This window comes from Bacillus yapensis (genome assembly GCF_005280205.1).
Taxonomy (GTDB): Bacteria; Bacillota; Bacilli; order Bacillales; family Cytobacillaceae; genus Robertmurraya; species Robertmurraya yapensis.
Genome location: NZ_SUND01000025.1, coordinates 1 through 49810, shown reverse-complemented (window position 1 = coordinate 49810; position 49810 = coordinate 1). Strand labels below are relative to the sequence as shown.

The 49810-nt window shown below is 34.1% G+C and carries 39 protein-coding genes; 35 read left to right on the top strand and 4 right to left on the bottom strand.

The genetic code is table 11. From position 1 onward, the window contains the following. Nucleotides 1-782: 782 nt before the first annotated feature. The 5 genes from FAR12_RS21780 to FAR12_RS21760 all read left to right on the top strand — a co-directional run bounded on the left by FAR12_RS21780 (nucleotide 783) and on the right by FAR12_RS21760 (nucleotide 5864). Nucleotides 783-1580, top strand: a complete 798-nt coding sequence (locus tag FAR12_RS21780) for a hypothetical protein (RefSeq protein WP_185819435.1) — start codon at nucleotides 783-785, stop codon at nucleotides 1578-1580. A 506-nt stretch (nucleotides 1581-2086) separates the two neighbouring features. Beyond that, entirely contained in the window at nucleotides 2087-2935 is an 849-nt protein-coding gene (locus FAR12_RS21775) for a bacteriochlorophyll 4-vinyl reductase (protein ID WP_126410868.1), read from the top strand. A gap of 601 nt (nucleotides 2936-3536) precedes the next feature. Then, entirely contained in the window at nucleotides 3537-4931 is a 1395-nt protein-coding gene (locus tag FAR12_RS21770) for a PDDEXK family nuclease (protein ID WP_126410867.1), read from the top strand. A gap of 247 nt (nucleotides 4932-5178) precedes the next feature. After that, on the top strand, nucleotides 5179-5478 hold the full coding sequence (locus FAR12_RS21765) for a hypothetical protein (protein WP_126410866.1): 300 nt from the start codon (nucleotides 5179-5181) through the stop codon (nucleotides 5476-5478). 116 nt (nucleotides 5479-5594) lie between these two features. Beyond that, the gene (locus tag FAR12_RS21760; protein ID WP_126410865.1) at nucleotides 5595-5864 is read left to right on the top strand and encodes a DUF7662 domain-containing protein; all 270 of its coding nucleotides are present in this window, start codon (nucleotides 5595-5597) and stop codon (nucleotides 5862-5864) included. Nucleotides 5865-6253: 389 nt separating this feature from the next. Here FAR12_RS21760 and FAR12_RS21755 read toward each other — a convergent pair whose 3' ends face one another. Then, nucleotides 6254-6715 (bottom strand): helix-turn-helix domain-containing protein, encoded by a 462-nt coding sequence (locus FAR12_RS21755; RefSeq protein WP_126410864.1) that lies wholly within the window; start codon nucleotides 6713-6715, stop codon nucleotides 6254-6256. A 251-nt stretch (nucleotides 6716-6966) separates the two neighbouring features. Between FAR12_RS21755 and FAR12_RS21750 the strand changes: the two genes are divergently transcribed. Next, nucleotides 6967-7713: a DUF1385 domain-containing protein gene (locus FAR12_RS21750; RefSeq protein ID WP_126410863.1), complete on the top strand. Its 747-nt coding sequence runs from the start codon at nucleotides 6967-6969 to the stop codon at nucleotides 7711-7713. A gap of 1 nt (nucleotide 7714) precedes the next feature. Next, the gene (locus FAR12_RS21745) at nucleotides 7715-7981 is read left to right on the top strand and encodes a hypothetical protein (RefSeq protein ID WP_170972292.1); all 267 of its coding nucleotides are present in this window, start codon (nucleotides 7715-7717) and stop codon (nucleotides 7979-7981) included. An 81-nt stretch (nucleotides 7982-8062) separates the two neighbouring features. Here FAR12_RS21745 and FAR12_RS21740 read toward each other — a convergent pair whose 3' ends face one another. Continuing rightward, the gene (locus tag FAR12_RS21740) at nucleotides 8063-8587 is read right to left on the bottom strand and encodes a hypothetical protein (RefSeq protein WP_126410861.1); all 525 of its coding nucleotides are present in this window, start codon (nucleotides 8585-8587) and stop codon (nucleotides 8063-8065) included. Between the two features lie 185 nt (nucleotides 8588-8772). Between FAR12_RS21740 and FAR12_RS21735 the strand changes: the two genes are divergently transcribed. The 13 genes from FAR12_RS21735 (at nucleotide 8773) to FAR12_RS21675 (ending at nucleotide 29516) form a co-directional block, all read left to right on the top strand. Next, nucleotides 8773-9057: a response regulator gene (locus FAR12_RS21735; RefSeq protein ID WP_126410860.1), complete on the top strand. Its 285-nt coding sequence runs from the start codon at nucleotides 8773-8775 to the stop codon at nucleotides 9055-9057. Nucleotides 9058-9366: 309 nt separating this feature from the next. Continuing rightward, nucleotides 9367-9603 carry a TIGR04540 family protein gene (locus tag FAR12_RS21730; protein ID WP_246010473.1) on the top strand — a complete coding sequence of 79 codons (237 nt, stop codon included), beginning with the start codon at nucleotides 9367-9369 and terminating at the stop codon, nucleotides 9601-9603. 31 nt (nucleotides 9604-9634) lie between these two features. After that, complete coding sequence (locus FAR12_RS21725) at nucleotides 9635-10231, top strand: DUF1819 family protein (protein WP_126410858.1); 597 nt, start codon at nucleotides 9635-9637, stop codon at nucleotides 10229-10231. Nucleotides 10232-10242: 11 nt separating this feature from the next. Continuing rightward, complete coding sequence (locus tag FAR12_RS21720; RefSeq protein ID WP_126410857.1) at nucleotides 10243-10809, top strand: DUF1788 domain-containing protein; 567 nt, start codon at nucleotides 10243-10245, stop codon at nucleotides 10807-10809. Between the two features lie 20 nt (nucleotides 10810-10829). After that, nucleotides 10830-14414 carry a BREX system P-loop protein BrxC gene (gene brxC, locus FAR12_RS21715; RefSeq protein ID WP_126410856.1) on the top strand — a complete coding sequence of 1195 codons (3585 nt, stop codon included), beginning with the start codon at nucleotides 10830-10832 and terminating at the stop codon, nucleotides 14412-14414. 14 nt (nucleotides 14415-14428) lie between these two features. Beyond that, nucleotides 14429-17923, top strand: coding sequence for a BREX-1 system adenine-specific DNA-methyltransferase PglX (gene pglX / locus FAR12_RS21710; RefSeq protein WP_126410855.1), 3495 nt, complete (start codon nucleotides 14429-14431; stop codon nucleotides 17921-17923). A 78-nt stretch (nucleotides 17924-18001) separates the two neighbouring features. Next, nucleotides 18002-20560, top strand: a complete 2559-nt coding sequence (pglZ, locus tag FAR12_RS21705) for a BREX-1 system phosphatase PglZ type A (RefSeq protein ID WP_126410854.1) — start codon at nucleotides 18002-18004, stop codon at nucleotides 20558-20560. A gap of 18 nt (nucleotides 20561-20578) precedes the next feature. After that, entirely contained in the window at nucleotides 20579-22636 is a 2058-nt protein-coding gene (gene brxL, locus FAR12_RS21700) for a protease Lon-related BREX system protein BrxL (protein WP_126410853.1), read from the top strand. 1399 nt (nucleotides 22637-24035) lie between these two features. Continuing rightward, entirely contained in the window at nucleotides 24036-24782 is a 747-nt protein-coding gene (locus FAR12_RS21695; RefSeq protein WP_126410852.1) for a helix-turn-helix domain-containing protein, read from the top strand. A gap of 94 nt (nucleotides 24783-24876) precedes the next feature. Further along, nucleotides 24877-26730, top strand: coding sequence for a DNA primase family protein (locus FAR12_RS21690; RefSeq protein WP_126410851.1), 1854 nt, complete (start codon nucleotides 24877-24879; stop codon nucleotides 26728-26730). Between the two features lie 145 nt (nucleotides 26731-26875). Continuing rightward, complete coding sequence (locus FAR12_RS21685; RefSeq protein ID WP_126410850.1) at nucleotides 26876-27769, top strand: hypothetical protein; 894 nt, start codon at nucleotides 26876-26878, stop codon at nucleotides 27767-27769. A 107-nt stretch (nucleotides 27770-27876) separates the two neighbouring features. Continuing rightward, a complete protein-coding gene (locus FAR12_RS21680) occupies nucleotides 27877-28290 on the top strand; it encodes a hypothetical protein (protein ID WP_126410849.1) in 414 nt (137 codons plus the stop codon). Nucleotides 28291-28433: 143 nt separating this feature from the next. Continuing rightward, nucleotides 28434-29516: a four helix bundle protein gene (locus FAR12_RS21675; protein WP_126410848.1), complete on the top strand. Its 1083-nt coding sequence runs from the start codon at nucleotides 28434-28436 to the stop codon at nucleotides 29514-29516. Nucleotides 29517-29562: 46 nt separating this feature from the next. Here FAR12_RS21675 and FAR12_RS21670 read toward each other — a convergent pair whose 3' ends face one another. Continuing rightward, entirely contained in the window at nucleotides 29563-30237 is a 675-nt protein-coding gene (locus FAR12_RS21670; RefSeq protein ID WP_126410847.1) for a hypothetical protein, read from the bottom strand. A gap of 296 nt (nucleotides 30238-30533) precedes the next feature. Between FAR12_RS21670 and FAR12_RS21665 the strand changes: the two genes are divergently transcribed. The 6 genes from FAR12_RS21665 to FAR12_RS21640 all read left to right on the top strand — a co-directional run bounded on the left by FAR12_RS21665 (nucleotide 30534) and on the right by FAR12_RS21640 (nucleotide 37956). Beyond that, nucleotides 30534-31103, top strand: a complete 570-nt coding sequence (locus FAR12_RS21665) for a tyrosine-type recombinase/integrase (RefSeq protein WP_126410846.1) — start codon at nucleotides 30534-30536, stop codon at nucleotides 31101-31103. 122 nt (nucleotides 31104-31225) lie between these two features. Beyond that, the gene (locus tag FAR12_RS21660) at nucleotides 31226-31579 is read left to right on the top strand and encodes an AraC family transcriptional regulator (protein ID WP_126410845.1); all 354 of its coding nucleotides are present in this window, start codon (nucleotides 31226-31228) and stop codon (nucleotides 31577-31579) included. Continuing rightward, nucleotides 31572-32417 carry a TnsA endonuclease C-terminal domain-containing protein gene (locus FAR12_RS21655; protein WP_126410844.1) on the top strand — a complete coding sequence of 282 codons (846 nt, stop codon included), beginning with the start codon at nucleotides 31572-31574 and terminating at the stop codon, nucleotides 32415-32417. The genes FAR12_RS21660 and FAR12_RS21655 overlap by 8 nt, the downstream gene beginning before the upstream one ends. After that, nucleotides 32401-34527 (top strand): Mu transposase C-terminal domain-containing protein, encoded by a 2127-nt coding sequence (locus FAR12_RS21650; protein WP_126410843.1) that lies wholly within the window; start codon nucleotides 32401-32403, stop codon nucleotides 34525-34527. Before FAR12_RS21655 ends, FAR12_RS21650 begins: the two co-directional genes overlap by 17 nt. Continuing rightward, nucleotides 34514-36124, top strand: coding sequence for an AAA family ATPase (locus tag FAR12_RS21645; protein ID WP_126410842.1), 1611 nt, complete (start codon nucleotides 34514-34516; stop codon nucleotides 36122-36124). Before FAR12_RS21650 ends, FAR12_RS21645 begins: the two co-directional genes overlap by 14 nt. After that, on the top strand, nucleotides 36121-37956 hold the full coding sequence (locus tag FAR12_RS21640) for a TnsD family Tn7-like transposition protein (RefSeq protein WP_126410841.1): 1836 nt from the start codon (nucleotides 36121-36123) through the stop codon (nucleotides 37954-37956). The genes FAR12_RS21645 and FAR12_RS21640 overlap by 4 nt, the downstream gene beginning before the upstream one ends. Nucleotides 37957-38087: 131 nt before the next feature. On the opposite strand, the gene FAR12_RS21635 is transcribed toward FAR12_RS21640, so the two are convergent. Next, on the bottom strand, nucleotides 38088-38600 hold the full coding sequence (locus FAR12_RS21635; protein ID WP_126410840.1) for a GIY-YIG nuclease family protein: 513 nt from the start codon (nucleotides 38598-38600) through the stop codon (nucleotides 38088-38090). A gap of 171 nt (nucleotides 38601-38771) precedes the next feature. On the opposite strand from FAR12_RS21635, the gene FAR12_RS21630 reads away from it, so the two are divergent. The 9 genes from FAR12_RS21630 to FAR12_RS21590 all read left to right on the top strand — a co-directional run bounded on the left by FAR12_RS21630 (nucleotide 38772) and on the right by FAR12_RS21590 (nucleotide 49615). Next, nucleotides 38772-39962: a hypothetical protein gene (locus FAR12_RS21630; protein WP_126410839.1), complete on the top strand. Its 1191-nt coding sequence runs from the start codon at nucleotides 38772-38774 to the stop codon at nucleotides 39960-39962. A gap of 55 nt (nucleotides 39963-40017) precedes the next feature. After that, nucleotides 40018-42180 carry a KAP family P-loop NTPase fold protein gene (locus tag FAR12_RS21625; RefSeq protein ID WP_126410838.1) on the top strand — a complete coding sequence of 721 codons (2163 nt, stop codon included), beginning with the start codon at nucleotides 40018-40020 and terminating at the stop codon, nucleotides 42178-42180. A 341-nt stretch (nucleotides 42181-42521) separates the two neighbouring features. Further along, nucleotides 42522-43100, top strand: coding sequence for a superinfection exclusion B family protein (locus FAR12_RS21620; protein ID WP_126410837.1), 579 nt, complete (start codon nucleotides 42522-42524; stop codon nucleotides 43098-43100). Nucleotides 43101-43126: 26 nt separating this feature from the next. Next, entirely contained in the window at nucleotides 43127-43993 is an 867-nt protein-coding gene (locus FAR12_RS21615) for a DUF5677 domain-containing protein (RefSeq protein ID WP_126410836.1), read from the top strand. Nucleotides 43994-44171: 178 nt separating this feature from the next. Then, complete coding sequence (locus tag FAR12_RS21610; RefSeq protein ID WP_126410835.1) at nucleotides 44172-46442, top strand: ATP-binding protein; 2271 nt, start codon at nucleotides 44172-44174, stop codon at nucleotides 46440-46442. Nucleotides 46443-46460: 18 nt separating this feature from the next. Continuing rightward, entirely contained in the window at nucleotides 46461-46916 is a 456-nt protein-coding gene (locus FAR12_RS21605; RefSeq protein ID WP_126410834.1) for a GIY-YIG nuclease family protein, read from the top strand. Nucleotides 46917-46947: 31 nt separating this feature from the next. Continuing rightward, on the top strand, nucleotides 46948-47577 hold the full coding sequence (locus FAR12_RS21600; protein ID WP_170972291.1) for a DUF1643 domain-containing protein: 630 nt from the start codon (nucleotides 46948-46950) through the stop codon (nucleotides 47575-47577). Nucleotides 47578-47641: 64 nt separating this feature from the next. Beyond that, nucleotides 47642-48370 (top strand): hypothetical protein, encoded by a 729-nt coding sequence (locus FAR12_RS21595; protein ID WP_126410832.1) that lies wholly within the window; start codon nucleotides 47642-47644, stop codon nucleotides 48368-48370. Nucleotides 48371-48640: 270 nt separating this feature from the next. Next, the gene (locus FAR12_RS21590) at nucleotides 48641-49615 is read left to right on the top strand and encodes a hypothetical protein (protein ID WP_126410831.1); all 975 of its coding nucleotides are present in this window, start codon (nucleotides 48641-48643) and stop codon (nucleotides 49613-49615) included. The last annotated feature ends 195 nt before the right edge of the window (nucleotides 49616-49810 follow it).

Sequence of the window (49810 nt, the reverse complement as noted above, 5' to 3'; positions counted from 1 at the left end):
CTATGTAACATAATGGAATGAAGAAAAAAGGCGAGATAAGAGGGTGGGGCTTAGAACCGCAAGGGTTTGAGGGGAGTGGGAGGGAGAGGGGTGGAAATACCAACATTTTAGCAGTTGAATATAGTAGAAGGAAGAAAAAGATGAGAAAAGGGAAAAGTCATTTTGCCAAATAGTTTTTCTAAATAGAGATGGTTAAGTTGCCCAATAATATATTTATTAATAAAGGGTGGTTTGATGTACTTACAAGAACTTATTGAAAAAGTTCACTTAAAGTAACGGGCAGTTTTGTTGAAGAAACATTCAGAAAATGGTAGAATAAGGTATTCATTCTTTTTAACAGGCTCCCCCGCTTGTTCAGACGGCACAGGTTCCGTGCTCAGTTGAGCAACTCTCAACAATAAAAGATAAAGGGGTGGTTATTATGAAAGAACTGTTTACAAGCCTTAAAGGGATACAAATCGTACTGCAAGCAATTACTTTATGTGTAAGTTTTCTAGTCTTTAGTAATGACGTCGTTGAGAGGTCTGTTAAAAAGAATGAATCATTTAAAAAAGGATCGTCTAAGACGGTCTTTTTTTGAAACGATTTATAATTTCTTTCTAAAAAACAATGGTTATTGTACCTATTTGAGAGGGTAATATCTTCATGTGGGACACTTTTTGACTATTTTTTGTTCTAGGATAAGAAGAAATGAGGAAGGTTTTATGGGTAAGTGTGCATTATGTCAGGAAGAAAGGGAACTAGAAAAAAGCCATATTATCCCAAAATTTGTTTTTAGGTCAATGAAGAGGAATTCGCCAACAGGGAATATGCGAATGGCATCGCAACCAAACAGGGTAATTCAGGACGGTGACAAACAGGCGATGCTATGTGGTGTCTGTGAAGATAGATTCAGTCCAAATGAAACAATCTTTGCTAATAAAGTTTATCATCCCTATCATTCGGACAATCTCCAAGTGGTGGAATATGAACAATGGCTCAATTACTTCATTACATCCGTCAGTTGGCGAAGCCTTTATCTTGATATCGTAGAATTTGTGCGTGACCAAAATATTGATATTATAGATTTAGATACTTTAATTGAAGCGGAAAAAATCATGCGTGAATTCCTTCTTGGAGAACGAAAAGACCTTGGTCACATTGAAAATCATATATTCTTTTTTGGCCCAATTAAGGAAGCGTCTGGGGATACCAGGGAGTTTGATTTACATACTGCCATCGGGGGAAGTGTTGTGGGCTATACTTATATTAGCCATGACCCCGACTCTTCATATGTATTTTTAAATCTTCAGGGAATATTAATTGTCACCATCTTAAAAAAGGCTGTTGAAGAGGTTTGGGAAAATACTTTAGTAGAGGAAAAAGGATTCTTTAATATGGGGGAGCCAAAACATGCTGTATCTTCACCAGTGTTTAATGAGCTTTTCGCTGTGGCTAAGGACCTTAGAGAATCGAGAGAGAAAATTTCAGAAAGCCAAAAAGAAAAAATTGTGGAAGCTATAAGGAAAAACCCGGAACGATTTTTAAAAAGTAAAGCATATCAGCGACTTAAAGACGATGAACGAATTAGAAAAAGGTAATTGCTAACTAAGGTCAAAGTTTTTAAAATTTAATATTGGTCATGTGGTAGTAGTGAGCTATGACTTATGCCCCTGTTACTTTCTACTTCCCCACGCTAAAAGGTTGTTCCCACTGTCACATAGTCGGTACCCAACCAGTAAGGAATCACGGAACAGCAGCACACAAATGAGCTATGTATGGAACCATTATTCAATCATTAATCAAACGTTTGTTTAAAACCAACATCAATAAAAATTCGGGCTGGATCTTGTAGTAGGTTCAGTCTTTTTTTTTGTTTCAAAAGACAAATAACGTTACTAAAAATAATGTTTCCAATCCGAAGGTTCTTTCCAGTTTTGTCTGGCTAGTCTTCGTGATAAAATTGCAGAGTATGAAAAATTGAGAGAAAAACTCCAGAACAAATGACTATAAGGTGCTGTCTAGTTTACAAGCACTAATCTTTAAATTACGAAAAGAATGTATCATAAATATTAAAACGTCGCTAATATGAAAGAGGGTTCATGGCATGACTAATAATGGAGATTCCACAAATGTTGAATTAATTATAGCAAACGCATTAAAGATGCCGGGTGTTAAAGTAAATAGAAAAGAATTTTTGGTAAAAACATTCGGTGATAAATTAAGCTCGGATAAAATCCCTATCTTGATTGATAAAGGACCACAAGAAGTAGGGATCGGTACTGACAAAATTAACAGAATGGCAAAATCCCTCGTAAATAAAAGAACGTTACAAAGTTCTGGTACATCGTTTGCGGCTGGTCTACCTGGTGGGTGGGCTATGGCTGCCACAATACCTGCCGACACTCTGCAATTTTTCGGAGTAGCTTTACGTTTATCACAAGAACTAGCTTATATGTTTGGATACAGGGACTTTTGGGATGATGATGAACTAGACTTGGAGCGAGTGAGAAGTGAATTAATTTTATTCCTTGGTGTTATGTTTGGTGTAGGTGGTGCTGCCTCGACCTTAAAAGTGGTTTCTTCCAAAATGGCACAACAGGCATTAAAAAAGCTACCTCAAAAAGCATTAACTAAAACCTTCTACTATCCTATTGTTAAGAAAATAGCAACTCTTATTGGGGTTAAGATGACAAAAGATACATTTGCAAAAGGGGTCTCTAAAGTAATTCCTGTTGTTGGAGGGGTAGTTTCTGGTGGTCTAACTTATACATCAATGACTAAAATGGGAAACCGTTTAAGAAATACAATGTATGATTCTTTAAACTACACAACACAAGAATTTCAAAAGGACATGGATGAAATCAAGAGAGAAATGCCAGACATCATTGACATAGAATTTGAAGAAATAGAAGATCAGTATAATAACGATCAAGATAAAGATAAAGATCAATAAGAGTAACACCAACTATCCAAAATTAACGATTCTTAAATAAAATTAAAGTTCCAAATCCGAAGGTTTCTCCGGTATTTTTTCCGGTTGGCCTTCGGATTTTTTTATGATAATTTCTGCAGGAATCCAATTGTGATCCACCCCCACATTACAATTAAAAATCAAAACAAGTCTAATAGGGTTTACCTTTACTCTGTGTTCTCCCAATCCTTGCCTTTGTATCAGTTCAGGCTGTCCCCTGTTCTTTTCCAGTTGTGTTTCTTACAGAATAGATAAGGCTACCTTCCAGCATTTTTTTAACTCTTTTAGGCTGAAAGACAATCCGAATTTTATTTAAGATTTACCAAAAAGAATCCTATTATTTGTCAAGATTAAAGCAAAAGTCGTTAATCTTATGTGTTGCTCTGAGAATTATCTCCCCCATGCTAATTTGGCGAATTACATGGTATAGTTCCTTGCATAGTCATTAGTCCTATATTGACAGGCAAAAAAATTTTACCATTGACTATAGTATATATCCTTGGAGTTTGGGGTAAAATGTATAATTTGTATTTAAAAGGAGATGCTTTTTCTATAGATAATTAGAAAAGGGAGTCATACAGGTATGAAAGTTCCAAAGGTAACTAAAGAGATTTTCATAGAGCGTCTTGCAGAAAAGACCAGAGATGATATTGAGTTGAAGGGGGATTTTCATGGCTATAATAAAGAAGTTACACTTTTTCATACTACCTGTAAAAGGGAGTTTTCTGTTACTGCAAGAGCCTTTTTACAATTACCAAACTGTCGATTATGTTCCAATGAAGCCTTTACAAAAGCTAGGCAGGAAAAGAATAAGCGTGAATTCTATCGGAAATTTTCAATGAAGCCATATAGTATGGAGTATACCTTTCTGTCAGATTACCAGAAAAGTAATAAGAAAATCAAAGTTCAACATAAAATTTGTGGAAAACCATTTTTTATGACACCGAATAAGCTAGTGAATGGGCAACAATGTTCTAACAAGGAGTGCGTAGGTAAAAGAATAAGAGAAGGTAAGATGAAGTCAATAGAACAATTTGATAAGGAATTAATTATAAAATGGAATGGAGAGTTCATCGCAGTCGGTGAATATCGTGGCAGTAAAGAAAAAGTTAATGTTTTTCATAAGAGGTGTGGAAAGATTATAGATGCCTATCCAAATAATTTGTTGAAGGGTCACGATTGCAAAGTTTGTACGAATAATTACAAGCGAAGTACGCTACAGTTTGAACGAGAATTACAGGAGGTACATGGTAGTGAGTATAGTGTGATGGGAACTTACAAAAGTAGGCATGATCCAATTCTTATAAAACATAATAAATGTAACACCGTTGACTTTGGAACACCTAATAGTTTGTTAAGAGGACATAGCTGTGCTTTTTGTTGGGGGAATAAAAAACTATCAACAACTCAATTCAGTGAAAGGTTAAAAGAGGCTGACCTAGATCAATATATTTTACTAACTCAATATCAAAACATGAAAACCCCGGTATTTGTATTTAACTCTAAATGCGGACATAAAAATTGGGCTTATCCAGAGGTACTGTTACGGGGAAGTGGATGCCCTTTTTGTAATATGAGCCATGGTGAAGAAAGGATTGCAAGTTTCCTTCAAAAAAATAATTTAGAGTACGAGTTTCAGTATACATTTGAAGACTGTAGGCATAAAAATTTGCTCAGGTTCGATTTCGCAGTTTTTGATAAATCGCAGGAAATTAGACTACTTATAGAGTTTGATGGAGAGTTTCATTATTTCCCCATTTTTGGAGTGGAGGGGCTTCAATATATAAAAAATAACGATACAATAAAGGATTTGTACTGTAAAGATAAGAAGATACCCCTTTTACGAATTGCATACTATGATATTAAAAACATAGAGGAGATATTAAGTGATGTATTATTTAAAGTGAATGGAAAAATGATTGATAAAGGAAAGGTAGGAACGTCTCTAAGCAATAAGGGTGGTGCAGAGGAACAATAGATAGACTTAATACCTTTATGTGGTTTTCCAATCATCAATCAATATAAATTTTGGCTGAATCTATTATGAGTTCAGGCCTTTTATTTGTTCATTATCCTCCTTACCTTGTTGCAACTGCGGTTTGATCTTGAGGAATCAAACATGGTGTTTAGCTATGAAATTGCTAAATCCGGCTGCAAAAAAATAGTATATACTTATTACAGATAACACAATAATCTAAAATCTAAATGGATAGGGAGAGGATTATATGAGAGAAAAAGAGTTTGAAAAATTCCTTGTTAATGACGGTAAGATTGAAAGCAAGGATAAAGCTGTTCGTTCCAGACTAAGCAAAGCAAGAAAAGTGGAAGATGAATTTCACGTAAATCTGGAAGAAATAGTAAGAGATGATGAGAAAATGTATAATACGTTGAAGCGAATTAAAAGCGAATTAATTGACTCAAATGGTTCTATTCAAAATGCTTTACGAAAGTATTATATCTTTGTTAATAAAAGGGGATTTTCAACGTTAAATCAATATGAAAAGAGGCATTCTATTTTCAAGTGATGTAAAATAATCATTTACCTCTGAACACAATAACTAACTCACAATTCTTTCATTACTTACGCATATTGGATTTTTGTGCTACCATACATTCAATAAACTTGAAAGAAGGGATTGCAATGAGTATATCCTCTGACTATTATCCTCTTAGTCAACACTTAAACATGCTGGTGGAAAAAGGGGTTACACAGACCACACTTACTTTTAAGGAGATTGAAGATGTATTAAAAAGGGATTTACCACCAACTGCTAGAAAGAATCCAACATGGTGGTCAAATTCACGAACGGAAAAATATAGACAGTGTGCTTCTTGGCTAGATTATGGTTGGGAGAAAAAGAAAGTGGATTTAAAAGGTGAAAAAATAGAGTTCCAATACATATCTAAATAAAAAATTCAGCTTATCGCATACAGAATTAACCAATTCTTCAATATTCCCCAACCCTTGTTTCAAGAGGATAGGAAAATTTAAAAGGTTCTATTCTAGTGAGGAAACAAACTAAATAGAGAAATGGCAATTCATATTTTTCTAAGTAAAATGTGTTAACACTCAACAATTATTTAAATGTAAGGTTGATTAGGCAATTTCAACATTTACTTTCTATGAACCTTTGTTATATCAATGTTTATTTTACGAAGTGTTAACACTTTTTAAACCTCTGAAAAGTGTTGAGTATACTGTAGCATCGCAAAGCCATTCAGTAGATTTAGCTCAGTGTGGCTTACTTAGTAATAATTGAAAATAGGATGAATTGAATTTCCCTTGGACTAACAATTTATTTAATCCTCAATTTCTACTTCCCAATCCTCAATATAGTCCGATCCAAGTAGTTTTTTGATTTCTTCTTCTGTTGAATCTTTATCTCTTTTAGATTTAAGGTAATCAAACTCTTCTTTTGGTACTAAGTATTCTCCTTCCATTTGCTTTCCAGAAAGGTACCCTTGTTTAATCCAACTTATCACTTTTTCTAATGTAACCTCATAAAAATCAGCTATTACTTTTGCAGGAATATGAGGTACATCAGATTCATCCCTGCCGCCACGATTTTTTCTTTCAATATGCTGCAAGATTTTCTCAGCTTTTTCGTCCTGTTTTCTTGTGGTAGTAAAAATAAACTCCGGAATCAGCCATTCACCATTTTCATTTTGATAAGCACCCTGGAACCTTCCTTTTTCACACATGTTTTGTACTGTTTGACGATCTAACCCTAGTTTCTTGCATACCTCAACAAGTGAATACATAACATCGCCCTCTTTCTAATTAGTAAAAGTTTATCCCAATACGTATCTTGATTATCGCACTTCCTAAAGTTATAATACAAATTAATAAAATTTAGAGCAGGGAAAATGATGATAAAAAAAATTATGATCAAAATAAAATTTAATATATTAAATAGCTCGTATTCCAGATAAGGGGGAATACGGGCTTTTTTATTTTCCTTTGACTTTAGTCATTAGTAAAAATCAAGTTTTAGCAAGAGGGGGGAGAAAGATTGAGTGGAAAAAGAAGAGTGAAAGTATTAGGAGGAAGGGCTGGATATAACTATGTTAGTTTTACCGGGGAAAAATATCAGGCTTTATCTCAACTCAAGAATGGGAAAATCACAACAGAAACGAAAGTGAATAGGGAAGATAAGAAAATAACAATTATTCTATCAAACATACCTTTTGTTCGTTCTTTTTCAATGGTATTTGAACTATTAATTGAACACTGGAGGAGGTTTATAGTAGCGGCAATTGTCTTGATTTTGATGGAGCTCTTATTCATTGGAAGATCCAATTCAATTTTTTTATATACAATACCCATTAACAACCTAGAGATGTTGTTGGGACTTTTAGTTATTGCAGGTCTAATCATAAAAATAAGTCCCATTGGAAAATATCATGGAGCTGAGCATATGACTGTCTCAACTTATGAGAGTGGCCTAAATTTAACTTTAGAAAACGTTAGAAGGCAACCGAGGGTCCATAAGGACTGCGGTACAAGTTTGGCTGTCAGTATCGTTCTATGTTTCTCCATCCTATCTCTAATACTTGATGATTCTGTTTATGTTTTTCTTTTAGCCTGGTCTATTGGATATGAGTTGTGGAGGGGGGAGCCAAAAGTAATTTGGAGTTTAATATTGGTAATTGGGAAGGTTACGCAATATCTTCTTTTTACATCAAAGCCTCAAAACAGGCATTTAATTGTAGCTATAGAGGCACTGAAAAGATTAGAAGAGAAAGAATTGGAAAATTAACGTGAGGAGAACAGAGGAGGTAATCGAAGAAATGAAAATCAAAAAAGACATAATTAAAAGAGAATCCCCGGATTTTTGGAAATGGGCTGGAACGAGTATTTCCTCCCTAATTTGTAGTGAAACGCTTATTGATGAATTTATAGAGAGTGAGAAACAAAAGATTGAAAAGGCCGAGAGAGAATTATTGGATATACATGTATTTAATTATGAGGATGGAGGTTATCCCATGGTAAATATAAGTTTCTTAACGAGGCCCAAACAAAGCTGAAAATGGTTGGGATAAATATAGACAGAGTGAAATAATTGATTTGTTACATGAGTGGTAAAAAGGTAATTGAAACCCCTGATACTAATTCTCAGGGGTCTTTTTAGGTTGATAGGCTTTGATAAAATCAAGAAGGCACTTACTGTAGATTTCTCTAAGGCGGATGTGTGAGAATCTACTAGAATACAAGTCATAGAAAGACTTGAAAATGTCCTCGTTTACCTGAATCGTTCTAGTGATACTTGTGCTGCTAGAGTCATATATTTCTGGCTCTAAAACCAATTGAGTTTCATTTGCATGCAAAAGCCCCTTTAACTCTTCGAGATGTTCAGCAACAAACTGCAATGTTTCCTCCATTTTGTTCTCGTCAGACCCTGATTGGAGATATTTCTTGTACTCCTCTATTGGCATAATTCGATCATATTGTTTGCTAGTTTTGTTGTACTGATAAGATGAGTTATCTCTCATGACTTTTGAGAAAGTAGATTCAGACAACCCTAATTTAGAAGCCGTATTTTTTAAATGGCAATCTTCCTCTTCTTTAAGCATTTTATTGACTAATTCCACTTTTTCTAGTGCGGATAAACTCATAAATTCTTGTGTATCCATAATGATTCCCCCTTTAATTTTTTCTTTTTATATAGTAGATAACTAATAAAGAAATATTCCAATATAGTAGGGAAACTTGGATTGAGATAGGAGTAATAAGAGAACCCCATACTGCTTAGTATATAAGGTCTTATGACAAATCAGGAACTGGTCAAGCATCAGTGAATTAATAGGAGGAAACTAAAATGGAACAACAAGGAAATCAGCATGTTCTTGATATGATTGAAAATCACTTCGGCGAATTAGTTGAGCAATTAAAGAATCAAAGAGGATATAGTTTGAAGGATATTTCTGATAGGACCAACCTCTCGCCAAGTTTCATTTTCAGGCTTATAAAAGGATACCGTGGCTGTGAGATGACAACCCGTCTAAATATCCTAATAAATGGATTTGGATTAGAGGAAGTAGCCGAGGAATACATGAAGCAGGTTTTAAAAGATAAAGAATCTCTAAAAAAGATTACAGGATGAGTAATTGAAAGTATTGCTACTGATTTTATTTTCAGTAGCTTTTTTTTGTGAGGGATTCCTGTTGTTAAATACAGAAATTAGAGGGAGACACTCATAGTTATCACATTGGAACCGTTTTGAGTACATAATACGGTACTTATATATTGAAGTTAGCTTTTAGAAACGTTTATAGACCGTATTTAGGCCTAGCTGAGCACAATATGGAGAATGAAACAAGAAAATGGGTAATAATCAATGGTTGGAATTGAGTTCCAATTGAAATAAGACTAAAATAATAAGTAAGTAAGAAAATTGCAAGAGGTGAATTCTGTGGAACTAAAAATGTTTTATCGTACACAGAGAGATTTGGCTGTTGATTTGAACAAGCTAGTGGATTCCTATTGGCAGGAAGAGATAAAAGAGAATGAGCTAATAGATGGAATTAAAAACTTATATGAACATAATCAAGAAAAACTAATAAAAGAGAATGAGTTCACAAAGGTCGTTCAGCAGCAATGCGGTAAAAGGCGTTTAGCTGTGGTAGGAAAGATATTGAAAATAAAGTAGGAAAATAGTCTTGTTTGAAAGGTTTGATTGCATGACAATGGAATTAGAATATTCTTCAAGTTTGAATGGGGCATCGTTTTTACTTTTTGAGTTAAAACAGGTTATAAAGTTGAAGCAACAAGGCTTAGCCAAAGATGAGATAAGAAAAAAAGTAAAGGAAGAAAATCTGTTTCAATTTAATAATCAAGGGAGAATCAATAGAGCACTACCTTCCATTATGAAAAGGGCGGAAGCTATTGATGATACTCTTGTTTCTTTAATGTTAGAAGGTTCCATTGAAGCGGGAAAAGCCCTTAACCTGTATGCCATTATGAAGACTGATTTGTTATTTTTTGAATTCATGGATGAGGTAATAGGGGAAAAGCTACATAATAATGACTATCTAATAGAAAAGAAGGACATCAATCTCTTCTTCACCTCTAAGGCGGAGCAAAGTGAAAAGGTAGCTAGTTGGAGCGACATTAATGTAGAGAAGTTAAAAAGAGCTTACATGCAAGTATTGTATGAAAGCGGAATGTTAAGAAACAGAAAAGGTAAAGAGTTAGACAGGCTAATTATTGATGAACAGATAAAAAATCATCTCACTCAAATTGGTGATGCTCGTTATATACGTGCAATGGGTGAGTAGGGGGTGAATATGTGGCAAATTTGAATGCAAAACTGGATCAGATTATACCGAAAATTAAAGAGGATAAGTTCATAGAGGGACGTGGCCTTGGCAATGAAATTAGCTTTTACGTATTTGACTATGAGCCACAAGATGAACTTGTGGTAAGGGATTATATTAAGCATATTAAGAAAGAATTTGGTTATGAAGGATCGAACCGGAGAATTATTGAGTTTGATTTATATAAGATGCTGCTAGAAATTACAAAAGATAAAAGGATCTTCGAACGAATTTTTGAAATGGAAGAACGTCAAGGAAAAGATCAATTGTTTAAAGCAATGACGACATTTGCAAAGCCAGAAGTGTTTCTAAGAAAAATTAAAGAACAAATGGATGATTATAATGTGGTGTTCCTCACTGGAATAGGTAAGGTTTATCCATTTGTTCGTTCCCACAACATTTTAAATAACTTACAAGAGGTGTTGGACAATGTTCCCGTTATCATGTTTTTCCCTGGAAAATATGATGGGCAATCATTACAATTGTTTGGAAAATTTAAGGATGATAATTATTACCGGGCGTTTCGATTAGTCGATTAAAAGTGATAGGGGGAATTTAGATGATTATTAAAGATATGTTTCAAAAAGACATTGAACGTGATATTCGTGGAGTCATTAAAGTAGCTCAACAAGATGAAGATAATATTTATCAGGAATTGGATGAGTATGTTGTTACCCGTGAGCTACAAAAACACCTTTCTAAGTTTTATGAGAATTATCAAAAAGGGATTAATGGTGTAACGGATAAGATGGGTGTTTGGATTTCTGGATTTTTTGGTTCCGGTAAATCACACTTTCTGAAGATACTTGCTTACTTACTTGAAAACAAGAAGGTAAAAGGTAAACAAGCGATTGATTTCTTCCAAGATAAAGTACAAGACCCTCTTGTATATGCGAATATGCAAAGAACGGCTGATGTGGAAACAGAGGTTATTCTGTTCAACATAGATTCGAAAGGTTCACTAGATAACAAATCAAAGGAAGATGCCATTCTCCGTGTCTTCATGAAGGTATTTTATGAGCATCGTGGCTATTACGGAGATATACCCGGTGTGGCCGAAATGGAGAAGTACCTGGATAAACAGGGAGTCTATGAGGCGTTTAAAGCGGAATTTAAGTCATTAGCTGGTGAAGCGTGGGAAGAACGTCGTAATAGTTTTTACTTTGATGCGGACTTTGTTATTGGTGCCCTAACGAAAGTAACCGATATGACGGAAGAATCTGCTCGAAATTGGTTTGAAAATGGTGTGAATAATTTCGAAATCAGTATTGAAAAGTTTGCGAAAGACGTAAATGAGTACATCAATAGTAAGGGGAAAAACTTCCACCTTATCTTTCTCGTGGATGAGATTGGTCAATACATTGGTGATAACCGCAGTTTAATGTTGAACTTGCAGACAGTGGCTGAAGATCTTGGAACCCATTGTAAAGGTAAGGTTTGGATTATGGTTACTTCCCAAGAGAGTATTGATAGCATTATTAAAGTTAAAGGGGACGACTTCTCACGTATTCAAGGGCGATTCGATACAAGACTATCTCTATCATCCATCTCGGTTGATGAAGTTATCAAAAAACGTATCCTATTGAAAAAGGACTTTGCTAATGACAAATTGAAGGTTCTTTATCCTGAAAAAAGTGCTATTTTAAAGAACTTAATTAGTTTCCGAGAAAGCACAGCGGATTTACGTGGGTTTGACAATGAACAGGAATTTGCAGATGTGTATCCTTTCATGCCTTATCAATTTAAGTTGTTACAAAACGTTTTTGAGCAAGTAAGAAAACATGGCTCTTCTGGTAAGCATTTATCTGAAGGGGAACGCTCCATGTTATCGGCATTTAAAGAAGCTGGTCTTCAATATAAGAATGCTGAAGAAGGTACACTTATACCTTTTTATGCCTTCTATGACACGATAAAGGAATTTTTGAATCCATCCATTTCAAGAGTTATTGAAGGTGCCTATGAAAATCCAGCCCTAAAAGATGATGATTTTAACATTAATCTGTTAAAGGTTCTATTCATGATTAAATATGTAAAAGAACTACCAGCAAATCTCGATAATATTGCTACTTTAATGGTTACTCATATTGATGAGGATAAGTTACAGCTTAAAGAGAGAATTAAAGTTTCTTTACGTAAGCTAATTTCCCAAACGCTGGTACAGAAAAATGGGGATAATTTTATCTTTTTAACAGATGACGAGCAAGACATTAATAGAGAAATCAAATCCCTAAATATAGATGAGGACATTGTTAAGCGGGAGTTAGCAAACTACATTTTCCAAGACCTATATGATGAAAAGCGGTTCCGTTACAACAGTGAATACTCATTTACCTACAATCAGAAAATGGATGAGAAAAATTATGGAAATCAGACATCTAATATAGGTATGCAACTTCTTTCTCCATTATCAGATCATTACCAGAAATCCGACCAGGAGTTAATGATGATGACTTCGGGTAACGGGGAAATGATCATTAAACTTGGTGGTAATGAGGCCTATATTGAGGAAATTGGTGAAGCATTACGGATTGAGGAATTCCGTAAGAAAACGAATATTACACAACTTCCTGAAAATATCCAAAATATCTTAAATAATAAACAAGCAGAAGTTCGTGAACGTAGAAGAAGGGTTCGTGAGCTTTTGGAGGATGCGATTAAGGACTGTGCTTTCTTTATCAATGGGGATAAAGTTGATATTAAGGGGTCAACTGTTCGTGAGAAAATAAATGCTGCCTTTACAATGTTAGTCGATAATGTCTACACAAAACTAAGTTATGTAAAGGAACACTTAGATAATGAACGGGCTTTAATTTCAATCCTTGCTACAAATGATGAACAATTGTCATTTGAAGAAACTTTGAAAGTAAATCCAAATGACTTGGCTAAGCGGGAAGTGTCTGAATTTATTAGCTTACAAGACGACTTGAAAAAGCAGGTACGTATTAAGATATTATTCGATCGTTTCGGAGACAAGCCATATGGTTGGAAAATGCTTGATATAGCAGGAATGATTGCACATTTATTAAAAGAACAACGTATTCGAATTCGGTATAATGCAGAATACTTGGAACCTGAAGATAATGTTAATACACTTGTAACGATTTTTACTAAGACACAGGAAGCCGACAAAGCCATTGTGTTGAAGAGGGTAAAAGTTGACGAAAAACTAATTAAAACAGCTAAAAGTATTTGTAAAGATGTTTTCAATAAAACAGATTTAGCTGATGATGAAGATGGACTATTGAAGGACATTCGACTACTTGTTGAAAAACAGATAGACGAAATCAAGGGGTACAAAGCCCGTTATGAGGGTAGAAAGTATCCTGGTATGAGCTTACTTGACAAAGGCTTAGAATACTTTGAGCAGTTCCACAGTGGCTTAGACAATGTATCTTATTTCAATAAGTTGAAGGAGTTAGAAGATGACTTACTTGATTGGGAAGAGGACATCGTCTATGTCAAAAGTTTCTTCGGTACTGATCAGAAGAAAATCTTTGATGATGGATTGGCAGCCATACGAAAATATGATGAAAGTAAATCCTATTTGGTGGGTGCAGAGGTAGAAGGAGTTATTAATAAGCTCCAGTCCATACTTCAGGATCCTTTACCTTACAAAAAGATAAAGGACATTCCTGAGCTTATTCATGCAATGGATGAACAAATTAATAATGTCCTTAATGAGAAGAGAGAAAATGCTCATAAAAAACTAAAAGATGATAGTGATTACTTATCGTTATTGACATCACAATATGGTGTATCCAATGAAACGAAAGAACGAGTAAGTCGTTACTATCAAGAACTTAATGCTAATGTAGATACATTTACAGATATTTATAAAGTTGACGCAACAGTTTCTCAAAGCACCAGCTTCAAGGAAAAAATGGAGGGGCATATCGAGCGGGAAATTACCGAATGGAGACGTAAAAAGGAAGAAGAACAAAGAAAACGTCCTGATGGTGAAGTAGTTGATCCTCCTGTATCGCCTGTTAAGCCGACCGTTCAAAAGCAACCAGTAAAGGTAACAAAGCTGGTCAATGTTAAAACATTAACTACTGAAGATGATGTTGATAAGTATATCAACGCCCTTTCAACAAAGTTAAAACAGATTATAAAAGAAAATAAACAAATTGAGTTTGTAGAGTAATTGAGGTGAATGGAATGAATAAATCTGCACTCAAGACTTTTGCTACGAATGCACGAAGAGAGCTATTGAAAAAGGTCGAAGCAAGAGCAATGAAGATAGGAATTACAGAAGATAACATAAAAAAAGCAGACATTGAAAGCTCAGATGCCATCTTTATAGATGGCAGACAGCTTTCAAAGGAAGAAAAGATTCAAAGAGATAGGTTGATTGATCGCATTGGTCAAATTGGATTCAAGCGAGTAATGGAGGAAGTTGCTTATACTTGGTTTAACCGTTTCACGGCTTTACGCTTTATGGAGGTAAATGACTACTTACCAACAAAGGTAAGGGTACTTTCTTCTAGTAATGCTGGTAGTACAGAGCCAGACATGATGAAAGAAGCACTATCGTTAGATTTGGATTTGGACAAGGAATATATTTATGCTCTGAAAATGAATAATAATTCAGAGGAACTATTCAAATACCTTATTATCAAGCATTGTAATGACTTGAACCGATACATGCCTTTCATGTTTGAAACAATTGATGACTATACAGAAATTCTATTTCCAGAAGGTTTGCTTGCAACCGATTCTTTCGTTAGGCAGATGACAAATACAGAAATTATACCGGAAGATAATTGGTCCAAGGTTGAAGTCATTGGTTGGTTGTATCAATATTATATCGCAGAGGAGAAAGATAGGGTAATTAAGGCAAAGAAGAAATATAAAACCGAGGAAATACCTTTTGCAACCCAGCTTTTTACACCTAACTGGATAGTACGTTATATGGTTCAAAATTCATTAGGTCGTTATTGGATTGAATCTCACCCTGAACATAGGGATCTGTTAGAGGATTGGGAATTCTATCTGGAAAACGCTAATCCAGGACTAGATGTTGATGATAACTTGGCTCCTTTCATCAATAAAGAGTTAAAAGTAGAAGAAATCAAATGTTTTGATCCATCCATGGGGAGTGGGCATATTCTTGTATACATGTTTGATGTATTTTATGAAATATACAGTAAAAGTGGATATATTGAAAGAGAAATACCGAGGTTAATTATTGAGAATAATCTATATGGATTGGATATAGATGATAGGGCTTATCAACTTGCCTGTTTTTCTGTTGTAATGAAAGCATTGCAATATAATAGACGATTTTTAAGAAGTATTGAAAGAGATGGTTTAATACTAAATTTGGCTTCAATTCAAGAAACCAATATTCTAACGAATGAAGACATTGCTTATATAGCTGGGGAAAATATTGGAAAGAGATATGATGATACCAAAGAATTTATTAAACAGTTTATAGATGGTAAAACGATTGGTTCCTTAGTAAATGTAGACCATTTTCCGCAAGACTTTCTATACGAAAGGTTAACATTTATTCAAAACAATCCAGCGAGTGATCTCTTTGAAGAAGGATTGAGAGAAAAAGCATTATTATTGTTACCAAATTTGATAAAGCAAGCGAAATTGTTATATCAAAAATATACTTGTACCATCACAAATCCGCCTTACATTGGATATAAATTCCTTAATGAAAAATTGAAGAAATTTATTGATGAAAATTACCCTAATTATGGAACAGATTTGTTCAGTGTCTTTATTAAATTTGTTCAAAGTTGTACTGAAGATAATGGTCAAATTGGATTAGTTACTCCTTATGCGTGGATGTTTATAAAAAACTATGAAATATTAAGAACTGACTTGATTAGAGATAGAACCATTAGTTCATTGATTCAATTAGAACCAAATGCTTTTGAGACTGCTGCAGTTCCAGTTTGTACTTTTACTCTAAGAAATTATAGTGTGAATGTGCCTGGGGAATATATAAGATTACTTGATTTTAAAGGCATAAATATTCAAGAAATTAAGGTGAAGGAAGCTATTCAAAATTCCGATGTAAGCTATAGATATACTGTTAGCGACAAGGTATTTGTGGAGATTCCCGGAAAAAGGTTTGCTTATTGGATTTCAAAAAGATTTAGAAGACTATTTATTGAAAGTGAAATATTGGATACTGTGATTGAAATTTCGGGTTCCCAGAACATAACTGGAAATAACAAAAAGTATTTAAGGAACTTTTGGGAAGTGGAGCTCCAAAAAATAAAGGAAAAAAGATGGAGTTTATATTCAAAAGGTGGAGATTACAGAAAGTGGTTTGGAAATATAGAACTTGTAGTGGATTGGTCAGAAGCTGGTAGAGCTTTTTATAAAAATAATCCAACTTCAAATTTATTAGATAAACAATACTGGCATAGGGAAGGCATTACGTATAATGGTGTATCATTGAGAGGTTTTACTGTCAGGTGGGTTAGTAATGTTATTTATGATAAAGGTGGACCTACCCTACATGTAAATGATGAGGAATTGCAATATTATATTCTGGCACTATTGAATACGAAAATAGCTTCAACTGTTATTAGTATTTTTAACCCTACTCCTAATACGCAAGTTAACGACATAAAATATATTCCTTTTATTCCTACAGAGGACAAGGATCTTAAAAGTAGAATAGTTAGCTTGGCAAAGGATTCAATCAAAATAGCCAAAAAGGATTGGGATGAATTTGAAAACTCTATCGACTTTGAGGTCTCACCTTTGCTTAAATATAAAACTGAAACAGGATTAATAAAGGATTCTTTTGATGAATGGAAAGCTGTCAAAAAACAAGATTTTCTCCAATTGAAGGAAAATGAGGAATCGTTGAATAAGCTATTTATTGACATTTATAATTTAAGTGAGGATTTCACTCCAGATGTGGATGATGAGGACATAATTCTTCATACGCCCGATTTGGAAAGGGATATTAGAAATTTCATATCATATGCTGTAGGTTGTATTTTAGGTCGTTATTCAATTGATATTCCTGGCGTAGTGTATGCTGGTGGACAGTTTGATCTTAGTAAATATAAAAGTTTCCCTGTAAGCAATGATGGAATTTTGCCGGTATTCCAAGATGATCATCTTGACAATGATATAGTTACACGTTTTGTGGAGTTTGTTAGGATTACTTTTGGTGAAAGTAATTTAAACGAAAACTTAGATTTTATTACAAATGCTTTAGGAAGAACGGAAAGGGAAACACCTAAAGAAAGACTTGGGAAGTATTTTACTACAGAGTTCTATAATGACCATATGGGCATATTCAATACAAGAGGAAGAAGAACCCCGATATACTGGCTTTTTTCTTCAGGAAGACAGAAAGCATTTAACAGTTTAGTCTATATTCACCGGTATGATAAAACAACTCTATCAAGAATGAGAACTGATTATCTGCATGAATACCAAATAAGACTGGAAGCTGAAAGAAAAAACCATTTAAATGTGATTGAAGGAGACTCGACTGCAAAAGAAATTAGTAATGCTAAAAAAGAGTTAAAGGTATTGGATAAGAAGATTGAGGAGTTAAAAGAATATGATGAAAAATTACATCATATGGCAGATATGCAGATAGAAATGGATTTAGATGAAGGAGTTATAGCGAATTATGAAATATTTAAAGGTCTCGTCGCAAAAATCTAATTAACTCTAACGAAGATACATCAGTGTTTTGCTGGTGTATCTTTGCACTATAAACTCAATAGAAAGTAGGTGAAGGGAATGAACATAAATCAAATTGAGGCTGCGTTATCAGATATATTCAAAGAGCCATTAAAAAATGGGGAAGAACGGAAGATTGTGTTCTGGGTGGACAAGGATAATGAATTCACAGAGGACATTGAACGTCTTTCCGTTGATAAAGTAAAGGTTCATACACTAACTGATCGTAATCAGTTTCAAACGAAATATTTACTTGAAGAAGAGGATCCTACCTCCCCCTACTTGATTTATACAAACTTGGAATTGGGTGTGGAAGACAACTGGTTAGCAGATACAGTTTTTTATTCAAAAACATTCTATGCAGATCGAATTTCACTTATTTTAAGTGAGTTGAATATAGACCCATCACTTCGGGCAGTAATCAAAAAGTATGAACGTTTCTTTAATAATAAGGAGCGTTTTAGAAAGTTTTCAGCATTAAATATAGAAACCTATTCAGAGGGGATCATTGAACTTTCTATTATGAGTGTTTTATGTAACGTTAGAACACCCGATTTTGAAGAGATTTTAAAGGCTGTATTAATGGACACTCTGGATAACAATGAGAATAAATACCTTTCCCTTCTGGAGAAGTTTTTTGATATTGAAGTGTTCTGGAATTATGTTTCTAATCACTATGGTTATGAACGGGAGAAGAAGAGTCTAAAAACATTATTCATCCATCTAGTAGTAACGGCATTCAGTCAATCGGTTGAAGAAGAAAATCTAAATGAGCTTAGTGATTTTATTTCCAATCGAAATAAGGCGAATGCAGTTGTGTTTATTGACCATTGGATGCACCATAAGACGGACTATGTGGTATTTGATGAATATGCGGAAATGGCTGAGCAGGAAATCCAACTTTCGAACATAATCAATAATTTGCCAATTGAAGCCTTTAAACAAGCGGATACTTTCCCATATCTCGACCGAGCAATCATCATTTACATAGCTAATGGATTGGTTACACAGCTTGAGGATTATGAAGAATACACGAAACTCATTAAATTGAGAAGAGCTAAGCATTACTATGATAATTTTTCTTCCATATATGAGGCACTATACTATACTGTGAAAATTCATGAGTTTTATAAAGAACATCGTCAAGGTATTCCACAAGGTCGTGCAATTGATTTGTATCAAGCGTATGTAAATGACTATCATTTAATGGATTCATATTACCGTAAGTTTTATGTGGCCTACGATGAAGAAAGTAATCATGATCTATTGAAAAAGTTAAAAATGCTGGTAGAAAATCTATATACAAACTGGTATATGGGTGAGTTAAGTTCTCATTGGTCCCAAGCGGTTGAGTCCGAAATGACACAGGACTGGTCATTACCCGGTATCAAAAATCAGCAAGACTTTTATTCTACTTTCATTGATTCTAAAGTTAGAAATGGGGAAAGAGTTTTTGTTATTGTTTCGGATGCGATGCGTTATGAAATAGGTGTCGAGCTGGCAGAACGTCTTAATACCGAGACAATGGGGGTTTGTGATGTAGAAACGTTACTCGGTGTTGTGCCTTCTATTACAAAACTAGGAATGCCTTCACTCCTTCCACATAAAGAAATAGACATAGATACAAATGCAAGGGTATTTGTTGATGGAAAAGATTCTTCTGGTTTGGAAAATCGGAAAAAGATTATTGAATCTAAAGTGACTGAAAGCATTGCTGTTCATTTTCAAGATGTATTAGCGATGAATAAAGCGGGACGAAGAGAAACCTTTAAGGGTAAAAAGCTCATATACATCTACCACGATACGATTGATGCAATGGGAGATAAGGCATCAACAGAAGTCTATACATTTAATGCAGTAGAAACTTCACTAAATCAATTGTATGACTTAGTTAAAATTATTCGGGATGATTTAAGCGGAACGAATGTGTATATTACGGCTGATCACGGTTTCTTATACCAAAGGGATGAATTAGAAGAAAGTGATAAGATTGGACAAGATTCAATAGATAATATTGAAGTTAAACGTCGCTATATACTTTCAAAAGAGCAGCGTGAAGTGTCAGGTCAATTGGCTATCAATCTGTCATCAGTAATAAGAAATGAGCAGCAATTAACAGCTTATTTGCCAAAGGCAACGCTCAGATACAAAATGCAAGGTTCAGGTATTAATTTTGTTCATGGTGGTGCAAGTCTGCAAGAAATTGTCGTCCCACTATTATCGTTTAAAAACAAACGTACTGGGCAAAAAGGTGCTAGGGCCATTAAAAAAGTAGATATTAAACTTACGAATACTACTCGTAAGATAACCAATAGCATTTTTAATCTTGAGTTTTTCCAAACCGAAAAGGTGGAAGACAAGACAACTCCTCGAACTGTTGTCATCTATATGGCTGATGAGGAAGGAAATATAATATCTAACGAGGAAACGATTATAGGAGACCGCCCATTTGATAATCCTGCTGATCGTACTTTCAAAATAAGGTTTGTATTGAAGAACATTCCTTATGATCGAAATAAAACGTATTACCTGACTATTAGGGATACAGAGACAAGTGTTGTAGTGGAGAAAATACCGTTTAACATCAACTTGGGCATTATCAGCGACTTCGATTTTTAAAAGGGAGGAGGACCGTGAGTGGAAGAAAGAGCAAATGAAGGATTAACTATTGATTTAGATAAAAAACTGAATGACGTTTTTGCTGGAAGAGTTGTACGTAAAGATTTAACCAATCTTATTAAAGAGGGAGCAAACGTCCCTATTTACGTACTCGAGTATTTACTAGGAATGTATGCTGCAACTGATGATGAGGACAGTATTCGTGAAGGACTAGAGCGAGTGAAAAAGATTCTTTCCGAAAATTTCGTTCGCCCTGATGAGGCAGAGAAGATTAAATCACGTATACGGGAATATGGTCAATACTCTGTTATTGATAAGGTAACAGTAGCGTTAAATCCAAAGATAGATACTTACGAAGCCGAGTTCTCAAACCTAGGATTAAAAGGCGTTCCTATATCATCCATTTATGTGAAAGAGTTTGATAAGCTCCTTGTCGGGGGTATATGGTGCATGGTAAAAATTGATTATTTTTATGATGAAGAGGTAAAGAACTCCAATCCTTTTAATGTTAGTAGCTTACAGCCGATTCAAATGCCAAATATGGACATAGCTGAGGTATTTGAAGGGAGAAAGAGCTTTACAAAAGACGAATGGATTGATGTATTAATACGCTCTATAGGAATGGAACCCACACAATTAGAAGAGCGGGTGAAGTGGCATTTGTTGCTACGTTTGGTTCCCCTTGTAGAAAACAACTACAATATGTGTGAACTCGGGCCACGAGGTACCGGTAAATCGCATGTCTATAAGGAACTATCACCGAATTCAATTCTCGTTTCAGGTGGACAATCAACCGTAGCAAATCTTTTCTATAATATGTCTACGAGAAAAGTAGGACTTGTAGGGATGTGGGATTGTGTTACCTTCGACGAAGTGGCTGGTATTCGTTTTAAGGATAAAGATGGCATTCAAATTATGAAAGACTACATGGCATCAGGTTCTTTTGCTAGAGGCAAAGAGGAGAAGAATGCCTCTGCTGCTATGGTATTTGTCGGCAACATCAATCAAAGTGTGGACACATTAATTAAAACATCACACTTGTTTGCACCATTCCCTGAAGAGATGGCAAATGACTCGGCATTCTTTGATCGGATGCACTATTATCTGCCTGGTTGGGAGATTCCAAAGATGCGACCAGATCTTATTACCGAAAAATATGGCTTTATAGTGGATTACATTGCAGAGTTTTTCCGTGAAATGCGGAAACGAACGTTCAGTGATGCTATTGATCGCTATTTTAAACTTGGGAACAACCTAAACCAACGTGATACAAATGCAATCAGAAAAACGGTTTCTGGTATGTTAAAGCTCCTTTATCCTCATGGGGAATTTACAAAGGAAGAAGTCAGTGAGGTATTGGAATACGCTCTTGAAGGTCGCCGTAGGGTTAAAGAACAGTTGAAGAAAATTGGTGGTATGGAGTTCTACGATGTAATGTTCTCATATATTGATAAGGAAACACTGGAAGAACATTATGTATCAGTCCCAGAGCAAGGTGGAGGCAAATTAATACCAGAAGGTATGGGCAAGCCAGGGCATGTTTATGTTGCGGGGCATGGTCATTCTGGCATGATTGGTATCTATAAGCTCGAAAATCAAGTTGTTAGTGGAACAGGTAAATTTGATAAATCAGGTGTTGGTTCCAACCGTGAAGCAAAAGAAAGCCTCGACACAGCATTTCGTTTCTTTACGGCTAATAGCAAAAGCATTAGTAATACCATTAGTACAAAAACAAAAGACTATCTCATGCACATAAGTGATTTACAAGGTATCGGTTTGACGGATGAACTGGCAGTTGCCGAATTAATTGGCCTTTGCTCGGGTGCATTAGGAAAGCCAACACAGGAAAGTTTAGTCGTCATAGGCAACATGACTGTCGGTGGCACTATTTCCAAAGTGGAGGAATTTGCAAATACTTTACAAGTATGCGTAGATGCAGGTGCTAAAAAAGTATTAATACCTGCAGCGTCAGTTATGGACTTGCAGACAGTTCCGCCAGATCTTTTGGTAAAAGTGCAGCCAGTGTTTTATTCTGATCCAATAGATGCTGTGTTTAAGGCTTTAGGGGTTAGCTAAATAGTATATCTATATAAGAAGGAGTCGGTTAACCCGATTCCTTTTTGTGCGTTTACAATCATTTTTAATGAGCATGTCTAATGGATAATTCTTAGAGGGCTCTATAATGGTAGCATCCACTGCATTTCTAGGTAGGCATTATCAACTTTGAGGAAAAGATTGCCCTTGACGGTAAAAACAAAATTATCTAGTTAAGAGGGGCTTTGTATTAACTGGAAATGCTTCATTCAACTGCATTTTTGGCTGATACGAGTGAAACGAGTGCTTTTTTCTATTTCCCTTTTTAACTCTTTTGAAGGTACTCTTTAAATATTTAATATTAGAGGATAATAGCAATTCTATATCCTACTGCATTGAATGAAGCATTTTATCCTTAATACGAGTAAAACGAGTGGTTCTTATACATTTTGACATTAGTAAAATTTATTAGATGGCGTAGGGAAAGAGAATATCATAAATAATAGCTTTTTATGTGAAATACCACTCGTTTCACTCGTATGCTTTGAAGTTAATAGGTATTTACTTAAATAGGATAAGCATTTCATATGGTAGAAGATTCACCTTGATGGTAAAAACAATATCATTAAGTGGGGCTGATGTTCCCATTAATTGATACGAGTAAAACGAGTAATTTATTTAATCATCTATTCTACTCTTTTTGAAAAGTTTTTTAAGGAATCCCATTTTGAAGGATGTAACCACAACGTTATTTTTGCATTGAATGAAGCATTTATGTCTTTTCGAGTAAAACGAGTGGATTAAATAAATATTAAGTAGATTTTTGATAGATAAATAGGGATCACTATAAAAAACCATGAAATTGATTGTAAATAACACCACTCGTTTCACTCGTTTGCCTTGATGTTATATCACATAAGCAAGCTAATACTCTCTTAAATAATGAAAAGACCGCTCTTTACGGTAAAAGACAAATACACAAAGTTTAGGTGGCAAATTGAAATATTAAGTGCTCCATTCAACAGGATCATGTAAATCAACAAGTAACGGTGTAGTAATAATTCTTATAAAGGTTCTTTTATTGTGGATGAAGTATTTGTATATGTACTCGTTTCACTCGAATACCCATATTAGGGATTTGGATTTTTAGAATGAATGTTGGGATAGATTATATAAGTTATACTCTTTCACTCGAAAAGCCTAGATAAAATATGTTTTTCAGGTACACATAGCCTTTTGTGAATGGAAATGTAGAGGTAGAACACAATAACATTGACTATAAACAATGGATTGGTGCATTATGTATTATGAAAGGTAAATCAAGTTACCTTCATTTTGATTTTGAAATAATAATCAAAAATTATATTGACTAAAGGCAATAGCGATGATAGAATTTAATCATAAGGTTGAAAGCAACATAACATTATAGGGAGGTGAGTCCTTGGAAAACGAAACTACATTTGATTTAGGTTCTCTTATGAAAAACGAAAGAGAGGCAAGGGGTTGGTCTTTTGCAAAATTCTCAGATGAAACAGAGAAGTATGGACATAGGTTAAGTGAATCGTACTTATATAGGCTTGAAAGTGGTAAAAAGAAAAATCCAACAACTCAGTCTTTAAAAGTGATAATGCAAACTTTAAACCTTTCGTTGGATGAAGTTCTAAAATGCCTAGGGATGGATGCTTTCCTAGATAAAGAAAATATGCAAACTGTGGAGCTGAATGAATTTGTTTTTCCTGAAGATTTGTTTCGGTTCAATGTGGTTAGACGAACGGATAATGGGAAAGAAACCATTACAAATGCCCAAAAAAGTTTGCTAAGAGAACTAATTGATGATTGGTATAGTATTACTGAACATGCCGATCCAACACGATTTAATGATACCTTTGAAAAGTATTGTTTACGATTAGGTGAGCTTTTAGAAAAGGAACGGAACCTAATTGAAATAAAAAAAGAAGATTTACAAATGACATTCAATGTTGACGTAATGCTCAATAAATATGGTATGAGTAAAAACGATATTCAATCTGAATTAAAGAAGTTAAATATAGTAGCACTTTATAATTCAAAGTCTTCCTCCATCCCATTGAATTTAATGGGTGATACATGGATGACGAACAAGGAAGATAATGAAATAGTAATAATTGATAAAATTTCTGAAATAGCAAACTCATATATAACTGATTAATATTTAGCGGGGGAAACACCCGCAAAAATATTACCTTTACATTGCCTAAAGGCAGTAAAGTGCAAAATACTTCAATTCAGAAAGGAAGATCAAGATGGAAGCAATAAAAAACAATTATCTTTACAACGGATTACCAAATGAAATTGGAGGGTTAAAACAATGGGCTTGTTTTAAAGTAATAGTAAAAGGAAAAAGGAAACGAATTGTTGCTTGGGATCCAATAAAGAACCAGGAGATTAAAGGCAACGATTTAAGTAAGTTAGTTTCTCTTGAACAGGCAATAAAACTGAGAGATGAATGCAGAATTGATGTAGACGGAATTGGTTTCGTGCCAAGCCCAAACGATGCCTATGTTGGAATTATAATTAAAGATGTAGAGAAGAGCAACCTCCTATCTGATGTTTTGGATTTGTTTCAAGGCTGCATTTATGCTGAATTTAATGATGGTATGTTGAATGCTGTCATAAAAACAGATAAAAAGGATGGCTCATTCTCTAAAGATGAAAATTTAGACTACATTGAGGAAAAAACAATTATTCCATTACATGGTAGACCTATAAAAAAGCCCAAAACTACTTTGAGTACCTCAAAAGGGATTTCATGGTTTAAGCGAATGTACCTAGAAACTAGGAACGAAGAAAAAACTGAAGAAAAGAAGAACTCTTTTCCGGAATACTATGTTGAAAAGAATGGTGAGCTAAAACTAAAACCCGATAGATTAGCATTTAAAATAATTGAAGATGAAGATTTGTTGTATGCCAATGATGCTGTATATCGTAGGGAAAAAGGAGGGATATACAAAGAAATGCAGAGTAAAGACAGACAAAAGATGATCAAGAACCGCCTTATACCAGGGGAGGCCCGATTTAGTCAGATTAAAGAAGTTGATTCTCTTATAGTACCTGAACTGGAAACAGATGAGGGCATCTTGGATCCAAATAGGAGTAAAGGAAAAATCAATTTTCAAAATGGAGTCTTGAAATTAGATACGTGTACCATAAGTGAATACCCAGAAACATATCGAACTGCTATCCAACTAAATGTGGCTTATGATCCGCATCAGGATTGTCCAAAGTTCAAGAAATTCCTTGAAGAAGTTTTAGATCCTGAAGACATCCTAACTATTCAGGAATTAAGTGGTTATCTATTAACTGCTGAAACACAAGCCCAAAAGGCATTTGTGTTAGTAGGACCTGGACAATCAGGAAAATCTACTTACATTTCAATGATGGAAGAAGTTATTGGATTGAATTTGGTAAGTAATGTATCGTTCCAGAATCTCTCTGATAAATTTTATCCTGCTGAATTAAAAGGAAAACTCCTAAACACTTTCTCCGATTTACCCCAAAAGGATATAGGTGATACAGGAATGTTCAAAAGTTTAGTTGCTGGTGATAGTACGGCAGTAAACAAGAAATATAAAAATCCTTTCACCTTAAACAACACAGCTCGTTTCCTGTTCTCATGCAATAAAATTCCCGCCAATTATGTTGACACATCCACAGGCTTTTACCGCAGACTGGTATTCATTCCATTTAACAAACCCGTATCCAATTTAAAAATAAATAGAAATTTGAAAGAGGAATTGCTAGAAGAAAAGGAAGGAATTGTACAGTGGGCACTAATCGGGCTGCAAAGATTGATGAAAAATGGTTACAGTTTTACAGAAAGTGCTAATGCTAAAAAACTGATGGATGATTACATGAAAAAAAATAACAGCACTCTTTGGTTCTGTAGTGAACATTTGAAATTGGATATTGCATCAAGCGTATCGGGGCAAAGGCTTTATGATGAATATAAAAAGGCTTGTTTAAATGCCAAAGTACGATCTGCTTCCCAACGAGAATTTTATTCACAAGTGGAAAGTCTATTTGAAGACGATGGTGTTTCAAAACATCAGGGATCACAAACTAGAGCTGTTGAGTTTGTTGGAATCAAATTAAAGTAAAAAAATGGAGAGTCGGTGTCCCTTAGTGGGGTAACAACCTTTCAAGCAAAAATTTCAAGTAAGGTAATTGGAGAGATTTATAATATTTCTCTCCTCATGTTACCTTAGATAACAACTAAAAAACAAAAAAAGGAGTAGATTTATAGTGACAATTTCAAGAGATTTCCATCCATATCGTTCTGCATTTATCCAAGAAAGAACGATGGCAAAAAGTGAGTTGAGTAAAGGTGATAAGGCCTCTAAATGGCGGAAGACAAAGTACGATGCTTCAACTACTTTTGTGAACCTAAAGAATCATGATGAATTTGAGAGTGCAGCAGTAGAAAATAATGTCTTTTCAATGGTTTTTCCAAAATTAAAAGCTATAAAGGAAGAAACACTTTTTCCTTGTGAAATATTCGATGGAAACGAAGCGTGGATTGGTAAGGACACTACAGGAAAATACAAATACTTCACAGGTCAACCTTATGATGAAGCAGTTGCTTATTCGATTTTTGATTTGCTACTTTGCTTTCCACAAGTACAAGGAAAAGGCTATACACAGCAATGTCAATTTGTAAGAGATGAGCTGATCAATTTACTGAATGTGTCTTATGGTGTTGTCGATTGGGAACGAAAGGAGAAAGAGAAATATATTGAAAATGAACGGATTCTTGCCTTATTTAAAAACCACGACTTTCAAGTTAAGTATCCCAATCTATTTAAAAAAATTAAGTCCTATGTAGATGTACTTGAAAACATGCTAATTCATGGTCAAAAGTTCATTGATATAGAGAGAAGAAGTGATAAAAATAACTCTATCTTCTCAATGTATGCTAGTCAAGGTAAATTATCTTCTGCAAGATTCAGTAGTGCTGTGAAAAGATTTAAGGAATTAGGATTACTTTTTGCTGAAAAAAGAAAAGTAACTTTTTTCGATAAGAACACTCATTCAAAATGTCTGACCGAAACAACATTATACTCCTTTCCACTTTACTCGGAGTCATACCTCAAGGAAATAGAAGAATGTTTAAAAGGGAACAAGGCACTTAAAAAATAAAGTGCTACCTATCCTCATCTAATTTACCCCTCTTGAGTTTTACCCGTAAGCTGAAATACCCCAGTTAACCAGTAAATCAAATACAAATAAAAAAGGAGAATGATAAAATGAATAACCAATTATCAATGAAATTAGCAGAGACTGTAAAGGAGGCAAAAAAATCCCTCTTATTTCCTCCAATTTACGAGGATGCTTATGGAGAAGGTGATGAGTGTTACGATGAAGGAACTTTTTTTCAAAGACAAGGAAAAGGTCTGTTGTGCGGAAAAATGGTGTTTTATTCCGGTGAATTTTATGATTTAACCATAGATGGTGATGTTGATCTTTGCATGGAAGTATTTTTGACTGATGAAGGTGAACTGGTAAAATTCTATACCATTAGGGAATCTCGCTATTGCCAAGTTTGTCAAGAAACCCACTCCCGTCTCCATCGTATGGTTGCAAAGGATCAATACTTAGATGACGATGAAATTGATGCAATTATAAACAACATTTCAGTCGATTTAAAAACTGCCGGCTAATCCTCAAAAAATTCCCCGGATTTTTGGAACCTATCAAAAAAAGGTTGGTCAACGGAAGGATAAATTGTGTTGGATAACTTTTCCACCTTGTCGATTTTGTGTGTTCCTAATTCGTTATCAAATTTAAAAGGAGATGATTAAAATTGAATGAAAAAGTTAGACAAATACAGCAAGAGTATCAGAAAGTTCGGGAATTATCGAATTATAGTATCTTTGATATTGAAAGCAGCCTAAAAGATTTGGCTGAGAAGGGATTTGTCTGGATTCTAAAAGATTTAAAAGAAATATGTGAAGCCGAGGAAATCCTCATTGAACACTATCTCAACAAGTTCAGATCCTACCAGATTTATGATAATCTTGAAGTTAACCCCTATCTACAATCCTCAATTGAAACTGCTGCAAAACCACCAAGCCAATCTTCATTAGATTTTGCACCCGTACAAAAAGAAAAGCAAACCAAAAAACAACAACACCTTGAAGTAAGAGATGTAAAGCGATTTATTGGTTATAAGAAGGCTAGGGAGCTAGAAAAAAAGGTAATTGAACTGTGTCAGAACTTTCCTTCATACGAAGTTGATCACATTGTAAACCAGATAGAAAGAAGTGCCCGTTCAATTAAAGACAGCATTGAAATGGGTGAGCAAGTTTATGTAGGTGAGAGATTTAACCAATACAGCATTGCAATAGGATCAGCAAAAGAAACCTCTGCATGGCTCCAAATGTCATTGGGACAGAAATATATAACCCAAGTTCAATTCGATGAGTTAGATAACTTAACAACTCAAGTGGTACGTATTCTAACAAAAAACTTGTCCAATATAAAAGAGAAAGAGGGCAAAGGAATGGATTTACCAAATCCCTTTACTCCAAATGTTAAAAACTTTGGGGCCTATAATAATGCTCTGCTGTTGGTTGAAAAGATTTACGAGATTACAAGAAAGCCAGAATTCTGGAAGGAAAAGAATCTTGTGAGGAAAATGAGGAAACGAGCGACATCCAGCGTTGCTAACATTGCCGAGGCACATCAACTGTATATTTCGAAAAAATTCCGTTTCTTCAATGATTCTATGAAGGCATTGGATGGCCTTGATAGTTTGTTGGAAACATCCTTAATCAAAGGAATTATTTCAGAGAAGGAACTAAAAGAGATTGTTGAGTTGAGGATTTCTATACGGAATGTGCTTTCAACGAAAATGGCAAACATTAGCGGTGAGAAAGCGAGTTAACTTTTGAAAGGATAAGGAGAGATTATGCTCCCTATCCTTTCGTGTATTATTGTTTGCCAACAAGGGGGTGTAATCTTTCTCGTACAATACTCTCAATCTCTTTAACGAGCATGTATCTTCTTTTCGATTCAATATTAGGTATTACAAAGGTTGATACTCTAATAGGATATTCACTAAATACAGTTTCAGATAAATGTGATAACTTCATACTGAATGTACTTGAATCACATTTTACATGTTGGTAAACACGTCCTTGTATGTTTTTATTGATTCCTAAATAAAAAGGAATCCATTCTTCCCTCTCGAAATTATTTCTAAGGGGTCTTAAACAAAAATGGTGTAAAAACCTTTTTTTGATAATCTTTGGATAGCTAGAGCCATCCCTCTCTATAGCCTCATTCCACAACCTATTTATAGATTCAAAGAAATGATCTCTTTTATTTTGATTAATACTTTTTCCATTATGACCCCAATCATCATAAAGGTCAATTTCATGTTTGTAAAAGGTTTGTAAATTGACCTCAAACAGATAAAGTCCAGACCCACTTGGGACTTTATTAATTTTTTCTTGGATTTCATCAAGACCATCATCTAAGCAGAATCTTATTTGATTATTTGATTTTTTAAATTCACTAATAACCTTTTCTGAAAGCTCGGTATTAATACTGTTTAAAATACTGTCGAATTCTTCTAGTAATTTATTAAAATTTTTGTCTACCACTAGGTTTCCCTCTTTATCACTAAATACAAATAAAGGTAATAAATACTTCTGATTAACAATTCTATTATTTAACGACTAATTAATCGTAGCAGTAAAGAACAAATAATTCCAATTGAATGAAATAATAATTCATTAACAATGAAATATATCTGAATCTTACACAACCCTGAAGAGTAAACAAAGAAATACTATTAAATCAGCATTTTTATTTTTGTATTTTGCCTCTAGGCTGTTGAATCTTACTCAAATAGAGATTTACAATAAATATGTAAGATTCACATAGGAGGTGAACATTATTGAAAGTTGTTCAACCGATTCGGGATCAAAAACAGCTTGAAGCAGTTAAAGGATACCTTCGTGGGAAAAATAAAAGAGATTTTTTACTTTTTATGGTTGGCATTTCATCAGCTCTAAGAATTTCTGACATCCTGAAGTTGCAAGTGAATCAAGTATGGGATGGTAAGAAGCCAAAAGAATTTATAGAAGTGAACGAAAAGAAGACTGGTAAATATAAGCGGTTTCCAATTACACCAAATTTGGCAAAAAGTATTAAAGAATTTATGAAAGACTTTCCTGAAAAGAAACAGGATGATTTTCTGTTTACAAGTAGAAAAGGTACTAATCAACCTATTACAAGGCAGTATGCTGCGTCGATGTTGAATGAAGCCTGTGATATGGTTGGGATAAAAGAAAGATTTGGGACACACGGCATGAGGAAAACCTGGGGCTTTTTTGCATTCAAAAAAGGAATATCACTTGACTACATATGTATAGCCCTAAATCATAGATCCGTTGCGGAAACTAAAAGGTATCTTGGTATATTACAAGAAGATCTGGATGAACTGTATTTACAGGTTAACTTATAAAAAATATAGAAAAGTAGAGGCATTTGTTGCTGACTTTATTATTTCGGATAAAAAAAACAATCCGAATTGCCAAAAGTCAAACGACAAATGCCTTTTCCTATTTAAAGGGGGCTAACAATAAAATGGACAAAGTTAATGCCGTCATTCAATACATTGAACAGCATTATCATGACGAGATTTGCAATGTACATGTAGAAACACTTACAGGTTATTCCTTTAGTGATTTTTTGGATGAATTTCAAAATGTAACTGGACTACAGTTCTTACGTTATTTGATCCGTAGACAATTAACTCTAATAAAAGATGAATTATGCAGTACCCATGATTTACAGAATATAGATTACTCCCCATTTAATAGTTGGGATGAGTTCTCTAATCTTTTTCGTTGTGAATTCAAAATGACTGTTGATTCAGCCATAGCAAATAAACACATTATTCTACAAGAAAGAGAGAATAGGGGAATATCAGATGATTAGAGAATGGAATGAAACAACCATTAATAGATTTCTAAAAGAAAAACGTGGGCAAGGAATAGGAAAAGACTACAAGCCTTGGCTACTCGTACAGGATATAGCTTCAAAAGGGCGATCCACTCGCATATTTGGTCATACCACTCAAAGGGTGCATCATATGTTAAGTGATTTGCAGTTATATTACTTCTATTTATTGGAGTTTGACGACAATGTTACTGACATAAGGGAGCAGTACCCTTTACTAGATTTCCACGACATGAATGTTCAAGTAGATGAGGAGCTTACAAAGAAATTATTTGATTCGAAGACACAAGTACCGCATATCTTTACGGTTTCTTTTTTGGTAACAAGGAAGCGGGAAAATGGTGAGCATTATTATCAAGCAAGAATAATTAAGCAATCGCAAGAGCTAGAGAAAAATGCTACCTTGCAAAGATTGGAACTCCAAAGAAGGTATTTTGAAAAGAAAGGGATTGATTTTGGAATTGTAACAGAAAAAGAGATCAATAAACAATTGGCACGAAATATTGGGTGGGCATTGAACTCCTATGACATTCAAGATTACCCATCCCTTACATTGAACTTGCCCCACTTGAAAAGGGATATGGTTCAGTATTTGACGAATAAATCCGATACATTTCAAGGCATCTTCTCCAGATTGGAAAAGGAATACAGTTTAGATAAAGGTTTGGGACTAATCTTGTTTAAACATTTGATTGCCAAGAAAGAAGTGAGTATGGATTTGAGCAAGAAAATCTATATGACTAATAAAATTGAAAATTATCATGTTGAATTTACTGGTGAAAATGGTGGTGATGTAGGGTATGCAGTTGGTAATTAATGATTTATTACAAAACACTGATAATCCGGAATTCATTCAAAGGGTAGTCTGGGTCGATATGGAGCATCAACTTTGTTTTCTGGTAAATGTCCGTGAACCATCATTTCCTTACAGTGAGGAAGTACACAATATTGAAACCTCTTTAAATAAAGGGGACGTTACGAAGATTGCAACTGACCCTTGGGCTATCAGTGTGAACGATGAGGACTTATCCAAGATAGAAATTGAGAAGCGTGATAAAGCATGGAAGGTAATAAACCAAATATATATTATTCCTGATATTTTAATCCCGAAACGTAGATCAGAATTAATCAATATGGTTAGTAAGAGTTTTTCTCTGAGTACAAAGACAGTTCGACAATATTTAAAACGGTATTGGGCAAGAGGAATGGTAAAGAATGCACTCTTACCTGACTTTAATAATTGCGGGAAACAACAGGGGAAGGAACGTCAATACACCAAAAAGGCAGGTAGACCATTTGCCTTTTCCTCCACTATTCAGAGAGCAGCAATTACTGATGAATGGAAGAAAATCATTAGAATAAGCCTAGAAAAATACTACTTTATTCGTTCAAAGCCATCATTAAAATATGCTTATCAACAAATGGTAAAGGAGTATTTCTCCAAAGAGGATGAAAAATCGGGCTATAAAGTATTGGATGTAGAAAAGCCTATTATTTCGTATGACCAATTTTACTATTGGTATCGCAAGTGGTACAAGCCGGAAGATGCGATTCATAAAAGAGAGGGACGAAGAGAATTTTTACAGAACTATCGAGCTATAACTGGTTCAGCCACAGAAGATTCTATGGGGATAGGTACATATGCCATTGATGCAACAATTGGTGATATATATTTAGTTTCCTCACTAGATAGAAACATTGTTATTGGCCGAAGTGTTGTATATCTTTGTGTTGATATTTTTTCCCGAGCCATAGTCGGCTTAGGTGTTGGAATTGAAAATATGTCGGGACATTCTTTGAGGGTTGCACTCGCTAATACGTTTGAAAATAAAAAAGACTTTTGCAAAAGAACCCTTGATATGGAGATTGAAAATGGAGAATGGCCGATACATTATATTCCTCATACTCTTTTGGCAGATCGGGGAAGTGAATTGATCTCAAATGAATTAACTCAAATAGTAGAAAATCTAAATGTTAAGATGCAGAACACAGGTTCATACAGACCTGAGCTAAAATCGGTCTGCGAAAAATACTTTCATATCGTCCAGCAACATATAAACCCGTTCCTTCCAGGAGCCATCCAGAAAGATTATATGAAACGAGGTGGCCGAGATTACAGAAAAAAGGCAGTTCTTAACCTCAATGAATATACTCAGATTTTGGTTCGCTGCATTCTCTTTTACAATAATCATAACTTTCTTTCGGACTATCCTTTAACACAAAATATGATAGAAGAAAAGGTTCGCCCTATTCCAATTGAGATTTTCAAATGGGGGTTACAAAAAGGAAACGGACAGCTAAGGACAATGTCATTAGATGCAATTCGAAGTAACATTTATCCAAAATCCCAAGCAACAGTAACCCCCAAGGGCATTCACTTTGGCAATCTTTATTACACATGCTCTAAAGCTGTAAAAGAGCGGTGGTTTTCTAATGCTAGAATTCAGGGAAATTGGAAAATGGAGATATATTATGATCCTCAAAGTGTAGCAACTATTTACATTCGGATAGATAGGCAAAATTATGAAGTCTGTTCTTTAATCGAGCAATACGAAATGTATCGAAATGTAAAGGAGGAAGAGCTTGTTAGTTTAAAGGAGAACCTTAGGCAACAAAAAGCAGAATATGAAGAAGCCCAAATGAATGGAGCCATCCAGTTAGCTCAGGAAATTGAATCAATTGTTAAACAGGCGAAGGAGAAAACTCAAGACCAATCTCTTAATGGTGAGGTTCCTAAAGATATAAAGAATATTAGGGAAAATCGAGAAAAGGAGAGAGAAGTATTGAAAAGGGAACAACAAGCCGTAATAGATCAAAAAAACATTGGAAGGCAATTGAACAAAGTAAATCATGATACTGAATCGGTAAAAGTGCTAGACATTTTCCGTAAAAAACAAAAGGAGGTGCTTCGTGATGAAGATAATTGAATTAGTTAATGGAACCAAAGCTCAAGTTGCAGAGTATAGGGAACAGGAAATATTGGAGTATCAAGGCAATCCTCTTATAGAGGCATTGCCTCCAATTTATTCTCAGGAGGAAGTCATTGATCGTTTAAGCATGTATCCTCCTTATAATAAGGAAGAAAGATATTTGAATGACCATCAGAGAGTTCATCTGATCTCAAGATTGTTACAATATTTTCAAGCCATACCGATCCATCTAAGAATTGAGTCATCAATTTCAAGGTTAATTAGAACAGGTTACACTTACCGAAATCCTGTAAGCTCTACTTATGCACAGAGTTTCGTGGATAACTGGAACAATATACAGAATAAATCATTTGATAAGTCAATTATCCAGACAGGACAAACATTGAGTATTTTGGGGGTCTCTGGTGTAGGAAAAACACGAACATTACAGCGAATCTTGCAAACTATTCCGCAGGTGATTTCCCATGTTACATATAAAGGGAAGGCCTTAAACCACTATCAAGTAACCTATTTAAAAATCGAGACCCCTTTTGATGGTTCCGTAAAAACCATTATTTACGATTTTATGTATCAGGTAGATCTACTTCTGGGCTCAAACTATTTTAATAGATATGTGAACAGTCATTTGTCAACAAGTCAACTAATGCCTATCATGGCTCAGATCGCTAAAAGTATAAACCTTGGAATGCTGTTTTTGGACGAGTTACAACATTTGAAAGGTATAAAGAATTCTAGGTCATCACAGATACTAAATTTTTTTACAGCGTTAATCAATACGATAAATATCCCTCTTATTATGGTCGGAACCCCGAAGGCAATGGATGTTTTGCAATCACAGTTTAGACAAGCAAGAAGAAGCACTAATATGGGGAACATCATGTGGGATCGCTTTGAAAATGATGCTATTTGGGACTTATTTGTTAGTGGTATGTGGAAATACCAGTGGACAAAAGAGGAAGTTCTTATTACAGAGGAAATATCTTCAATCCTATATTATGAGTCCCAAGGAATCGCCGACATCGCAATTAAGCTCTATATGATGGTGCAGCTACGTGCGATTAGTAGTGGTAAGGAAAAGATTACTTGTACGTTAATAAAACAAGTGGCTCAGGAAGAATTAAAGATGGTTCAGCCGATGTTAAATACTTTAAAAAGGGCAGATTATGGCAAACTAGCAAAATATGACGACCTAATGCTACCTAATATTGAGGACTATATTGAACAAGAACGGATTATTGTTGATCAAAAACAGGTAATGAACTCACTCCAAGAAGGAGCAAAACGGAAAAATGAGGAAGTACAATTAATTGATGATGCTGTTTTCCGTTTAGGGATGATAGGTTTTAAAAATGATGCTGCTGTTAAGGCAGTACAAAAAGTTATTTCTGAGAACAATCAAAAAAGAGATGTATCACAAGTCGTAAAAGATGCTTTTCTTCTATTAAACAATAATGAAAAAAGTACGGATAAAATAATAAGTAACGACCTGAGAACCATTATAAAAAAAGGGAAAGAACAACAAATAACTGTTTATCAAGCATTACTAGATGCTGGAGTAATTAAGCAGGATTACCCTGAGCGTGATGTTTCATGATTATACAATTCCCAACACCATATCCAGATGAACTTTTATATAGTGTTATTTGTCGTTATCACATTAGAGCAGGTAATGTCTTTTGGAAACACACATTAGAAGACTTATTTGGAAAGAGGACAATAAGTGCCTCGGTATTTTTGCCATCGGGAATTGGTTCTCTTGTTCAGCATTTACCAAAAAACACGACATTGAATGAACAGATATTAATAGAGAAACATACAATGTATCCTTTTTATACAGTGTTCTTGCCAACAGAAAAGGCTCAATCAATTTATGAGTCTATGATAAGTGATGACGGAAAAAAGATTTATATGCAATCGGGTATAATGGCAAGTTCTATTCCTCAAAACAGGTATTTAAAGTATTGCTCAGCCTGTGCTGAAGAAGATGTTGCTACGTATGGAGAAATGTATTGGCACCGAATTCATCAGTTACCTGGTAATCTTATTTGTCTGAAACATGAACTATGGTTAGAGAATAGTACAGTACCAATTACCCATTCAAATAAACATGCCTATATTTTGCCAACCACGAGTAACTGTGATTTAACAAAAGGGAGGAGGGCAAACGAAGATTTTCTACAACAATTAAAGGAAATCATTCATCAGGCAGAACTTTTATTGAATGGACGGTTCGAAAATCAGTCTTTTTCCCATTTCACGGAATTCTATCATCATCATCTAATAGAAAAAGGATTTGCTAGTTTTAAGGGACAAGTGAGACAGAAGGAACTGCATGTAGCATTTAATATTTTTTACTCTAAGGAATTATTGATAAGCCTTTACATAGACATTGGAAATACACAATGGTTAGCCAATTTTTTCCGAAAACACAGAAAATCGTTCCATCCGTATTACCACCTACTTATGCTCAATTTTCTTAGCTTAAATGTGGATTCGGTTTTCAGAGCAACTTCATTTGAAAATAATCCATTTGGTCATCCGAATTGGCCTTGCTTAAATGCCTTATGTCCAGACTATAAGGAAAGTGTTATTAAAGATGTTACGATTAGAAGATGTGAGAAAACGAAGAAGCCAATTGGGCGGTTTACATGTCCTACTTGTGGTTTTTCTTATACAAGGAAGGGGAGAGATCAACATAAAGAAGATCGTTACAAATATACTCGAATTATGGATTTCGGTTCCCTTTGGAAGAAAGAGCTACAATCTTTGTTGAGTGATGGATTGAGTTATCGGGAGATTGCCCGGCGGTTAGCTGTGGATACCAATACCGTAATTAAATATGAGAAAATCATTAATGGCGAAAGTGATTCAAAGAAGGAAGTTCATAAAGATAATGATATGGTAAATAAACGTCGAAGTGAATGGGTGCAGTTGCAAAAGGAATATCCTAACCTTTCGAAAACCCAATTGAGAGAGAAACGACCAGCGGTGTATGCTTTCTTATATAGGAACGATAGAAATTGGCTGAACGTAAATTCGCCAGAAAAGCAAAAGGTTGAAACTATAAATAACCGTGTTAATTGGTTGGAAAGAGATCAAGAAGTATTAAAGAAGGTCCGTAAGGTGGTTGAGGATATAAATAATGGAAACGGAAAGCCCATAAGAATTACAATAAAGACACTTGGAGACCTTATCGGAAAGAGAGCCCTATTGGAAAACCATTTGGATAAATTGTCAAAAACAAAGGGGTTTATTGAACAAGTATCGGAGTCGGAACGGGATTTCCGTTTAAGAAGAGTGGAGTTTGTAATCCTTGAAATGAAAGAAAAGGAAGAAGCTGTTAAAGAATGGAAGGTTTTAAAGAAAGCTGCCATTAAAGCAGAATTTTATGACGAAGTAAGAGATATTATACAATCATATTTGTAGTGCAATGTTTTTAGGATTCTCTACATATTTGATTGAGAATCCTATTTTTATGTGCTTTTTTGGCAACTTCCTATAAATATATTAATTAATCTAGCTTTCTCTCTTAATTCTAGCTTGTAATTTTGAGATTACTATTCCACAAAGGCATTATACTTATAAATATTGTATTCAACATTGTCTAATTTACTTGTCCACCGCAAACCTGAAATTTCTGGTAGAAGGTCTCGATGGTCTCCCCAATTCAAAATATGAATATTCTGCAATTCAGCTTCCGGTATGGACGTGAGACTTTTGGAGTTGTAGGCAGGTTTATGTACATTAATTAAAAGTTTCTCAGCGAGATCAATCTCCTTTGACCATGTGGCTTCCTCTGGCGTACTTTCACCTGCTATTCTGCCTGCATATATTTTTAGATGGTTGGAGTCGTTTGTATTCCACCAATTTTCTTGCGATACCCTTTTCCCAATCGTTTGCTGGTCTGCCTTTCCGATATATAACAAAACATCTTTTCCATAGACTATATGTTTTCCATAAATTTGATAGATACCATAATCGTAGGATTCATCAGTTAAATGATTTAGTTCATCTAATCTATAGGGTCCGTCCCAATCAATTTGAATTAGTTTTACCCTTATGTTTTTCATTTCAACCTTCCTTTACAGCTTTTTTTACAGCATTTGAAAAAATATGCAAAATTCTAAATTCTATATATTTCAATTTTGATTATCTCTTATTTAGAATGGAATATAAAGAAGCATTTTTTTTGCCTACATTATCGGTTATTAACTTTTAAAACTTTATAAGGGAGGTCTTTTATGGAAACGAGAATCTATGAAAGGGAAAAGTTATATAAAGAAGTTTGGGAAGAACCTATGACTACTCTTGCCACTCGTTATGGTGTCTCTGATGTTGCTTTACGTAAACATTGTATAAAAATGAATATTCCATTGCCAAAATCTGGGCATTGGACAAAAGTGAAGTTAGGTAAAAAAATTAGCATACCTCCTCTACCAGAACATAATGGTCCCGATAAAATAGAAGTGCCTGTTCAATCTATTGATAAAAGTTTTGGAGCTAAGATGTCTGAGATACTTTCGTTTTTATCAAACGAAGAACATCAAAGAGTAACTCACTATTCTTTGGCATTAAAAGTTCCTGATAGACTAACAAATCCTCATGATTTGATAGAAGGGACAAAACAGTATTATAGTTCTAAAAAAGGAACAACTCAAACTAAAGTAAGCAATGTTATTAATCTGAGTAAAATTTCAGACGAACTAAAAAACCGTGTTTATAGATTTTACAATACACTTTTTGTTGCTTTGGAACATCTAGGTTATACGATTGAAAATGGTGCACCAAAATCCTATGGGTACAGTAGAAGAGTTGTTGATAAGGAATTGAGTATCTCTTTTGGTGGAGATCGTGTTCCTATCTTTATAAAAGAAATACAAAAAAGAATTGACCATATACCAACGGATAAAGAAATAAAAAACAGTCTTTGGTCAATACCTTCTTATGATTACATAAAGACTGGTAAATTACATTTTGGTATTGATTCTTATCATGCTAGGCGTAAAAACTGGCGTGATACGGAAGCAAAAGTAATTGAAGATCAGATTGGTGAAATTGTTTTATGGATAATGGATGCTATACATGTTGAAAAAGTAAAAAGGAAAGAACGTGAAACTGAAAAACAGCGATGGTTAGAAGAGCAACTAATTCGAGAGCAAATAGCTGAACGGAAGGAAATGGAATTAAAGCAGCTAGAATTATTAGACCAATATGCACAGAATTGGGAAAAGGCTGAAAGGATTAGAAGACTGTTGGATGCAGTAGAATCAAAGTTTGCTAAGGTTGGTACTGAGGAAGAAAAACAAATTTTAAATGATTGGGTGAAATGGGCTCGGGAAAAGGCAGATTTATTAGACCCGTTAGATAAGAAAGATGATAATATTTTAGATAAGGGATTATGGTTATTTGATATTATAAAGCAAAAAGATTAGCAAAAAAAGTTTCGGGCATGGATATATACTGTGAAATGAAGGGAGGATTTTGTAAATGAAACCGCATAACTATTCATCGGATGCTCCAATATATGATGCTGCTCTTGACCGATTTAATCGTTTTCCATTTTCACAGAGAGTAGCCAATGTAATAGCTAAAAGAAATGATCCGAGTAGTATTGTAATAGGAATATATGGTGCTTGGGGTGACGGGAAAACCTCTGTATTAAACTTTATAGAAGGGGAACTTCTAAAAGAGGAACATGTCGTTTGTTTAAAGTTTAATCCATGGAGATTTGGTGACGAAGACCAGATGCTCATTAATTTCTTCAACGACTTAGCTACAGCGATTGATAGGTCTATAGAAAATAGAAAGGAAAGAATAGGCAACCTTATTGAGAAATACGGTAAACCACTAGCCTCTGTTCTTGGTAAAGAGGAGGTTGCAGATGGAGTAAAATCGTTCTTTTCAGGTGCAGATATTGAAGAATTAAGAGAACGAATTGAAAACCTTTTAGAAGAGGAGAAAAAAAGAGTAGTAATACTTATAGATGATATTGATAGACTCGAAAAAAATGAAATACATGCTGTGTTTAGATTAGTTAAGTTAACAGCAGATTTTAAATATACAGCCTATGTATTGGCATTTGATAAACATGTAGTATCGTCAGCATTACAAGAACGATACGGTGATATTGCTATAGGGACGGGAAATTCATTTTTAGAAAAAATAATTCAGGTTCCCTTAGAACTTCCATCAATAGAAAGCGAAGATTTAAGAAACTTTTGCTTTAATGAAATTGACCAAGTATTGAACTTCTCTAATATTGAATTAACTGAGGAAGATGTTAGGCAATTTGTAAGCAATTTCTCTAAAGGATTAGAAGCACACTTGAATACACCTAGACAAGCTAAGTTGTATTCAAATATCTTGTTGTTTTCTTTGCCTATATTAAAAGATGAAGCGAATGTTGTTGATTTAATGTTAATTGAAGGAATTAGGGTTCTATTGCCAGAAGTTTATGCTCTAATCAGAGACAATAGGGATTTATTTTTAAAAGATGGTACAAGTGGGTATGGCTATGATTATGACCAAAAGGAGAAAGTCAGAAGAAAAGAGAGAGTTGAATCAGCGTTAAATAAATTTACAAAAGAGGAAATGGAACAAATTATAGATTTGTTATGCTTTCTTTTTCCTAAGCTCAATAATGCCTTTAGAAATGTTCATTATGGGGGGAATTCGGAATTAAAATGGGGTGAAAAACAACGAATATGTTCTCCGCAGTATTTTCAAAGGTATTTCACTTATGCGATAACTACTAAAGATGTTTCTGATTTAGCAATTAATGAATTATTAAAATTCAGTGAACATAATTCTCCAGAAGATATTGTATGTAAAATAAATGAAATTTTGTCAGATAAGAATGCGGAAACTTTTATTTCAAAGTTAAGAAGGCTAAGTAAAAACTTCACTTTATTACAGTCAAAAAATTTAGCAATTTCTATAGCAAAGATAGGAAGTAATCTACCTAATCCTGTTCAACTTTTCAGGTCAATGAATACTTTGGGACAAGGAGCAATATTTACTGGTGACTGTATAGAGAATCTGAATAGTAAAGATGAACAGTTCGAGTTAGCCAAAGATGTAATTTTTAATGCAGACACCTTATTTTTTGCTACGGAGTGCTTTTCTTGGTTCAGAAGAGATACAGAGGAACATCCAAATCCTCAAGGTTTCTCTGACGAAGAATACTCAAATTTGGCAGGCATCCTGGCTAAAAGAATATCTTTTGAGTTGAGTAACATTGACAATATCGAAATTGGAAAAATAGAGAACTTTCCTTATGTAATATCAATATGGAATGAGTATGGGGAGCCCAAAGAGGCAACGAATACAATCACACGAATAATACGTAGAGAAAAGGATTTTGTGTTCGAGTTACTTAATTCTTATACCCCGACTGCATTTGGAGAATTTGGTTCAAGAAAATCAAGTTTTCGCAGAGACAATTATGATGCTATCCGAAAAGTTTTAGAACCAACTGTTATAGTGGAGGCTATAAATGAATTCTATAATGATTTGGTAATAGATGAACGCTATCCTGAATTTTTGGATGTACCAAGAAACGAGGAGCTTGCTAGGCAGTTTTTGTGGATACATAATAAGGTTGCAGATGAAGAAGCAAATAAAGAAGAAATGGATAGCAGTATGGAATAATTAGAAATGAACATTTTTTAATCATCAAGAAAACCGTAATGGATTCAATATTATCAAAAATCAATACAAATTCGGGCTGAATTCAATATGAGTTCGGTCTTTTTTTGATTCAATAATTACTGGTCCAATAATGCTTCAATAATATCCCATACAGTTGTTGTCCTCACTGTATATCGTAGTAATCTGATTCCAGTTCGTGATGTTTTAAGGAGATTGTTCATTCTTTTATAATTTATTTTATCTGGTACGGGAAAAGACTATTTATCAAAAAGAAGGAAGGAGAGAAGTGTAACAATAGGTGTAGTATAATATAAGAAAAGTATAATGTTTGGAGGGATTTTATGAAAATAGATTTTAATATTAGTGAGATTCTTACCTTACCAACCACGATTATGGCTGCACTATCCTTAGCAAGTGGCATACTTCTGTTCTCTCCAACTTCTTTATTAGATCAAATGTTCATGTTGGATTTTAGAGATAAATATGGATTTATCATTGGAATAGTTTTCATTGTTTCAGTATGTATTCTAATCGTCAACTTGATATACCAAACTGCTAAATCTCTCTCTAATGCAAAAGCAAAAAGGAACTTTTATGCTAATGCAGAAAAAAGACTAAAAAAACTAAATAACTATCAGAAAGCCATTATATATGCACTATATCAAGAAGATAATCGTACCTTGCCTTTACCATTACATGACGGATCTGTTTTAGAACTTGAACAAAACTATATGATTGGGAAAGCAACCTCCCAGTACATGGTAAGCGATTTAAACAATGCACTCTTTCCATACTTATTACAACCATGGGTATCGGATGAATTAAGTAACAGGTCAAATTTATTATCCGAATTCAGCACAGCTTTTGAAATTCAATATGAAAAGGAATTTAACCAGCGGAGGGAAAATGACTATTATTAAAAATCTAGTGATAAAGAAGGAAGTAAGTGATAATAAAGTTTGGAGTGACGAATCTGGGGAATATTGATAAGGATTTAGACAAGATTGGATTAATTATAAGGAAACAAGAGGAAGTATTTGATTTAACCATTAAAGAACTAACAAAAAAATACGAAGTAGTACCGGATTATATTGTGTTTGCCATGCTTCTTTTTCGAAAGATAATTGAAAAATTGGATGCTGTTTTTATATTAATTGAAAATCAGTCAGAAAAAGCAGCAGAATCAATTTGCAGGGATCTATTTGAGAATCATCTGTATTTTAAATTTATAGTCGATCCTAAAGGAAACCAAAAGCAACGTGCACGAGCATATCATTACTCTTATCTTCAGGATCAACTTTATTTAGTAAATACTTTGTTGTCTAAAAAAGAGGACGGAAGACATATAAGAAGATTTATGGGAATTGAGAATAGAGATGGGGATTTAGAAAAACTTGAAAAAGAAAGACTTAGAATCTCTAATAGCTTACAACGGGAAGAGTTTAAAAATATAAAATTAGAATGGGATTATCTTTTAAAAAGGAAAAACATAAACTACCCAAAATGGTATAGCCTTTTTAAAGGCCCTAGAAACATTAGAGAGCTTGCAGCAAGGTGTGGGCATTTACCTGAATATTTAACTCTTTACAATATCTTATCAACACAAGTTCATACAACAAATGTACTTCATCAAATAGAAAATATAAACGGTGTGGCTTTCCTAAAAAATTTAAGGATTCAAGATAATCCGGACCTGGTATTACAGTTTTCACGGAGCTTAGGAACCTTCTCTTTACTTGAATATGTAAACTTTGTTTTACCCGAACAGACAGAAAGCATTCGGAAATGGACCATAAGTAATATCATTAAGTAATAATATTAAGGAGTATCTCATAATTGGGATGCTTTTTTGTTTACAACAAAGTGTCGAAATATGGAAGTAACTGTTGGAATATTTGGTGTTTTGTTAGACTTGTTAAACTTTTCCTGTAAAATAGAAATTGACAATAGGCAAATTATATTGAGAGTAGGAACAGTTGGGAGGGAGTAGTTTGATAGAAAAGATTAGGGTTAAGGAAGTAGCATCCTATGATTCAGCGGGAATTGAAGTTAATTTGAGTAAGATCAACTACATTTACGGAAGCAATGGTACGGGGAAAACTACTATTTCTGAATTGCTACGAAATAGTGATAATCAAAAGTTCTCTTCTTGTAATATAGAATGGAAGCAAGGCAGCCCTAATTTTGATCTGTTTGTTTATAATAGAAATTTTGTTGAAGAGAATTTCAGTATCCACAACGATATTAAAGGTATCTTTACTCTCGGAAAAGAATCTACTGAAATATTAGCCTTAATTGACGGAAAATTGAAAGATGCAGAGAAACATCAGGACCGGATTGGAAATTTAGAAAATAACATAAAGCACAAAAAAGAGCAGTTAGAAATCTTAAAAACAAGTTTTATAAGTCAGTGTTGGAATTTAAAACAAAAATATGATGAAAGTTTTAAAGAGGCATTTACAGGTCTTCGTAATAATAGAGAGAAATTTATGGAAAGGTGTATGGATGAGGCCGTAAGTAACAATAGTCAACTGTTTCCAATCGGAGAATTAAAAGACAGAGTGGAATCCGTATTTAATGGCCCTCAAGAAAAAGTTGGAGTAATCCCAATTATTGACTATGATAGTTCCTTGGAGCATCAATCAATATTTAAAATAAAAATAATAGGCAAAAAAGATATTGATGTTGCACAATTAATTTCTAAATTAAATATAAGTGATTGGGTACAACAAGGGCACATACATATGGAGGATACAGATGGCATTTGTCCTTTTTGCCAACAAGAACTTCCTGTAAGTTTTAAGGAGAAATTGGATGAATATTTTGATGAAACATACAGCGAACAAATACATAACCTTAATTCTTCAATAGAAAAATATAAAAGTGATACTCTAAACCTTTTTGAAAGGTATAAATTTCTTGTTAACGAAGACACCCCTTTCGTTAATAAAGAGAAAATTGCTTCCCTATTTGAAATAATGAATTCAACTTTTAAGGAAAATATTCAGTTGCTCGAAAGAAAAAGCATTGAACCAAGTAGAAGTATTGAGTTAAATTCAATAACAAGCTACCTTGAGCAAATAAAATCAGAGGTTGAACAGGCGAATGTGCAAATTTCAGAGTTAAATAGGGTAATTGACAATATCAAAGAAGAAAAGGAAAGGTTAATAAAAGATATATGGCGATTTATCGTTGAAGAGAATAAGAGTAATTATGACAACTACATGAGTGATTTTCGAAGAGAGAATGGAGCTTTAGTTGGAATGGAGCAGGGCAAGGTACAACAAATAGGATTTAAAAAGAAACTGGAAGAAGAGGCCATTGAGCTTCAAAACCAGTTAACAAGTGTTTTACCTTCTATTCACGAAATTAATACGATTCTTAAATCATTTGGGTTCACAAATTTCCAGTTAGCAGAATCTGATGAACAGGGTAATTACAAGATTGTAAGGGAAAATGGTGAAGGTGCAAACGAAACGTTAAGTGAAGGAGAGAAGACCTTTATTACCTTCCTTTATTTCTATCAGCTAATTAATGGAAGTAATGATCAGGACAAAGTCTATACAGCAAGGGTAGTTGCGATTGATGATCCAATTTCTAGCCTAGATAGCAATATACTATTTATGGTAAGCAACCTGATAAATAATTTAAAGAAAAAGGTAAGGAGTAAAGATTCAAACTTTAAACAATTGATAATATTGACCCACAATGTTTATTTCCATAAGGAAATATCTTTCAATAAAGGTATGAGCAATAAAAAGCAGCCTGACGAAACATTTTGGATCATCAGGAAGACGGGTAATATATCTCACATTAGCGGGTATGAAGAGAATCCTATTAAGAATTCATATGAACTACTTTGGAAAGAATTACGAGAAAGTCCTAATTCAATAACAACGCCAAACATTATGAGAAGGATATTAGAAAATTACTTTAAGTTCTTTGGGAACGTTGATGTAAATGAAATTGTTGAAGGGTTCCCTGATGAAGATAAGGTGGTTTGTAATTCTTTACTTTCTTGGGCTAACGATGGGTCGCATCATGTGAACGATGATTTATATATAGATAGTAACCAAGAACAAAATACAATCTATTTTGAAGTATTTAGAAGGATTTTTATAAATTCTAAACATGAGTCTCATTTTAATATGATGATGGGTGAACTTCCATTGGAAATAGATGAAGGTAAAGATTCAGAAGAAGTTTTAGTATCGAGAGAAATCAAATTAGCTATGGAACAAGCTGCAGTAAGTCAGGAATAGGCTTATTAAGGATTCATAATGAAATTAAATAAGGAAAGTGAAAATATGATTCCATCTGATATGTATATGGAGTTTTTGAAAAGTTTAGGATTGTTTCCTATTGATAATTGGAATCAATTTGAAGCAGAACACCAAATCGAAATGAAGCCTAAAGTCAGGAATAATCATACAGTTAAAATAAGAAATCAAGGTAAATCCACCAGTGGAGTTTATGTTTATTTTGATGGTGAAACATGTTTGTATGTAGGTGAATCTAGTAATTTGGGAGATAGATTCAAGGATCATTATAATGAATCATGGAAGGAAAATCCAAAGGGGAGAAATTATAAACAATTTTCCTTCTTCAAACAGTATCAAAGGCCGTTGATTGTAAAATGGATTGAGATAGAAGACGCTTTTGATAGGAAGATAGTTGAAGCAATGTTAACGAAAATATTAAAACCTTTATATGAGGAGTATAAAAAAACAAACTAACTTCCCGATGCTATGGAGGGGGTGTCTGAAATTGTGGTTGGAAAATTTAGCAAAAGATAATCAACTGTCTTTATTAACAGGTACATATGGTAATATCTCAGGTAAATCTGTATTTAATAATAATGGCAAACGTCGCTATTTTTTAGAAAAACGATGGGCACGAGGAGGAGATGTCCTTACCGCAATTATGATGAACCCAAGTAGTGCGGCACATAATCAAACGGATAAAACTGTTGATCAGTTAATAGATGTTGCAAAAGTACAAGGCTGTCATGCACTATATGTTGTAAACATTTCAAGTATTATTGACGGTTCGAGTAATAAGTTAAAAAGTGTACAATTTTCCTATGAGGCAATAAATTGGGCCTTTGTTCCACAAGCAATAACAGAAGCTAAGGTAGTTTTTCTTGGTTGGGGAATAAAGGGACAACTAGGTATGCTTGAACAACAGAAGAGCAATCCTGATTTGGTAAATACATTTACAAACCTATCTAGTAAACTATATTGCTACGATGTGTTGAAATCGAAGGATAAAAAATTTGCAACTAAACCACTGTATTATGTACCGCACCCAAGACCACGGTTGGAACAAGAAAAGTACCGTTATGAACCAATACGTAAGATAACATCTCTTGAATTAGTAAAATTATTTATTAGGTAATTGAATAATTTATCAAAACAGGTTTTATAGTAGTTTGTAATTCACAAATTTGGAGGGCTTCTTCATGGGGATTAGTATGAGTGAATACTTAGAAAGAGTAGATAACAGGGTTACAGAACTTTTAGATGCAATTTTTGAAATTGAGCAAAATGCAATTGAAGTTAATAGTGGTGCCACAAAATTATATGAGGAGATGCGAGAGAAACACGCAAAATTAAATTCTTTTAGCGAGCAGGCACATTTAGATCAAGCCCAAGTATATAAAGGTCAAATAAAGGACTCTCAAATCAAAAATAATAAACACTTTGGCGAGAAAGTAGAAAAATGCGGGCAATTAATCATCATTGCGTATGATGGGCTCAAGGAAGTTCATGGTGTTACGGACGGGAAAAGAGAAACCTTAAAAAACAAAATTGAATTAAAATATGGTTCTGGTCATATTGAGTTAGTAGGTACTCAAGGTCTTGATGTAATTGACTTAGTCTGGGAGGGCCGTAATCAATCAGTGCACTATAAGGAAGGACTAAACAATCATGTTAAAACTGTGTTTAAGAAGTTAAAGAAAGATTATCCAGGGTTATTTGATAACTTCGAAAAAGAAAATATGTCATACGAGGTTGTGAAATTATTGGATTGGTTACTTGGTGTGGAGGAAGTAATTCCTAATGAGGAGATTAATACAGAGAGTGATGGTTACAAACTTCTTGATGCAATTGATTTAAAGGATCCATTACCGGAAGGCGAAAAGACAGGATATCATAAGTTCCGTGATTTCATGTCGAAATATAGTTGATTAAATATAAAGTATATTAACAGTCAGTAAAATGTTTGTTGTTTTTGGGAAGCATTTACTCTTATATCACTTAATCTCATGCCACTTTCTTGGTTTCCACGATAAAATGTCGGTACCTACTACTAATTAGTTGGTATCTCAACGGGAAAGGAATCGAGAAGAGCGGCGGGAAGTCAGTTGTGTTTATTTAATCAGTTTCTTCAAATCTATTTATTCTTCCAATGTAAAATAATGTTTTAAAAAGAATATCTAAGAAAGAATGGGGAGAATGTGAAATTTAAAATATTCAAGATACGTGAATTATTATATAAAAAACTTACTTACTCATTTGTCTTCATTATTACAGTTTGTTGTATTGCTTTATATTTCTATAAAAATGACAGTGAAGAAATTGCTTTTATTATAAGTCTATTCTATGCACTATTTCTTTTTATAATAAGCATTTATATTAATAATGAGGCAGCTAAAATTCAAAATTTGTTTCATAGAAGAAAAGAACAATATAGAAGTTTAAAAGACTTAGCAGAAATATACAAACCAACATCTTGGGAGAAAGATGATTTACTCTCCTATATTATATTTGTTCAAGGAATGACAGGAAGAATTGGTGATGGTAAGAGATCATTTATAAGAATTAATGGATTTGAATATACCGACAAATATCTTAAAATTGAAAAATCCTATTTGAACTTGAGAAAAGATCTTCATACTCTGTTAAATGACGAAATAAATAAATATATTCCTTCTAAAAAATTAACAAAGAAAGTTCGAAATGTGTTTATTCATGACATTACTAAATTCTTTGCTGATGTTATTGGTTGGTTAGACGACCACCTTGATTTAACTGAAAAAGAAAAAAGCGAGTTTCTTAATTTTATAGAGAGTTTTCGAAGGGTGAATAAAAAGAAATTTAAACAATGGGATAGAGCAACAAATAAAATTAAGAGGATGATCAGAAAAACAAGCGAAAAGTGTCAAGAAAATATGCTGAAAATAGAGGAATTATATGGAGAATTGCTCTTTGAAACTATAAATGAGGAAAATGCACTCTATACTAATTTCAATGTTATAGAAAAGTTAATTCAAGAGGTAAAAAACGAGGTCCTTGTATATTCTGACTTTGAAGAAATTACAGATGAATACTATCAAAAAGTCCATGATCACCTAGAAATTTTACATAGGAAATTAAATCTTATTAAAGAAGAAGTTGAGGAAATAAGTATTAACACTAATCCAGACTTTTAATTATTGCAGTTTATTTGAATGAACAAGGGTTTTCAATGGAATATCCTCTTACTTCTTTATTCTTATTTCTATTATATATAGCTGTTACTTTCCACTTCCCCGTGCTAAAAAGTCGGTACCTACTGCTAAATAGTTGGTATCCAGAGCGGAAGGAAGAGTGACGAAATAAGAGCAGGCGAACAATATGTACTCAAT

Bases quoted from the DNA above. Each gene is read 5' to 3' on its own strand.
- FAR12_RS21780 (WP_185819435.1), top strand. From the start codon at position 783: ATGAAGAGGAATTCGCCAACAGGGAATATGCGAATGGCATCGCAACCA.
- FAR12_RS21775 (WP_126410868.1), top strand. From the start codon at position 2,087: ATGACTAATAATGGAGATTCCACAAATGTTGAATTAATTATAGCAAAC.
- FAR12_RS21770 (WP_126410867.1), top strand. From the start codon at position 3,537: ATGAAAGTTCCAAAGGTAACTAAAGAGATTTTCATAGAGCGTCTTGCA.
- FAR12_RS21765 (WP_126410866.1), top strand. From the start codon at position 5,179: ATGAGAGAAAAAGAGTTTGAAAAATTCCTTGTTAATGACGGTAAGATT.
- FAR12_RS21760 (WP_126410865.1), top strand. From the start codon at position 5,595: ATGAGTATATCCTCTGACTATTATCCTCTTAGTCAACACTTAAACATG.
- FAR12_RS21755 (WP_126410864.1), bottom strand. From the start codon at position 6,715: ATGTATTCACTTGTTGAGGTATGCAAGAAACTAGGGTTAGATCGTCAA.
- FAR12_RS21740 (WP_126410861.1), bottom strand. From the start codon at position 8,587: ATGGATACACAAGAATTTATGAGTTTATCCGCACTAGAAAAAGTGGAA.
- FAR12_RS21735 (WP_126410860.1), top strand. From the start codon at position 8,773: ATGGAACAACAAGGAAATCAGCATGTTCTTGATATGATTGAAAATCAC.
- FAR12_RS21725 (WP_126410858.1), top strand. From the start codon at position 9,635: ATGACAATGGAATTAGAATATTCTTCAAGTTTGAATGGGGCATCGTTT.
- brxC (WP_126410856.1), top strand. From the start codon at position 10,830: ATGATTATTAAAGATATGTTTCAAAAAGACATTGAACGTGATATTCGT.
- pglX (WP_126410855.1), top strand. From the start codon at position 14,429: ATGAATAAATCTGCACTCAAGACTTTTGCTACGAATGCACGAAGAGAG.
- pglZ (WP_126410854.1), top strand. From the start codon at position 18,002: ATGAACATAAATCAAATTGAGGCTGCGTTATCAGATATATTCAAAGAG.
- FAR12_RS21690 (WP_126410851.1), top strand. From the start codon at position 24,877: ATGGAAGCAATAAAAAACAATTATCTTTACAACGGATTACCAAATGAA.
- FAR12_RS21680 (WP_126410849.1), top strand. From the start codon at position 27,877: ATGAATAACCAATTATCAATGAAATTAGCAGAGACTGTAAAGGAGGCA.
- FAR12_RS21660 (WP_126410845.1), top strand. From the start codon at position 31,226: ATGGACAAAGTTAATGCCGTCATTCAATACATTGAACAGCATTATCAT.
- FAR12_RS21655 (WP_126410844.1), top strand. From the start codon at position 31,572: ATGATTAGAGAATGGAATGAAACAACCATTAATAGATTTCTAAAAGAA.
- FAR12_RS21650 (WP_126410843.1), top strand. From the start codon at position 32,401: ATGCAGTTGGTAATTAATGATTTATTACAAAACACTGATAATCCGGAA.
- FAR12_RS21645 (WP_126410842.1), top strand. From the start codon at position 34,514: ATGAAGATAATTGAATTAGTTAATGGAACCAAAGCTCAAGTTGCAGAG.
- FAR12_RS21640 (WP_126410841.1), top strand. From the start codon at position 36,121: ATGATTATACAATTCCCAACACCATATCCAGATGAACTTTTATATAGT.
- FAR12_RS21635 (WP_126410840.1), bottom strand. From the start codon at position 38,600: ATGAAAAACATAAGGGTAAAACTAATTCAAATTGATTGGGACGGACCC.
- FAR12_RS21630 (WP_126410839.1), top strand. From the start codon at position 38,772: ATGGAAACGAGAATCTATGAAAGGGAAAAGTTATATAAAGAAGTTTGG.
- FAR12_RS21625 (WP_126410838.1), top strand. From the start codon at position 40,018: ATGAAACCGCATAACTATTCATCGGATGCTCCAATATATGATGCTGCT.
- FAR12_RS21620 (WP_126410837.1), top strand. From the start codon at position 42,522: ATGAAAATAGATTTTAATATTAGTGAGATTCTTACCTTACCAACCACG.
- FAR12_RS21605 (WP_126410834.1), top strand. From the start codon at position 46,461: ATGAAATTAAATAAGGAAAGTGAAAATATGATTCCATCTGATATGTAT.
- FAR12_RS21595 (WP_126410832.1), top strand. From the start codon at position 47,642: ATGGGGATTAGTATGAGTGAATACTTAGAAAGAGTAGATAACAGGGTT.